Annotated in this window: 40 protein-coding genes and 3 pseudogenes (1 of these 43 cut by a window edge); 16 read left to right on the top strand and 27 right to left on the bottom strand. The window is 72.4% G+C overall.

Features of this window, described 5'->3' with window-relative positions:
• From ACWCPM_RS14405 to ACWCPM_RS14440, 8 genes are all read right to left on the bottom strand, one after another.
• Positions 1-599, bottom strand: partial view of a substrate-binding domain-containing protein gene (locus ACWCPM_RS14405; RefSeq protein ID WP_450976464.1) — the 5' portion only. Its footprint begins 442 nt before the window's first position; 599 of the gene's 1,041 nt are visible here — the first part of the coding sequence; its start codon is at positions 597-599; its stop codon lies off the left edge, out of view.
• Positions 600-616: 17 nt separating this feature from the next.
• On the bottom strand, positions 617-1,636 hold the full coding sequence (locus ACWCPM_RS14410; protein ID WP_450976465.1) for an ABC transporter permease: 1,020 nt from the start codon (positions 1,634-1,636) through the stop codon (positions 617-619).
• On the bottom strand, positions 1,633-3,150 hold the full coding sequence (locus ACWCPM_RS14415; RefSeq protein WP_450976466.1) for a sugar ABC transporter ATP-binding protein: 1,518 nt from the start codon (positions 3,148-3,150) through the stop codon (positions 1,633-1,635). Before ACWCPM_RS14415 ends, ACWCPM_RS14410 begins: the two co-directional genes overlap by 4 nt.
• Before the next feature lie 99 nt (positions 3,151-3,249).
• Positions 3,250-4,431 carry an ROK family transcriptional regulator gene (locus ACWCPM_RS14420; RefSeq protein WP_450976467.1) on the bottom strand — a complete coding sequence of 394 codons (1,182 nt, stop codon included), beginning with the start codon at positions 4,429-4,431 and terminating at the stop codon, positions 3,250-3,252.
• Between the two features lie 253 nt (positions 4,432-4,684).
• On the bottom strand, positions 4,685-5,362 hold the full coding sequence (locus ACWCPM_RS14425; RefSeq protein WP_450976468.1) for a GntR family transcriptional regulator: 678 nt from the start codon (positions 5,360-5,362) through the stop codon (positions 4,685-4,687).
• A 172-nt stretch (positions 5,363-5,534) separates the two neighbouring features.
• On the bottom strand, positions 5,535-6,473 hold the full coding sequence (locus ACWCPM_RS14430; protein ID WP_450976469.1) for a beta-ketoacyl-ACP synthase III: 939 nt from the start codon (positions 6,471-6,473) through the stop codon (positions 5,535-5,537).
• Positions 6,474-6,659: 186 nt separating this feature from the next.
• Positions 6,660-6,794, bottom strand: coding sequence for an MFS transporter small subunit (locus tag ACWCPM_RS14435; RefSeq protein WP_450976470.1), 135 nt, complete (start codon positions 6,792-6,794; stop codon positions 6,660-6,662).
• The gene (locus ACWCPM_RS14440) at positions 6,763-8,097 is read right to left on the bottom strand and encodes an OFA family MFS transporter (protein ID WP_450976471.1); all 1,335 of its coding nucleotides are present in this window, start codon (positions 8,095-8,097) and stop codon (positions 6,763-6,765) included. Before ACWCPM_RS14440 ends, ACWCPM_RS14435 begins: the two co-directional genes overlap by 32 nt.
• A 202-nt stretch (positions 8,098-8,299) precedes the next feature.
• Here ACWCPM_RS14440 and ACWCPM_RS14445 point away from each other — a divergent pair, with 202 nt between their 5' ends.
• The 7 genes from ACWCPM_RS14445 to ACWCPM_RS14475 all read left to right on the top strand — a co-directional run bounded on the left by ACWCPM_RS14445 (position 8,300) and on the right by ACWCPM_RS14475 (position 18,348).
• Positions 8,300-9,271, top strand: coding sequence for a 2-dehydropantoate 2-reductase (locus ACWCPM_RS14445; RefSeq protein ID WP_450976472.1), 972 nt, complete (start codon positions 8,300-8,302; stop codon positions 9,269-9,271).
• A complete protein-coding gene (locus tag ACWCPM_RS14450) occupies positions 9,268-11,190 on the top strand; it encodes a molybdopterin oxidoreductase family protein (protein WP_450976473.1) in 1,923 nt (640 codons plus the stop codon). Before ACWCPM_RS14445 ends, ACWCPM_RS14450 begins: the two co-directional genes overlap by 4 nt.
• 5 nt (positions 11,191-11,195) lie before the next feature.
• Positions 11,196-13,013: an NADH-ubiquinone oxidoreductase-F iron-sulfur binding region domain-containing protein gene (locus ACWCPM_RS14455; RefSeq protein WP_450976474.1), complete on the top strand. Its 1,818-nt coding sequence runs from the start codon at positions 11,196-11,198 to the stop codon at positions 13,011-13,013.
• Positions 13,010-13,870 carry a 2Fe-2S iron-sulfur cluster-binding protein gene (locus tag ACWCPM_RS14460; protein ID WP_450976475.1) on the top strand — a complete coding sequence of 287 codons (861 nt, stop codon included), beginning with the start codon at positions 13,010-13,012 and terminating at the stop codon, positions 13,868-13,870. The genes ACWCPM_RS14455 and ACWCPM_RS14460 overlap by 4 nt, the downstream gene beginning before the upstream one ends.
• Positions 13,871-13,877: 7 nt before the next feature.
• Entirely contained in the window at positions 13,878-14,726 is an 849-nt protein-coding gene (gene fdhD, locus ACWCPM_RS14465) for a formate dehydrogenase accessory sulfurtransferase FdhD (protein ID WP_450976476.1), read from the top strand.
• Positions 14,727-15,232: 506 nt separating this feature from the next.
• On the top strand, positions 15,233-17,113 hold the full coding sequence (locus ACWCPM_RS14470; protein WP_450976477.1) for an exo-alpha-sialidase: 1,881 nt from the start codon (positions 15,233-15,235) through the stop codon (positions 17,111-17,113).
• Between the two features lie 11 nt (positions 17,114-17,124).
• Positions 17,125-18,348: a DUF4185 domain-containing protein gene (locus tag ACWCPM_RS14475; protein WP_450976478.1), complete on the top strand. Its 1,224-nt coding sequence runs from the start codon at positions 17,125-17,127 to the stop codon at positions 18,346-18,348.
• On the opposite strand, the gene ACWCPM_RS14480 is transcribed toward ACWCPM_RS14475, so the two are convergent.
• Positions 18,284-19,297, bottom strand: coding sequence for a bile acid:sodium symporter family protein (locus ACWCPM_RS14480; RefSeq protein WP_450976507.1), 1,014 nt, complete (start codon positions 19,295-19,297; stop codon positions 18,284-18,286). The genes ACWCPM_RS14475 and ACWCPM_RS14480 overlap by 65 nt on opposite strands.
• A 169-nt stretch (positions 19,298-19,466) precedes the next feature.
• Here ACWCPM_RS14480 and ACWCPM_RS14485 point away from each other — a divergent pair, with 169 nt between their 5' ends.
• From ACWCPM_RS14485 to ACWCPM_RS14495, 3 genes are all read left to right on the top strand, one after another.
• Positions 19,467-20,330, top strand: coding sequence for a LysR substrate-binding domain-containing protein (locus ACWCPM_RS14485; protein WP_450976479.1), 864 nt, complete (start codon positions 19,467-19,469; stop codon positions 20,328-20,330).
• A 236-nt stretch (positions 20,331-20,566) separates the two neighbouring features.
• Complete coding sequence (locus ACWCPM_RS14490) at positions 20,567-22,393, top strand: AMP-dependent synthetase/ligase (RefSeq protein ID WP_450976480.1); 1,827 nt, start codon at positions 20,567-20,569, stop codon at positions 22,391-22,393.
• A 97-nt stretch (positions 22,394-22,490) separates the two neighbouring features.
• On the top strand, positions 22,491-23,327 hold the full coding sequence (locus ACWCPM_RS14495; RefSeq protein WP_450976481.1) for an aldo/keto reductase: 837 nt from the start codon (positions 22,491-22,493) through the stop codon (positions 23,325-23,327).
• 78 nt (positions 23,328-23,405) lie between these two features.
• Here the strand turns inward: ACWCPM_RS14495 and ACWCPM_RS14500 are convergent, their stop codons facing one another.
• The 4 genes from ACWCPM_RS14500 to ACWCPM_RS14515 form a co-directional block, all read right to left on the bottom strand.
• Positions 23,406-24,107 carry an SDR family oxidoreductase gene (locus ACWCPM_RS14500; protein WP_450976482.1) on the bottom strand — a complete coding sequence of 234 codons (702 nt, stop codon included), beginning with the start codon at positions 24,105-24,107 and terminating at the stop codon, positions 23,406-23,408.
• 75 nt (positions 24,108-24,182) lie between these two features.
• Positions 24,183-25,076 carry a class I SAM-dependent methyltransferase gene (locus tag ACWCPM_RS14505; RefSeq protein WP_450976483.1) on the bottom strand — a complete coding sequence of 298 codons (894 nt, stop codon included), beginning with the start codon at positions 25,074-25,076 and terminating at the stop codon, positions 24,183-24,185.
• A gap of 148 nt (positions 25,077-25,224) precedes the next feature.
• The gene (locus tag ACWCPM_RS14510) at positions 25,225-25,968 is read right to left on the bottom strand and encodes a class I SAM-dependent methyltransferase (protein WP_450976484.1); all 744 of its coding nucleotides are present in this window, start codon (positions 25,966-25,968) and stop codon (positions 25,225-25,227) included.
• A gap of 7 nt (positions 25,969-25,975) precedes the next feature.
• Positions 25,976-26,281 (bottom strand): 4a-hydroxytetrahydrobiopterin dehydratase, encoded by a 306-nt coding sequence (locus ACWCPM_RS14515; RefSeq protein WP_450976485.1) that lies wholly within the window; start codon positions 26,279-26,281, stop codon positions 25,976-25,978.
• A gap of 255 nt (positions 26,282-26,536) precedes the next feature.
• On the opposite strand from ACWCPM_RS14515, the gene ACWCPM_RS14520 reads away from it, so the two are divergent.
• On the top strand, positions 26,537-27,451 hold the full coding sequence (locus ACWCPM_RS14520; RefSeq protein WP_450976486.1) for a helix-turn-helix domain-containing protein: 915 nt from the start codon (positions 26,537-26,539) through the stop codon (positions 27,449-27,451).
• Positions 27,452-27,460: 9 nt separating this feature from the next.
• Here the strand turns inward: ACWCPM_RS14520 and ACWCPM_RS14525 are convergent, their stop codons facing one another.
• The 7 genes and pseudogenes from ACWCPM_RS14525 to ACWCPM_RS14555 form a co-directional block, all read right to left on the bottom strand.
• Positions 27,461-29,878 carry a SpoIIE family protein phosphatase gene (locus ACWCPM_RS14525; protein WP_450976487.1) on the bottom strand — a complete coding sequence of 806 codons (2,418 nt, stop codon included), beginning with the start codon at positions 29,876-29,878 and terminating at the stop codon, positions 27,461-27,463.
• A gap of 41 nt (positions 29,879-29,919) precedes the next feature.
• Positions 29,920-34,203 (bottom strand): HAMP domain-containing protein, encoded by a 4,284-nt coding sequence (locus tag ACWCPM_RS14530; protein ID WP_450976488.1) that lies wholly within the window; start codon positions 34,201-34,203, stop codon positions 29,920-29,922.
• 206 nt (positions 34,204-34,409) lie between these two features.
• Positions 34,410-36,281: a molecular chaperone DnaK gene (dnaK, locus tag ACWCPM_RS14535; RefSeq protein ID WP_450976489.1), complete on the bottom strand. Its 1,872-nt coding sequence runs from the start codon at positions 36,279-36,281 to the stop codon at positions 34,410-34,412.
• 227 nt (positions 36,282-36,508) lie between these two features.
• Positions 36,509-36,934 (bottom strand): OsmC family protein, encoded by a 426-nt coding sequence (locus ACWCPM_RS14540; protein WP_450976490.1) that lies wholly within the window; start codon positions 36,932-36,934, stop codon positions 36,509-36,511.
• A 74-nt stretch (positions 36,935-37,008) separates the two neighbouring features.
• Positions 37,009-37,653: pseudogene (locus tag ACWCPM_RS14545) on the bottom strand (vWA domain-containing protein); the annotation flags it as partial.
• A gap of 102 nt (positions 37,654-37,755) precedes the next feature.
• Positions 37,756-39,921: a phage holin family protein gene (locus tag ACWCPM_RS14550; RefSeq protein WP_450976491.1), complete on the bottom strand. Its 2,166-nt coding sequence runs from the start codon at positions 39,919-39,921 to the stop codon at positions 37,756-37,758.
• Between the two features lie 126 nt (positions 39,922-40,047).
• Positions 40,048-40,449 carry a hypothetical protein gene (locus ACWCPM_RS14555; protein ID WP_450976492.1) on the bottom strand — a complete coding sequence of 134 codons (402 nt, stop codon included), beginning with the start codon at positions 40,447-40,449 and terminating at the stop codon, positions 40,048-40,050.
• Between the two features lie 82 nt (positions 40,450-40,531).
• On the opposite strand from ACWCPM_RS14555, the gene ACWCPM_RS14560 reads away from it, so the two are divergent.
• Entirely contained in the window at positions 40,532-41,305 is a 774-nt protein-coding gene (locus tag ACWCPM_RS14560; RefSeq protein WP_450976493.1) for an MBL fold metallo-hydrolase, read from the top strand.
• Positions 41,302-41,913 carry a DedA family protein gene (locus tag ACWCPM_RS14565; RefSeq protein ID WP_450976494.1) on the top strand — a complete coding sequence of 204 codons (612 nt, stop codon included), beginning with the start codon at positions 41,302-41,304 and terminating at the stop codon, positions 41,911-41,913. Before ACWCPM_RS14560 ends, ACWCPM_RS14565 begins: the two co-directional genes overlap by 4 nt.
• Before the next feature lie 237 nt (positions 41,914-42,150).
• On the opposite strand, the gene ACWCPM_RS14570 is transcribed toward ACWCPM_RS14565, so the two are convergent.
• The 4 genes from ACWCPM_RS14570 to ACWCPM_RS14585 all read right to left on the bottom strand — a co-directional run bounded on the left by ACWCPM_RS14570 (position 42,151) and on the right by ACWCPM_RS14585 (position 45,770).
• A complete protein-coding gene (locus tag ACWCPM_RS14570) occupies positions 42,151-43,236 on the bottom strand; it encodes an MBL fold metallo-hydrolase (protein ID WP_450976495.1) in 1,086 nt (361 codons plus the stop codon).
• Positions 43,233-44,480, bottom strand: a complete 1,248-nt coding sequence (locus tag ACWCPM_RS14575) for an aminotransferase class I/II-fold pyridoxal phosphate-dependent enzyme (protein WP_450976496.1) — start codon at positions 44,478-44,480, stop codon at positions 43,233-43,235. Before ACWCPM_RS14575 ends, ACWCPM_RS14570 begins: the two co-directional genes overlap by 4 nt.
• 136 nt (positions 44,481-44,616) lie before the next feature.
• A complete protein-coding gene (locus tag ACWCPM_RS14580; RefSeq protein WP_450976497.1) occupies positions 44,617-45,270 on the bottom strand; it encodes a hypothetical protein in 654 nt (217 codons plus the stop codon).
• Positions 45,271-45,464: 194 nt separating this feature from the next.
• Positions 45,465-45,770 carry a DUF6158 family protein gene (locus ACWCPM_RS14585; RefSeq protein WP_450976498.1) on the bottom strand — a complete coding sequence of 102 codons (306 nt, stop codon included), beginning with the start codon at positions 45,768-45,770 and terminating at the stop codon, positions 45,465-45,467.
• 87 nt (positions 45,771-45,857) lie between these two features.
• Here ACWCPM_RS14585 and ACWCPM_RS14590 point away from each other — a divergent pair, with 87 nt between their 5' ends.
• The gene (locus ACWCPM_RS14590; protein ID WP_450976499.1) at positions 45,858-46,970 is read left to right on the top strand and encodes a baeRF2 domain-containing protein; all 1,113 of its coding nucleotides are present in this window, start codon (positions 45,858-45,860) and stop codon (positions 46,968-46,970) included.
• Between the two features lie 336 nt (positions 46,971-47,306).
• Here the strand turns inward: ACWCPM_RS14590 and ACWCPM_RS14595 are convergent, their stop codons facing one another.
• Entirely contained in the window at positions 47,307-47,582 is a 276-nt protein-coding gene (locus ACWCPM_RS14595; RefSeq protein ID WP_450976500.1) for a hypothetical protein, read from the bottom strand.
• Between the two features lie 892 nt (positions 47,583-48,474).
• Here ACWCPM_RS14595 and ACWCPM_RS14600 point away from each other — a divergent pair.
• Positions 48,475-49,668 carry a globin domain-containing protein gene (locus tag ACWCPM_RS14600; protein ID WP_450976508.1) on the top strand — a complete coding sequence of 398 codons (1,194 nt, stop codon included), beginning with the start codon at positions 48,475-48,477 and terminating at the stop codon, positions 49,666-49,668.
• A gap of 116 nt (positions 49,669-49,784) precedes the next feature.
• On the opposite strand, the pseudogene ACWCPM_RS14605 reads toward ACWCPM_RS14600, so the two are convergent.
• Positions 49,785-50,185: pseudogene (locus tag ACWCPM_RS14605) on the bottom strand (transposase); the annotation flags it as partial.
• Between the two features lie 16 nt (positions 50,186-50,201).
• Positions 50,202-50,291 (bottom strand): annotated as a pseudogene (locus tag ACWCPM_RS14610) (DDE-type integrase/transposase/recombinase); the annotation flags it as partial.
• A 312-nt stretch (positions 50,292-50,603) separates the two neighbouring features.
• Here ACWCPM_RS14610 and ACWCPM_RS14615 point away from each other — a divergent pair.
• Positions 50,604-50,924: cation:proton antiporter domain-containing protein (locus tag ACWCPM_RS14615; protein WP_450976501.1), on the top strand; the 321-nt coding region annotated here is incomplete at its 3' end.

Genomic DNA, 50,924 nt, shown 5'->3' on the forward strand with positions numbered 1-50,924 from the left:
TCGAAGCCCTGGGTGCGCTGCTTGGTCAGTTCGAGGTTGTCCAGGCCCGCCAGCTCGATGACCTTGGCGTCGGACTTGTCCTTGAGCTGCTCGCCGATGTAGTGGCCGGCGTTGAGGCCCATGCCGTAGTTGTCGCCGCCGATCCAGCAGCGGTACGCCTGGGGGGTGTTGAAGATCCGGTCCAGGTTGATCACGGGGATCCCGGCCCGCATCGCCTTGAGCCCGACCTGGGTGAGCGCCTTGCCGTCGGCGGGCAGGATGACGAGGACGTCGACCTTCTTGTTGATGAGGGTCTCGATCTGGCCGATCTGGGCGGCGGTGTCGTTGGAGCCCTCGGTGATCTCCAGCGTCACCTCCTCGTACTTCTCGGCGCGGCTCTTGGCGTTGGAGTTGATCGCGGCGAGCCAGCCGTGGTCGGCCTGCGGTCCGGCGAAGCCGATGGTGACCGGCTTTCCGGGCTTGTCGTCCGCGGCCGGCTGCGGGTCGGCGTTCTGCTCCTTCTCCTTCGGCTCGTTGCTGGTGCATCCGACGAGGAGGGCACCCGCCGAGACGGCGGCGGTCCCGAAGAGCAGTCCTCTGCGACTGGTGAGTTGCGACATGGCGGTGAACCCTTTCCTCAGGTCGTGCTCGCGGTACGGCGCTGGACCAGCACGGCGGCGACGATGATCGCGCCCTTGGCGATCTGCTGGACGTCGCTCTGCAGGTTGTTCAGGGCGAAGATGTTGGTGATCGTGGTGAAGATCAGGACGCCCAGGACGGAGCCGACGATGGTGCCGCGGCCTCCGCTGAGCAGCGTGCCGCCGATGATCGCGGCGGCGATGGCGTCGAGCTCGTAGAGGTTGCCGTTGGTGTTCTGACCGGAGCCGGACAGGATGATCAGCAGGAACGCGGCGATCCCGCAGCACAGTCCGGAGAGCAGGTACAGGTACAGCCGCTGGCGGCGGACGTCGATGCCCGCCAGCCGCGCGGCCTCCGCGTTGCCGCCGACGGCGACGGAGCGGCGGCCGAAGGTGGTGCGGTTCAGCAGCAGCCAGCCGATGATCGTGACGACCGCGAAGACGAGGACGAGCGGCGGGATGCCGAGCACGTACGCGTCGCGCTCCCCGAGGTCGAGGACGCTGTCCACGGAGACGATCTGCGTGCTGCCGTCCGTGATCTGCAGTGCCAAGCCGCGCGCCGAGGCCAGCATGGCCAGGGTCGCGATGAACGGCACCATCCCGCCGTAGGCGATGAGCACTCCGTTCACCAGCCCGCAGCCCACACCGACGATCACCGAGGTGAAGAGGATTCCGGCGAAACCGAAATCCTGGGTGGCGACGGTCGTCGCCCACACGGAGGCGAGGGCGACGATCGCACCGACGGAGAGATCGATACCGCCGGAGATGATGACGAAGGTCATCCCGACCGTGACGACACCGATCACGGACGCCTGGGTGAGGACCAGTTGCAGATTGCGGGTGTCGAGGAACTGGTCCGGCTTGGTGATGCCGCCGATGACGACGAGCGCGGCGAGCACGCCGAGCAGGGACAGGGTGCGGACGTCGGCACGGAACAGCATGCCGCGCCAGGCAGGGGGTCCCACGGCCGACGGCACCTTGTCGGCGCTGTCCCGCGGCGGGGAGACGGGCTGCGTCATGTCGCCGGGCTTCCTTCCATCACGAGGTCGAGTACGCGGTGTTCGTCCAGGTCCCGGGCGGGTGCGGTGTGCACGACGCGCCCCTCCCGCAGCACCAGCACACGGTCGGCGAGGCCGAGCACCTCGGGCACCTCGCTGGAGACCAGCAGCACGGCGAGGCCCTCGTCGGCGAGGCGCCGGACGACCGCGTAGAGCTCGGCGCGGGCGCCGACGTCGACGCCGCGGGTCGGCTCGTCGAGCAGCAGGACGCGGCAGCCGCGCAGCAGCCAGCGAGCCAGTACGGCCTTCTGCTGGTTGCCGCCGGACAGGGTGCGGATCGGCACCGAGGGGTTGTCGGGGCGCAGCGACAGCTCCCGGGTGGCCGCCCGTGCCGCGCCCAGCTCCGCGCCGCGGTCGATCCAGCCGCCGCGCGAGAAGCGGGACATGGAGGAGACCGAGACGTTGCGGGTGACCGACTCCAGCATCAGCAGGCCCTGCGCCTTGCGTTCCTCGGGGGCGAGTCCGAGTCCGGCGCGGACGGCGGCGCGTACGCTGCCGGGCTTCAACGCCCTTCCCTGGACGAGCACTTGACCGGCCGTGGGCCTGCGGGCGCCGTAGATGGTCTCCAGGATCTCGGAGCGTCCGGAGCCGACGAGGCCCGCCAGGCCGACGATCTCGCCGGGCCGCACGGTCAGGTCGAGGGGCTCGAACTCGCCGGCCCGCGCCAGTCCCCGCACCTCCAGCAGGGGTTCCCCCTGTGCCGGCGAGGCCGGCCGCTCGGGGAAGACGTACTCGACGTTGCGGCCGGTCATCAGCGCGACGACCTCGCGTGTCGGCGTCGACTTCGCGGGCAGCCCGTTCGCCACCGCACGGCCGTCCTTCAGCACGGTCACCCGGTCGCCGATCCGGCGGATCTCCTCCAGGCGGTGCGAGATGTAGACCACCGCGACCCCGTCGGCGGTGAGGTCGCCGACGATCCGGAAGAGGTTGTCGACCTCGTCGGGGTCGAGGGCGGCGGACGGCTCGTCCATCACGATCAGCCGTACGTCGTGGGAGAGCGCGCGGGCCATGGAGACGATCTGCTGCTGGGCGGCCGACAGTTCACCGACGAGCCGCGCCGGATCGATCTCCGGGTGTCCGAGTCGCTTGAGCAGAAGGGCTGTTGACTCCTGGGCCGTCTTTCGCCGGACGACGAAGCCGGCGGCCGTGGGTTCGTGGCCGAGGTGGACGTTCTCGGCGACCGACAGGTGTTCCACCAGGTCGAGTTCCTGGTAGATGGTGGCGATGCCGAGCCGCATGGCGGCGATGGGCGAGCGCAGGGTCACGTCCTCGCCGCGCCAGCGGATGGTGCCGGTGTCGGGCTGGTGGGCGCCGGCCAGCACCTTGATGAGCGTGGACTTGCCGGCGCCGTTCTGGCCGAGCAGGCAGTGCACTTCACCGGCCTGGACATCGAGGTCGACGCCGTCCAGGGCGCGGACGCCGGGGAACGACTTGGTGATGCCGGACATGCTGAGCAGGGGTGGTTCTGGGGCCATGTGGGTTCCCCTTGGCGGGCGTGCGGGCCGGTTTCAGGGCAGGGCGGAGCAGGGCAGGGCGAAGCAGGGCGCTGTACGGGTGGTGCGCGCGGGAGGTGCTTACGCGGGTGAGAACAGGTGGTCGCTGATCAGCCGGGCCGCGCCGATGACACCGGCGGTGGGGCCCAGCTCGCCGAGGACGATGGGGAGGTTGCCGGTCGCCAGCGGCAGCGACTGGCGGTAGACCTGGGTGCGGATCGCGGCCAGCAGGGTGTGGCCGAGGCCGGTCACCCCGCCGCCGATCACCACGAGACCGGGGTTGAAGAAGCTGACCAGGCCGGCGATGACCTGGCCGGTACGGTTGCCGCCCTCACGGATCAGTTCGAGGGCGGTGGCGTCCCCCGCGGCGGCCGCGGTGGCGACGTCGGCGGCGGAGAGCACGCCGTTCGTCTCCAGCAGTGCCGCGAGTTCGGCCGAGTCTCCCTGCTGGGCCGCCTCCAGCGCGTCGCGGGCGAGAGCCGCGCCGCTGAAGTGGGCCTCCAGGCAGCCTCTGTTGCCACAGGCGCACGGACGGCCGTCGGGCACGGCCTGGATGTGCCCGATGTCGCCCGCGGAGCCCGTCGTGCCGCGGTGCACGGCACCGCCGACGACGATGCCGCAGCCGATGCCGGTGCCGATCTTGACGCAGAGGAAGTCGCCCACGGAGCGTGCGACGCCCGCGTGCATCTCCCCCATCGCCATCAGGTTCACGTCGTTGTCGACCATGACCGGGCAGCCGAGTTCCTGGCTGAGCGCCTCCCGCACGGGGAAGCCGTCCCAGCCCGGCATGATCGGCGGTGCCACGGGCACGCCCTCGGGGAAGCGGACCGGGCCCGGGACGCCGATGCCGGCGCCGTCGAAGCCCTCCGCGAGCCCGGAGGTCCGCAGTTTGGCCGCCATGGCGAGGACCTGCTCGAAGACCGCGACGGGTCCCTCGCGCACCTCCATCGGCTGGGTGATGTGCCCCAGGATCTCCAGCTCCGCGTTGGTGACCGCGACGTCGATGGAGGTCGCGCCGATGTCGACGCCGAGGAAGCGCAGGTTGGGCGCGAGCCGGATGTTGTGCGAGCGGCGGCCGCCGCGCGAGGCGGCGAGTCCGTCGGCGACGATCAGGCCCGTCTCCAGCAGCCGGTCGACCTCGACGGCCAGCTTCGACCGCGAGAGGTCGACCTGGTCGCCCAGCTGGGCCCGGGAGTTGGGCCCGCCGTCGCGCAACAGCTTCAGCAGTCTGGCCTGGTGGGCGTTCGCGGGTCGTGCCGTCATACGTCTCACGAGCCCCTCCCCGCCTCGAATCGGCCATCGCTGTCCGGCTTTCGAGGGGGAACGTAGCAGTGGCCGCCCGGACTGGGAAGAAGGTGCGCACGAATTGCTGCGGACTTTCTCCACTCGCAGGACAAAGCCGGGGCGAGGGTTCCCCCCACGAGGCATGGCCACGCTTACGCGCAGTGATGAGAGGGCATGCCGTCCAGGCGGACTCACCGGTACGGGACGTTCAGGTTCTGTCGCTCGACAGGCGCTAGCCGCGGGGGCGTGCGTGGTACGACTCGCGTGTGTGCTCGGTGTGCGCGCGCATGACGGTCGTCGCCCACTGCTCGTCACGCGCCGTGATCGCGGCGATCAGCTCGCGGTGCTCGATCCAGGACTGCTTGCCGCGCTGCCGGGCGACCGGCGTGTAGTACCAGCGGACCCTGCGGTCGACCTGCGCGGCCAGTTCGGCCAGGACGGCGTTGCCCGCCAGTTCCATGACCTTCGCGTGGAAGCGGGCGTTGAGCGCGACCGCGCCGTCCACGTCGTCGGCGGCGACCGCGCTCTCACCCTCGGCGCAGATCCCTTCGAGGACGGCCACGCCGGCCTTGCCCGCGTTGGCCGCGGCGAGCCGGGCCGCCTCCGCCTCCAGCAGCGTACGGACCGTCAGGAGCTGGTCGGCCTCCTCCTCGGTCGGCTCGTGCACGAACGCGCCCTGCGCCGGGCGCAGATCGACCCATCCCTCGGTGTTCAGCCGCTGCAGCGCCTCGCGCACCGGTTGCCGGGAGACGCCGAGGTGCCCGGCGAGTTCGCTCTCGACCAGGTGCTGACCGGGCTGCAGGGCACGGGTGGTGATGAGTTCGAGCAGTGCCTCGTAGACGCGGTCGCGCAGCGGGCCGGGACGTTCGAGCTTGGGCACCGCGCCTTGCGGCAGTCCTGTCGACAACATCGGGTCCCCTCCTGGCTGGGCCGTGCACAGCGGACGTCGACGCCGGAGCAACCCCCGGAGCCGTAAAGCCCTGGGAAACAGAGTATCAATTGCTTTTTGTCTACAGTCTACGGCGCACAAATGGCCAGTGGGAGCGGCGGTCGACCTCGTCACACTCCGCCCGCGCCGGTGCTCAGGGGCAGCGCACGACCTGCCCGGCGTAGGACAGGTTCCCGCCGAACCCGAAGAGCAGCACCGGATCGCCGGTCGAGATCGCCCCCTGCTCCACCAACTTGGAGAGCGCGAGCGGAATGCTGGCCGCCGAGGTGTTCCCGGACTCGCGCACGTCACGCGCGACGACGGCGTTGACGGCACCCAGCTTCTCGGCGAGGGGCTCGATGATCCGCAGGTTGGCCTGGTGCAGCACCACCGCGGCGAGGTCCGCGGGCGTGTATCCCGCGCGCTCGCAGGCCTGTCTGGCGAGCGGCGGCAGTCGGGTCGTCGCCCACCGGTAGACGCTCTGCCCCTCCTGCGAGAACCGCGCGGGCTCCCCCTCGATCCGCACGGCGTGCCCCATCTCCGGCACCGACCCCCAGAGGACCGGTCCCACGCCCGGTTCGTCCGACGCCTCCACGACCGCGGCCCCCGCCCCGTCGCCGACGAGCACGCAGGTGGTGCGGTCGGTCCAGTCGGTGACGTAGGACATCTTGTCGGCGCCGATCACCAGCGCCCGCCGGGCGGCGCCCGCCCGCAGGGTGTGATCGGCGGTGGCGAGGGCGTGGGTGAAGCCGGCGCACACCACGTTGATGTCCATCGCGGCGGGACTCGGGACGCCGAGCCGGGCCGCGACCCGGGCGGCCGTGTTCGGGGAGCGGTCGACGGCCGTCGAGGTGGCGACGAGGACGAGGTCGATGTCGGCGGGCGTCATCCCGGCCGCCGCGAGCGCCTTGGCGGCGGCCTGGGCGGCGAGTTCGTCCACGGGCTCGTCGGGACCGGCGATGTGCCGGGTACGGATGCCGACCCGGCTTCTGATCCACTCGTCGCTGGTGTCGACCATGCCCGCCAGGTCCTCGTTGGAGAGAACCTTGGCGGGCTGGTAATGGCCGACGGCGGCGATGCGCGAGCCGTTCATGGGTGGGTCCCCTCGTTGCTGCGGGATGCGGGACCCACCAGTCTGGTCAGCGACTCGCGAGTAACGGGGCAGGCAAAGGGACAGGATCGGGACCCGGGGCTTGTCGGGTTCCCGCAGGCCGTCGAACGTCGGGCCAGGCGGTGCGCGCCGGGCCCCCGCGCGACCTCACCCCGAGTACACGCGACCTCACCCCGAGAACAATTGCGTCGCTTTCCGCACGAGCTCGTACAGACCGTACGCGAGCGGTGCGCCCACCCACAGCCAGGCGAACGCGATCAGCGGGCGCCGGTCAGGCGGACTCTGGCTGGTGTCGTCCGGCATCGACGGCCTCCTGACGGGGTGCGGGGACATGGTGGCGGGAGTGGACGGGACGGACGAGTTCGTTGGCGACGAAACCGACGGCCAGCAGCCCGATCATGATCATGAACGACAGGCCGTACAGGGACGCGCCGTGCTTGCCGGCCTCCTCCTGCCGGTCGGCTATCCAGTTGACGATCAGCGGCCCGAGCACACCGGCCGTCGACCACGCGGTCAGGAGCCGTCCATGGATGGCGCCGACCTGGTAGGCGCCGAAGAGGTCCTTCAGATACGCCGGAATCGTCGCGAAGCCACCGCCGTAGAAGGACAGGATCACCAGCGCGCACAGGATGAACAGCGGCTTGGACGCGTCGCCGAACAGCGCGATCAGCAGGTACATCATCGCGCCGACGCCCAGGTAGACGCGGTAGATGTTCTTGCGCCCGATGAGGTCGGACGTCGAGGACCAGGCGATGCGGCCCGCCATGTTCGCGGCCGAGAGCAGGGCCACGAAGCCGGCCGCCGCGGTCAACGAGACCGGGGTGGCGGTGTCCGCGAAGAAGTCCGTGATCATCGGCGCGGCCTTCTCCAGGATGCCGATGCCGGCAGTCACGTTCATGCAGAGCACGACCCACAGGCACCAGAACTGCGGAGTGCGCACGGCGTTCTTCGCCGACACCTGCACGCCCTCGGTCACAGCCGGCCCGGACGCCACCGGCCGCTCGGACCTCGGGACCCGCACGAGCACCACGCCGAGCAGCATGAACACGGCGTACGTCAGCCCGTGCACCAGGAAGGCGAGCGCGATCCCGGAGCTTCCGGAGCCGAAGGACTCCAGCATCTGCGCGGACCACGGGGAGGCGATCAGCGCGCCGCCGCCGAAGCCCATGATGGCGATGCCGGTGGCCATGCCGGGCCGGTCCGGGAACCACTTGATCAGCGTGGAGACCGGTGAGATGTAGCCGATGCCCAGGCCGATCCCGCCGACGACGCCGTAGCCGAGGACGATCAGCCAGTACTGCTCCAGGGCGGCACCGAGCGCGGACAGCAGGAAGCCGGAGGAGAAGCAGACCAGCGCCACGGTCATCGCCCAGCGCGGCCCGTTGCGCTCCACGAGCGTGCCGCCGAACGCGGCCGACAGTCCGAGCATCACGATGCCGAGCTGGAAGGGCAGCGCGCTCTGGGTGCCGCTGAGACCGAGCGTGGATTCGAGGGGTGGCTTGAACACGCTCCAGGCGTAGGCCTGTCCGATGGAGAGGTGGACGGAGAGCGCGGCGGGCGGCACCAGCCAGCGGCTCCATCCCGGGGGTGCGACGGGGGGACTCATGGATCCCGGACGCTAGGAAGGATCAAGGGGGTTGGGAAGCCGCCGGGTCGACCGTATGCGGTGAGCGGTATGCACCCTGCGCCGAACGGTCATCGTCCGGACCCTTGTCGACCCAACCTCCATACTGTAGACAATATTTCGTCGACATAAGCCGTCCCCCGGCCACCTCCGCGGTATCCCTCAAACCGAACGGAGTGCTCTCGTGAAAGTCGCAGTCCTCGGCGCCGGAGCAATCGGCGCCTATGTCGGTGCCGCGCTCCACCGCGCGGGCGCCGATGTGCATCTCATCGCCCGTGGACCGCATCTCGCGGCCATGAGGCAGCACGGAGTGCAGGTGCTCAGCCCGCGCGGCGACTTCACCGCGCGCGCCCACGCCACCGACGACCCGGCCGAAGTCGGGCCGGTCGACTACGTCTTCCTGGGCCTGAAGGCCAATTCGTACGCGGCGTGCGGGCCGCTGATCGAGCCACTGCTGCACGACACCACGGCGGTGATCGCCGCCCAGAACGGCATCCCCTGGTGGTACTTCCACCGGCACGGCGGCCCCCATGACGGCCACCGCGTCGAGAGCGTGGACCCCGGCGGCTCGGTCAGCGCGGTGCTCGCGCCCGAACGGGCCATCGGCTGCGTGGTCTACGCGGCCACCGAACTGGAGGCGCCGGGTGTCGTACGGCACCTCGAAGGCACCCGCTTCTCCATCGGCGAGCCCGACCGCAGCGTGTCCCCACGGTGCTCCGCCTTCAGCGACGCCATGCTGACCGGCGGCCTGAAGTGCCCGGTCGAACCGGACCTGCGCAACGACATCTGGCTCAAGCTGCTCGGCAACATCTCCTTCAACCCGATCAGCGCGCTCGCCCGGGCGACCATGCGCCAGATGTGCCTGCACGGCGGCACCCGGCGGGTCATCGAGATCATGATGACCGAGACACTCGCCGTCGCCGAGGCCCTCGGCTGCGAGGTCGGCGTCTCCATAGAACGCCGTCTCGCGGGCGCCGAGAAGGTGGGCGACCACCGCACCTCCACGCTCCAGGACCTGGAGCGCGGCAAACCGCTCGAGCTCGACGTGCTGCTCGCCGCGGTCGTCGAGCTGGCGGAGATCACCGGCGTCGACGTGCCCACCCTGCGCACGGTGCACGCCATCTCGGACCTGCTCGCGCTGAGGAGCGCCGCATGAGGAAACGCCAGTCCCCGAAGACCTACACCCGGCTCACGCACCCGCTCGTCAGGGACTCGCGCGACGCCCCCTTCCGCCCCGCCACCTGGGACGAGGCCCTCGACCGGGCCGCGCGCGGACTGCGGGCGGCGCAGGGCGCGTTCGGCATGTTCTCCTGCGCCCGCGCGACCAACGAGATGAACTACGTCGCCCAGAAGTTCGCCCGGGTCGTCATGGGCACCAACAACGTCGACTCCTGCAACCGCACCTGCCACGCCCCGAGCGTCGCCGGCCTGTCCGCCGCCTTCGGCTCGGGCGGGGGGACGTCGTCGTACGAGGAGATCGAGCACACCGACGTCGTCGTGATGTGGGGCTCCAACGCCCGCTTCGCGCACCCGATCTTCTTCCAGCACGTGCTGCGGGGCATCCGCAACGGGGCGCGCATGCACGCCGTGGACCCGCGCCGCACCTCCACCGCCGAGTGGGCGGAGAGCTGGCTCGGGCTGAACGTCGGCACCGACATCCCGATGGCGCACGCGATCGGCCGCGAGATCATCCACGCCGGGCTCGCCAACGAGGCGTTCATCGCGCGGGCGACCACCGGCTTCGAGGAGTACAAGGCACTCGTCGAGCCGTGGACGCTCTCGCTCGCCGAGAAGGTGACGGGCGTACCGGCACAGGCGATCCGCGAGCTGGCGCACGCCTACGCCCGCGCCGAGCGCGCCCAGTTGTGCTGGACCCTCGGCATCACCGAGCACCACAACGGCACCGACAACGTCCGCGCGCTCATCAACCTGTCGCTGCTGACGGGCCACGTCGGCCGCTTCGGCTCCGGGCTGCAGCCGCTGCGCGGCCAGAACAACGTGCAGGGCGGCGGCGACATGGGCGCGATCCCCAACCGCCTGCCCGGCTTCCAGGACATCCTCGACGCCGGCACCCGGCTGAAGTTCGAGTCCGCCTGGGACACCGTCATCCAGCCGCACTACGGACTGAACCTCACGGAGATGTTCGAGGCGATGGAGGAGGGCACGCTCAAGGCCGTCTACTGCATCGGCGAGAACCCGGCGCAGTCGGAGGCGGACAGCGGCCAGGCGGTACGGCGGCTGCGGGAGCTGGACTTCCTGGTCGTCCAGGACATCTTCCTGACCAAGACCGCGGAACTGGCGGACGTGGTGCTGCCCGCGACGGCCGGATGGGCCGAGACGGACGGCACGACGACCAACAGCGAACGCCGTGTCCAGCGCGTGCGCCGGGCCGTCACCCCGCCCGGCGAGGCCCGCGAGGACATCGACATCCTCTGCGACCTGGCCACCCGCATGGGCCACGACTGGAAGTACGCCGACTCCGAGGCCGTCTGGAACGAGCTGCGCTCGGTCTCGCCGGACCACTACGGGATGACGTACGACCGCCTGGAGGAGCACCAGGGCATCCAGTGGCCGTGCCCCAGCACCGACGGCATCGAACCCAGCTATCTGCACGGCCGGTTGTGGGACCCGGACCCGGCCCGGCGCGGCCGGCTCGCGCCCTTCGGGCTGGTCCAGCACGATCCGCCGGTCGACCTCACCGACGACCGGTACCCGATCCGGCTCACCACCGGGCGCCGGCTGGACTCCTACAACACCGGTGTGCAGAGCGGCGGTTTCGCCTCCCCGCTGCGGCGCGGCGAGTACCTGGAGCTGTGCCCGGAGGACGCCGAGCGGTACGGGGTGGTCGTGGGCGAGGAGGTCCAGGTGTCCTCCCGGCGGGGCGCGGTGGTCGCGCCGGTGTGGATCGACACGGCGCTGCGGCCCGGCCTCGCCTTCATGACCATGCACTTTCCCGACGAGGTGGACACCAACCAGCTGACGATCGAGGCGAACTGCCCGATCGCGGGGACGGCGGAGTTCAAGGCGTCGGCGATCCGGATCGACAAGCTTCCCGTCGCGACCATCGTGAGGTGACGTAAGTGGACCTGCACTTCGGTGACAGCAAACCGACGGACGACGAACGGGCGGCCGTCGACGCCCTGCTCGGTCCGCCCGGGTCCTCGTGGGAGGGGGCCGACCGCTCCGACGCCGACCTCCGGTGGGCGCGGGGCGGCCGGGAGGCACGCGACCGCCGCGACCTGCTGTTGCCGGGGCTGCACGCGATCAACGACCGGATCGGCTGGATCAGCGACGGTGCCCTGGACTACCTGTGCCGGCGGCTGACCGTGCCACCGGCGGAGGCGTACGGGGTGGCCACCTTCTACGCGATGTTCTCGGTGAAGCCGCGCCCGGCGACCGTGCTGCACGTCTGCACGGACCTGGCCTGCGCGGCCGCCGGGGCGCGGGAGCTGTGCGCCGGGATCGAGGCCCGCCTCGGTCCCGGCGTCCACGTCGAGCGCTCCCCCTGCCTGGGCCTGTGCGAACGTGCACCGGCGGCCCTCGCCGTCAAGGCGGGCGACCCGGTCCGCACGGCGGTGTCCGCACCGGCCACCGTGGACGCGGCCGTCCTCGCCGCGACCTCGCCGGACTCGGCGCCCGAGGAGCCCCCGGCCGCGCCGGCCGTGCCGCAGGCGGGCTCGCCGGAGCTGGTGCTGCTGCGGCGCGTGGGCGTCGTGGACCCCGCCTCCCTCGACGACTACCGCGCGCACGGCGGGTACACCGCCCTGCGCCGCGCCTTCGAGCTCGGCCCGGCCGGGGTGATCCGCGAGGTCACCGACTCCGGCCTGGTCGGACGCGGCGGCGCCGCCTTCCCGACCGGCCGCAAATGGCAGGCCACGGCGTCCCAACCCGACCGTCCGCACTACGTCGTCTGCAACGCCGACGAATCCGAGCCGGGCACCTTCAAGGACCGGGTGCTCATGGAGGGCGACCCGTACGCGCTGGTGGAGGCGATGACCATCGCCGGGTACGCCACCGGGGCGCACCGCGGCTACCTCTACCTGCGCGGCGAGTACCCCCGCGCCCTGCGCCGGCTGGAGCACGCCCTCGCCCAGGCACGCGCGCGCGGTCTGCTGGGCGAGGACGTCATGGGCCAGGGGTACGCCTTCGACATCGAGATCCGGCGGGGCGCGGGGGCGTACATCTGCGGCGAGGAGACGGCCCTGTTCAACTCCATCGAGGGCTACCGGGGCGAGCCGCGCTCGAAGCCGCCGTTCCCCGTGGAGAAGGGACTGTTCGGCAAGCCCACCGTGGAGAACAACGTCGAGACGCTGGTCAACGTGCTGCCGATCCTGACGATGGGCGCCCCGGCGTACGCGGCGATCGGCACGCCGGCCTCGACCGGCCCCAAGCTGTTCTGCGTGTCGGGGAGCGTGGCGCGGCCCGGGATCTACGAGCTGCCGTTCGGTGCCACGCTGGGTGAGCTGCTGGAGCTGGCGGGTGTGCGCGGCGGGCTGCGCGCGGTCCTGCTCGGCGGCGCGGCGGGGGGCTTCGTACGGGCCGACGAGACGGACATCCCGCTCACCTTCGAAGGCACCCGCGAGGCCGGCACGACGCTCGGCTCGGGTGTCGTGATGGCCTTCGACGACACGGTCCCGCTGCCCCGGCTGCTGCTGCGCATCGCCGAGTTCTTCCGCGACGAGTCGTGCGGGCAGTGCGTGCCGTGCCGGGTGGGCACCGTGCGGCAGGAGGAGGCGCTGCACCGGATCGTGGAGCGCACCGGTGCCGCCGCCGCGGGCGACATCGCCCTGCTCAGGGAGGTCGGCCGCGCGATGCGGGACGCCTCGATCTGCGGTCTGGGACAGACCGCCTGGAACGCCGTGGAATCCGCCATCGACCGTCTGGGGGCGTACGAATGACCGCGATACCGCTGGGTGTGCCGCGCCGGCTGGTCGAGTTCACCGTCGACGGCCAGGAGGCCAGGGTCCCGGAGGGCTCGACCGTCCTGGACGCCTGCCGGGCGGCCGGCAAGGACATCCCCACCCTGTGCCAGGGCGACACGCTCACGCCCAAGAACGCCTGCCGGGTCTGCGTGGTCGAGGTCGAGGGCTCCCGGACCCTCGTCCCGGCCTGCTCGCGCAAGGCGGAGCCGGGCATGACCGTCCGTACGGACACCGAGCGCGCCCGGCACAGCCGCAAGGTCGTCCTGGAGCTCCTCGCCTCCTCGGTCGACCTGTCGACCACACCCGAGGTGGCGGGATGGCTCAAGGAGTACGAGGCGAAGCCGGACCGCTTCGGCCCGGACGCCGCCCGCCTCGACGAGGAACCGAGGATCGACAACGACCTCTACGTCCGTGACTACGACAAGTGCATCCTCTGCTACAAGTGCGTCGACGCCTGTGGCGACCAGTGGCAGAACACCTTCGCGATCTCCGTCGTGGGCCGCGGCTTCGACGCCCGGATCGCGGTCGAGCAAGACGGCCCGCTCACCGAGTCGGCGTGCGTGTACTGCGGGAACTGCATCGAGGTCTGCCCGACGGGGGCGCTGTCGTTCAAGTCCGAGTTCGACATGCGCGCCGCGGGTACGTGGGACGAGTCGCAGCAGACGGAGACCACGACGGTCTGCGCCTACTGCGGAGTGGGCTGCAACCTCACACTCCATGTGCAGGACAATGAGATCGTGAAGGTCACCTCGCCGCACGACAACCCGGTGACCCACGGCAACCTCTGCATCAAGGGCCGTTTCGGCTACCAGCACGTACAGAACCGGGGCTGATCAGGACATGGGACGAGTCACGGAACGACGCAAGGTGATCCGCGTCCGGGACGGCGCGGTCTCCACCCGCCCGGACACACTCGTCGCCGAGGAACCGCTGGAGATCCGGCTCAACGGCAAACCGCTCGCGATCACCATGCGCACCCCCGGCGACGACTTCGCGCTCGCGGCCGGGTTCCTCGTGAGCGAGGGCGTACTCGGTGAGCGGAGCGACCTGCGGAACATCGTGTACTGCGCGGGCGCCACCGTGGACGGTTCGAACACCTACAACGTGGTCGACGTGCAGACGGCGCCGGGGGTGGTGATCCCGGACATCACGCTCGAACGCAACGTCTACACGACCTCGTCCTGCGGGCTGTGCGGGAAGGCCAGCCTGGACGCGGTGCGGACCACGGCCCGCTGGCCCATCGCCGACACTCCCCCGGTCCGCGTCGAGCCCGAGCTGCTCGCGGACCTCCCCGACCGGCTGCGCGCGGCCCAGCGGGTCTTCGACCGGACCGGGGGTCTGCACGCGGCGGCGCTGTTCGACGAGGAGGGCCGGCTGCTGGACGTGCGGGAGGACGTGGGCCGGCACAACGCGGTCGACAAGCTGGTCGGCCGCGCCCTGCAGAGCGGCGACCTGCCGCTGTCCCGGGCGCTCCTGCTGGTCTCGGGCCGGGCCTCCTTCGAGCTGGCGCAGAAGGCCGTGATGGCGGGCGTCCCGGTGCTCGCGGCGGTCTCAGCGCCCTCGTCCCTGGCGGTGGACCTCGCCCAGGAGACCGGACTGACCCTGGTGGGCTTCCTGCGGGGCAGTTCCATGAACGTGTACGCGGGCGAGGACCGCATCGCTCTGCGGACCGCGGCCGCACAGGGCTGACGGCACCCCGCGACACGGCGGCGGGGCCCCGGACGGCGGGGAGCGCCCCCTGCGCCGCAGGGGTCCCGCCTCAGCCCTCGGCGGAGGTCACTTCCGGCCGGGCCCGGGTCGCCGAGGACGGCGACCACGCCCTCGGGGTCGAGCCCGGCGCTCCCCGCGTCTCCCTGCCCTCGACGGCCGGCGCCGTAACCGTCAGGGCGCGCCCGCGGGCAGCGACCCGGCCATGAATCCGGCGTAGCGCGCAATTCCTCGGATTTCCCCACGACCTGATTTATCGTGGGGAACTCCGGCGAACCCGGAAGGCCCGATCCGAAGCGCCGCGCCCACCCGCGGCCGATTCGCCGCGCCCTTCCAAGAGTCTTTATTGATGGTCTGTCAGATCGTCTGAGCACCAACCCCGTTGCCCCGGCGGGCTGCTTGCGGTGTGTCGCTGCCGCCAACTACCGTCTGTGGCACATAGGTTGGACGTGGGATGTCCAGATGTTCAGACAAATGAAGGGCCATTCATGCCGTCTCGACTCCGCGCACGTCTGAGAGTCACCCTCACCGCGGGCGCCGTCCTGACGGCTGCCGCCGCCCTCCCGGGCACCGCCGCCCACGCCCAACCCGCTTCGGCCGCGCCTCTGTTCGACGAGCAGGTCCTCTTCAAGGCGTCGCAGGACCCGGGCTACGCCTGCTTCCGGATCCCGGCGGTCGTGCGGACCACGAAGGGCACGCTGCTCGCCTTCGCGGAGGGGCGGGTCCTCAACTGCGGGGACGCCACCGACATCGACATCGTGCTGAAGCGCTCCACCGACGGCGGCCGCACCTGGGGCCCGTTGCAGGTCGTCAACGACGGCGGCGGCGACACGCACGGCAACCCGACCCCGGTCGTCGACCGGGAGACCGGCCGGATCCTGCTGGCGGAGACCTACAACACGGGCCGCCCCGACAGCGAGCACTGCGACGTCCCCTGCGACCGCGTCCCCCATCTGCAGCACAGCGACGACGACGGCGCCACCTGGTCCACCCCGCGCGACCTCGGCCCGCAGATCCTGCCCTCGCACTGGAACTCCTGGTACGCCACCGGCCCCGTGCACGGCATCCAGCTCACCCAGGGCGCGCACGCCGGCCGGCTGGTCTTCGGCGTCAACACCGAGACCTGGGACGGCAACCGGGTCACCGCGAACCACGCCGCCCTGGCCCTCAGCGACGACGGCGGCACCTCCTGGCGCATCGGCGCCACCGACTCCTGGCCGCTCGCCGCGGACGGCACCTTCGGCCAGAAGCCTTCCGAGATCTCCATGACCGAGCGCTCCGACGGCGCGATCCTGGTCACCGGCCGGGAGCAGGAGGGCACCGAGCTCGGCCACCGCTCCCAGGCGATCAGCGGCGACGGCGGCCAGACCTTCAAGAGCCCCTTCGAGTCCCTCCCCGACCTCTACGCCCCCCAGGTCCAGGGCGCCACGCTCCGCCTCGGCGACCGCCTCCTGCTGGCCTGCCCCGGCGACCCCGACCGCCGCCGGACCATGATGATCCGGTCCTCCTACGACGACGGCGAGACCTGGGACAGCGTCGACCGCGGCACCGTCGTCTCCCGCGACTGGGCCGGCTACTCCGACCTGGTGGACATCTCCGGCACCACCGTCGGCCTGATGTACGAGGCCGGCACGGTCGACGCCCGTGACGAGATCCGCTTCGCCCGCTTCAACGAGGAGTGGCTCACGCCCCGCCGCGGCGCCGACCCGACCACCCACGACCGCGCCCTGCTGGCCCCCGGGGCGAGCGTCCTCGGTGGCGCCTCGACCACCGCCGGCGTGCTGAACAACGCCCTCGCCTTCGACGGCACCGACGACGCGGTGCGCCTGCCGTACCGCGAGGAACTGCCGCTCGGCGACAGCGACTTCACCGCGTCCCTCTGGTTCCGCTACACGGCCACCAGCGGTGAGCAGCCGCTGCTGTGGATGGGCGGGGTCGGCACCAGCCAGCCGCAGGTGTGGCTGCGCGCCGAGCCGGCGAACAACCGGGTGCGCGGGCTGATCACCACGCGTGAGGGCGTCCGGACCGTCAACACGGCCGCCGTGACGACGAACGGCGCGTACAACGACGGCAAGTGGCACCACCTCGCGCTGCGCCGCGGCGGCGGACAGCTGACCCTGTTCATCGACGGCACCGCGATCAGCACCGAGGACGTGCCCGGCTCGGTCAGCCGCACCTCGGCCTTCGGGGTGCACGTCGGCCAGCGCATGGACAGCAGGGCCTTCTTCACCGGAGCGCTCGACGAGGTCCGCGTCTGGGACACGGGCCTGTCCGACGAGGAGATCGACCGGCTCCGCAGCACCCACACCGGCCCCGGGCCGGACAGCGTCCTGTGGCTCCCCATGGACCAGGTGACCGCCGCCAGCTAACGTCACGGAGCGTGCCCGACGAACGACGAGCACGACAGCGCACGGGAACCTGGGCCGCGGTGCTGCTGGCCCTGGTCCTCGCGGCCGTGCTGCTCACCGCCCTCCCCGACGACGACGGGGAGGGCGGCGAGGCGTGCGCGGGCCGTACCGTCGCCTCCTGGTCCGCCGCCGACTCGCTCACCGGCGAGTTCGCCCGCTACGGGGACGACTCCGGCCGCACCGACGACTGGACCGGCGGTGACGGCACCCACTCGCTGAGGCTGCCGGACGGCCGGGTGCTGTGGCTGTTCTCGGACACCTTCCTCGGCCCCGTCCACCCGCCGCCCAACCCGTCCGGCGAGTCGTACGCCTGGCGGGAGACCACCGCGCCGATGGTGCGCAATTCGGGGGTCGTGATGTCCGGTGGCCGGCTGCGCACGACGCTGCCCGCGCCCCTCTTCCCCGAACCGGCCGGCGGTCGGTGGCGCTGGCCCGTCGCCGCCCGGGTCGAGCCGCGCTCCCCCGGCGCCGAGGAACGGGTCGTACGGGTGCTGCTGTGGACCCGCGAGGCCGGTCGGGCGCCGTGGATCTACGGGGTGCCGCTCGCCACCGAGGTCGCCACGCTCTCCCTGCCCGGTCTGCGGGTCGAGTCGGTCACCGAGGTGTTCGACCAGCGGACCGTGGCGGACCCGTCCCGCCGTGTGCTGTTCGGCACGACGCTGGTGGCGCGGGACGGCTGGACCTATGTCTTCGGCGGCGACGACGGCCAGGCCGTCTCCCGCCCGGTCTCGTCGGCGTACCTGGCGCGGGTGCCGGACGGCGGCCTGGCGGACCCGGCCGCCTGGGAGTACTGGAACGGCTCCGAGTGGGCGACCGGCACCCGCCCGTCCCCGGTGCTCGGCGACGAACGGCGCACCGGAGTCGGCAGCGCCTTCTCGGTGGTGCGGGACGGGGACGGCTACGTGCTGTTCACCATGGCGGCGGGCACGGCCGGACTCGGCACGGTGACGTCGTACTGGGCCTGCTCCCCCACCGGGCCCTGGCACGGACCCACCCGCGCCTTCAGCCCGCCGCTGCCGGCCGGCGGGGTCGCCGCCTACAACCCGCAGGCGCACCCCGACATCGGCGGCGACGGCCTCGTGCTCAGCTACGACGTCAACTGGCTGGAGACGACCGGCGCGGCGGCGGCGATCAGCGGGAACGTGGCCCTGTACCGACCACGGTTCGTGACGCTGAGGCTGAAGCCGGCGCGGTGAGTTCCTCGCGCGGGTCGCGGGAGCGGCGCTTGGCGATCACCGCGCACACCATGAGCTGCATCTGGTGGAAGAGCATCAGCGGCAGCACGGCCAGCGCGGCCTGCGGGCCGAACAGCACGCTCGCCATGGGCAGCCCGGACGCCAGCGACTTCTTCGACCCGGCGAACTGGATCGCGACGCGGTCCGCCCGCCCGAAGCCGAGGGCCTTGGAGCCGTACCAGGTCAGCGCGAGCATCACGGCGAGCAGCACCGCCTCCACGCCCAGCAGCCCGGCCAGCCGGACGGGGCTGACCTGGTGCCAGACGCCGTGGACCATGCCCTCGCTGAACGCCGTGTAGACGACGAGGAGGATCGAGCCCCGGTCGACGAGTGCGAGGCCCTTCCGGTGGCGGGTCACGAAACCGCCGATCCAGCGCCGCAGCAGCTGACCGGCGACGAACGGCACCAGCAGCTGGAGCACGATCTTGAGGACCGCGTCGGCCTGGAACCCGCCCGTCCCGCCGCCCAGCAGCGATGCCGCGAGCAGGGGTGTGATGACGATGCCCGCGAGCGAGGAGAAGGAGCCGGCGCATATCGCGGCGGGCACGTTGCCGCGGGCGATCGACGTGAACGCGATCGACGACTGGATGGTCGAGGGGACCAGGGTCAGGAAGAGCAGCCCGGTCCACAGCGAGTGCGTCAGGAACACCGGGACCAGGCCGCGCGCGGCCAGGCCGAGCAGCGGGAAGACGACGAAGGTGCAGGCCAGGACGGTGACGTGGAGACGCCAGTGCCTGAGTCCGTCCAGGGCCTCGCGGGTGGACAGACGGGCGCCGTAGAGGAAGAAGAGGAAGGCGATCGCCGCGGTGGAGGCCCCCGAGGCCACGTCCGCGGCCGTACCCCGTGCCGGGAGGAGCGCCGCGAGGCCCACCGTCCCGAGCAACAGCAGGATGTACGCGTCGATCGGCATCCAGGACGGCAGACGCAGGCGTTTCACGGTGCTCCACTTGCTTCTTGACTCAGGGCCTTCAAGGGTCACGGGTCCCCGCTCCATCCTGCTCCCTCAGCCGTCGATCGTGAATCCGGCACACCACTCTGACTGTCATCACGAAATGCGATGACCGTCTACCCTTGGCCTGGTGTACGACCCCTCTCACCTGCGCACCTTCCTGGCCGTCGCGCAGACGCTGAGCTTCACCCAGGCCGGGCGGCGGCTCGGGCTGCGCCAGTCCACGGTCAGCCAGCACGTACGGCGGCTGGAGGACGCCACCGGACGCCAGCTGTTCAACCGCGACACGCACTCCGTGGAACTCACCGAGGACGGTGAGGCGATGCTCGGTTTCGCGCGCCGCATCCTGGAGGTGCACGAGCGGGCCACTGCGTTCTTCACGGGTACCCGGCTGCGCGGCAGGCTGCGCTTCGGCGCCTCGGAGGACTTCGTGCTGACCCGGCTCCCGGAGATCCTGGAGGGCTTCCGGCACGACCACCCGGAGGTCGATCTGGAGCTGACCGTGGAGCTGTCCGGCACCCTGCACGAGCAGCTCGCCGCCGGGAAGCTCGACCTGGTCCTGGCCAAACGGCGCCCCGAGGACCCGCGCGGTGAGCTGGTGTGGCGGGACCGCCTGGTGTGGATCGGCGCGGAACGTCTGCGTCTCGACCCGGACCGCCCCCTCCCGCTCATCGTCTATCCCCCGCCGGGCATCACCCGCGCCCTCGCTCTGGAGGCGTTGCAGCGCCAGGGCCGCGACTGGCGCGTCGCCTGCACCAGCGGCAGCCTCAACGGACTGATCGCCGCCGCACGCGCCGGCCTCGGGGTGATGGCCCACTCCCGGGGCTTCGTCCCGCCGGGCCTGGTCCGCGTCCCGGACCGTTTCGGCCTGCCCGAACTCGGCCAGGTCGACTTCGTCCTGGTGCACGGCCGCCGCCGCGCGGCCTCCCAGGGCCCGGCGGACGCCCTCGCGGCGGCGGTCATGGCGGCGGGCGAGCGACTGCAGCGGCGCTGACACCCCGCACGGTGAGCGGCTCGTACAGATTCCGTGGAGATCGCGCCACCGGAACTTACTCCACCGTCAGGAATCCGTCCGGGACTTCCCCGTCTGCCCCTTTCGCCCTGCGCCGACCAGCACATGTCCGACCTCCTCTTTGCTTTCGCACCCCTCCCTTACCGACATGCCGTGGGGTAGCTTTCACGGCCTGTGCGGGCGTCACAGGGAGAGGTCACCGAGAGCGGGGAGCGGGTTTGCGCGAGTTCACCATTCCTCCGTCGGCGTCGGCGCCCCCGGTGGGCGGCCTGGCCGACGTCGTCTTCGAGCACGCCCGGCGCGACCCGACGCACATCGCGCTCGGCCGCAAGGACGACGCCGGTCGCTGGCGTGACGTGACGTCCGCCGAGTTCCGCGACGAGGTGCTGGCCCTCGCCAAGGGCCTGCTCTCCGAGGGCGTCCGGTTCGGTGACCGGGTCGCCGTCATGTCCCGCACCCGCTACGAGTGGACGCTGTTCGACTTCGCGCTGTGGACGATCGGGGCCCAGGTGGTGCCGGTCTATCCGACGTCGTCGGCCGAGCAGTGCTACTGGATGCTGTACGACGCGGAGGTGACGGCCGCGATCGTGGAGCACGAGGACCACGCGATGACCATCGCCACCGTCATCGACCGGCTGCCGAGGCTGCGCCGGCTGTGGCAGCTCGACACGGGCGCGCTCCACGAGCTGTACGACGCGGGCGCCCGCCTGGACGACGAGGTGGTGCACCGGCACCGCAAGGCGGTCACGCCGGACTCGGTCGCCACCGTCATCTACACCTCCGGCACCACCGGCAGACCCAAGGGCTGCGTCCTCTCGCACGCCAATTTCATGTACGAGGCGGACACCGTCATCGACCGCTGGGAGCCGGTGTTCCACTCCCGGCGGGGCGACGAGGCCGCGACCCTGCTCTTCCTGCCGCTCGCCCATGTGTTCGGACGCATGGTGGAGGTGGCCGCGATCCGGGGACGGGTCCGTTTCGGCCATCAGCCGCAGCTCAACGCCGCGGCCCTGCTGCCCGACCTGGCCGCCTTCCGGCCGACGTTCATCCTGGCCGTGCCGTACATCTTCGAGAAGGTCTTCCACGCCGCCCGCCGCAAGGCCGAGCGGGAGGGCAGGGCGGGGCCCTTCGAGAAGGCCGTGGACGTCGCCGTGCGCTACGCGGACGCGGTGGAGGCCAAGGCGTGGGGCATCGGGCCCGGCCCGTCGGCGGGGCTGCGCATGCAGCACCAGCTGTTCGACAAGCTCGTCTACACCAAGGTGCGCGACGCGATGGGCGGCCGGGTGCGGCACGCCATGTCGGGCGGCTCGGCGATGGACCGGCGCCTCGGCCTGTTCTTCGCGGGCGCGGGCGTGCAGATCTACGAGGGATACGGCCTGACCGAGTCCACGGCGGCCGCCACCGCCAACCCGCCCGAGCGCACCCGCTACGGCACGGTAGGGCAGCCCGTCCCGGGGGTCACCGTGCGCATCGCGGAGGACGGCGAGGTCTGGCTGCGCGGCCCGACGCTCTTCCAGGGCTACCTCAACAACCCCAAGGCCACCGCGGAGACCCTGCGCGACGGCTGGCTCGCCACCGGCGACCTGGGCTCCCTCGACGAGGACGGCTTCCTGACGATCACCGGGCGCAAGAAGGAGATCCTCGTGACCTCCGGCGGCAAGAGCGTGGCGCCGGGCCTGCTGGAGGAGCGCGTGCGTGACCATCCCCTGGTCGCCCAGTGCCTCCTCGTGGGCAACGACCGCCCCTTCGTGGCCGCCCTGGTCACCCTGGACCAGGAGGCCGTCGAGCACTGGCTCCAGATGACCGGCAAGCCCCGGCTGAGCCCCGCCGAGCTGGTGCGCGACCCGGACCTGGAGGCGGAGGTGCGCCGGGCCGTGGTCGCGGCGAACACGCTCGTCTCGCAGGCGGAGTCGATCCGCACCTTCCGGATACTGGCCCAGCCCTTCACCGAGGAGCACGGGCTGCTCACCCCGTCGCTGAAGCTGAAGCGCAGGGCCATCGAGAGGGCGTACGCCAAGGAGGTCGAGGCACTGTACGGCACATGAGGCGGCTTGTGGACGTTCTCGCGTCAGGAATGCATCCGGGCCCGTGATCGTTGACCATGGACGTACCACCTGACGACAACCGAAGGATCGAAAGCTCGTGAGCAGCAAGGTCCCCCCGATCATCCTCAACAACGGTGTCGCGATGCCCCAGCTGGGCTTCGGCGTCTGGCAGGTGCCGGACGCCGAGGCGGAGCGCGTGGTGGCCACGGCGCTTGAGGCCGGGTACCGCAGCATCGACACAGCGGCGATCTACGGCAACGAGGAGGGCACCGGCAAGGCCGTCCGCGCCTGCGGCATCCCTCGCGAAGAGCTCTTCGTCACCACCAAGCTGTGGAACGGCGACCAGGGGTACGACTCCACCCTGCGCGCCTTCGACGCCTCCCTCGACAAGCTCGGCCTGGACTACGTGGATCTGTACCTGATCCACTGGCCCCTCCCCGCGAAGGGCCTGTTCGTCGACACCTACAAGGCGTTCGAGAAGCTGCACTCCGACGGCCGGATCAAGGCGATCGGCGTCTCCAACTTCCTGCCGGAGCACCTGGAGCGGCTGATCGGCGAGACCACGGTGGTCCCGGCCGTCAACCAGATCGAGCTGCACCCGCACCTCCAGCAGCACGCCGCCCGGGAGTTCCACGCCGAGCGGGGCATCGCCACCGAGGCCTGGTCCCCGCTGGGCTCGGGCAAGGGCCTGCTGGAGGTCCCGGCGATCGTGGCCATCGCGCGCAAGCACCAGCGCACGCCCGCCCAGGTCGTGCTGCGCTGGCACCTCCAGCTCGGCAACGTGGTGATCCCCAAGTCCGTGACGCCGTCGCGGATCGTGGAGAACTTCGACGTCTTCGACTTCAGCCTGGACACCGAGGACCTGGCGGCGATCAGCGCGCTGGACGAGGACCGCCGGCTGGGCCCGGACCCGGCCACGTTCGACGCCGGCTGAGCCGCGCAAGCTGCCGCGCGCGCCGTGCGCCGAGCGCCCCGGGAACCTCAGGGTCCCGGGGCGCTCGGCGCAGTCAGGTCAGTTGGGCTGCCCGAGCGGTCGTACGACCACGGTGTTGATGTCGACCCCCTCGGGCTGCCCGAGCGCCCAGACGACCGAGTCGGCGATCTGGTCGGCGGTCAGCAGACGCCCGGGCGGCAGGCTTCCGTGGCTGTCCCAGAACGGCGTCTCCACCCGTCCCGGCGCGATCAGCGTGACCCCTATCCCCCATGCGGTGACCTGTCGCCGGGTGTTCTCGGCGAGCCCGGTCACCGCCCACTTGGTGGCCCCGTACAGATTGCCCGGTGTCGGCACGAACCCGGCGACGCTGCCGACGAGCACGATCCGCCCCCGCGTCTCCTTGAGCGCGTCGACCGAGGCACGGATCAGCAGCGCCGGTCCGAGCACGTTGGTCAGCACCATCTCGGACCACCCGGACGGGTCGCCCTCGGCCACCGTGTCATGGGTGGCGGACCCCGCGTTGGCGACGACGGTGTCGAGCCGCCCGAACTCCTTGAGCGTCGCCTCCACCGCCGCCCGCACGTCCTCGTGGTCGGCGGCGTTCCCGGTGAGGGTCAACAGCCCATCGGGCCCGCCGAGTTCCTCGGCGAAGGCGCGCAGCCGCCCTTCCCCGCGCCCCATGACGGCCACCCTGTGCCCGCCGTCCAGCAACCGCCGCGCGACCGCGGCACCGATACCGCTGCCCCCACCGGTGATGAGCGCGACCTGGGACTCGGTCATGACGTACCCCCTTCTTCCTGATGCGTGCCGGGAGTTCATCACTTGGAGAGCGCTCCAGGGCAAGGGGCGATGGCGCTACAGAGGCCGGCTCGCCGTGTGGACGGTGTGCGCCGTCAGCAGGAAGAAGTCCGGGCGGTGGTGGATGCTCGCCTTGTCGTCGGGGTCCAGGAGGCGGTCGAGGGTGGCGAGGTCCACGGCGTCGAGGCGCTCGGCGACCGCGTCACGGGTGCGGGCGAGCGTGGCGGTGACGTAGGCGCGGGCCTGCTCGGTGGCCGGCGCGGGCAGGTCGAGCAGGAAGCTGCGGCTGCGGGCGTGGACCAGGCCCGCGGCGGTCAGCAGCGCCGGCCAGTCCTCCGTCTCCGCGACCGTGCCGGGCAGTCCCGCGCGCATCCCGTCGAACCACTCCTCCTCGATCGCGTTCAGCCGCGCCTGGAGCCCCGGACGGCCGATGCCGAGGTCGCGCGGCAGGAACCGCGTCGGCAGGCCGCCCTCCACGATCGCCAGCGTGCCGCCGGGCGCCAGCCGGCCGGCGAAGGCGGCCAGAGCGGCCCGCTGGTCACCGAGGTGGTGCAGGCTGCGGCTGGCCCACATCAGGTCGGCCGGGTAGTCGAGGTCGTCGAGCACGCCGGGCAGCTCACCGGCCAGGGTCGCGAACCGGTCGGCGACACCGAGGCGCGCCGCGCGGTCGCGGGCCCGGGCGAGCAGCGGCTCGGAGCCGTCGACGGCGACGATCCGGGCGCCCGGGAAGGTCTCGGCGAACAGACAGGAGACGACGCCGGGACCGCTGCCCACGTCGACCACCAGGCCGGGGTCGGTCTGCTGCCGCGCCAGCCAGGCGAGTGCCCGCTCGTACAGGGGCGAGAACACCTCCGCGCCCTCCTCCAGCAGGGCGGCCATCTCGGTCCAGTCGACGTCGCCGTGGTCGTGGTGGTGCCCGTGCTCGTGCTCGGTGTGGTGGTCGTGCGCCATGGGGTCAGCCTCTCCTGCGGATGCCGCCAGCGTGCGACGGCACCGGGCGACGGTGCAAGAGGCATTGCCGAAGCGGCAAACCTGCGGGGCCGCACGGAGAGTCACTGCGTGCGGATCTCCGCGCGCGGCGGAGGGCTCCCGCCGCCGCTCAGCCGGCTTTGCGGAACGCGCGGAGCGTGAACCACGGGTCCGGGCGGGGCCGGTCCTGGTCGGGCAGCGCGGCCAGGCGGGTGGCGAAGTCGTCGGCGAGGGGGTGGCCGGGAGGGAGCGTGACGAACCAGCCGCGGCGCAGGTCGGCGATGGTGCGGCGGGGGCTGCGGCCCTGGCCCCGGCCCGGGAAGCGGGTCAGCCCGGCGGGCAGCAGACCGTGCTCGGCGGCGTACGACTCGACGGCCGAGGTGGTGTCGAGGAAGAGGCTGCGGGGGCGGGAGGCGAGGACGGCATCGATGTCACTGCCCACGTTGTGGGCCGCCGCCTTGTCGACCGTCGTGACGTAGACGCCGCCGGGGCGCAGCACCCGGGCGCACTCCCCGACGGCGGCCCGGACATGCTCGGGCCGCCGCAGCAGGTGCAGCAGCCACACACTGGCGGCGGAGTCGAACTCCCCGTCCCGGAAGGGGAGTCGGCGGCAGTCGGCGAGCACGACGGCACCGGGAAGACGGGCGGCGGCGAGCCGAGCCATGGCGTGCGTCAGGTCGGCGCCCGTCACCCGCAGCCCGGCCCTGGCCGTGGCGAACCGCCGGGTCACGATGCCGGTGCCGCAGCCCACGTCCACCAGGCTGCGCGTCCGCCGCGGCACGAGACGCAGCACGCCCGCCGCGGCGGCCGCCGCCCTGGCCTCACCGCCGCGGGAGACGTCGTAGCACGCCGCCTCCTCGGTGTAGTCCAGCACCGTGCGCTCAGCCGGCGCCGTGCGCCGGGGCGAGGGCCTCCACCCGCTCCGCCAGCCCGAAGTCCAGCGCGGTGACCTTGCCGCCCGCGCTGTGCGTGGTCACCGTGAGGGCGACGGAGCGATAGCCGAGGGTCAGGTCGGAGTGGTGGTCGAGCTCCTCCTGGACCTGCGCGACATGCACGACCAGGGCCGTCGCGGCGAAGTGCGAGGCGAGCCGGTAGGAGCGGGTGAGCCGGTCGCCGTCGAACGACCAGCCGGGCAGGTGCTCCAGCCGGTCCTCGATCTCCTTGCGCGACAGCGCTTCGACGGGCATGAGCGGGCTCCCTCCATCGGCGTCGCGTACCCCTTCAGCGTCCCACAGGCGGGACGCCTCGGCCCTGGCCCGTCCGGCCCCGGTCGACGTCACCGGGCTCGGGGAAGCGGGGGCGAGCGGCGAACGGGTCGATCACCCCGGAGGTCATGGAGCGGCGCCGGCGAAGTGGCGTATGCCGCACCGCCGCACCCGTGTGGCCGTAAGCGGAACGTGACAGACTGCGGGCATCCTTTCGGCGCGTAGGGGAGGCGTGGCGTGAGTGAGCGGCGGGCCGCGCCCACCGTGGGCCAGGTGGTACTGGGAAAGCGGCTGCAGGAGTTGCGTGAGGCGGCCGGGCTCCGACGCGAGGAAGCCGCGCACGTCCTGCGGGTGGCGCCGGCGACGGTGCGGCGGATGGAGACGGCCGAGGTCGCGCTGCGGATCCCGTACCTCCAGATCCTGCTGCCGGCGTACGGAGTCCCCGAGGACGAGGTGACGGCGTTCGTCACGCTGGCCGAGGAGGCGAACCGGCCCGGCTGGTGGCAGCGTTTCAGCGACGTGCTGCCCGACTGGTTCAGCCTGTTCGTCAGCCTGGAGGGCGCCGCCCGGCTGATCCGCTCCTACGAGCCGCACTTCGTGCCCGGTCTGCTCCAGACCGAGGACTACGCCCGTGCCGTGCTGGAAGCCGGGACCATCGGCCAGTCCGGCGGCGAGGAGACCGTCGAACGGCATGTCTCGCTGCGCATGGCCCGGCAGGAGCTGCTGCGCCGCCCCGACCCTCCCCATCTGTGGGTGGTCATGGACGAGACGGTCCTGCGCCGTCCGGTGAGCACCCGCCGTGAGGTCATGGCCGAGCAGATGGACCGGCTGCTGGAGGCCGCCGAGAGCGACCGGATCACCCTCCAGATCGCCGAGTTCGCCGACGGCCCGCATCCGGGGACGTACGCCCCCTTCTCGCTGTTCCGCTTCCGCGAACCGGAACTGCCGGACATGGTCTTCACCGAGTACCTGAGCGGCGCGCTGTACCTCGACTCGCGGGCCGAGGTCTCCGCGCATCTGGAGGTGCTCGACCACATGGGCGCGCAGGCCGCGTCGGCGCAGCGCACCAAGAAGCTGCTGCGGGAGTGCCGGGGCGACTTCTGCCGCCCCGCGCCGGCGCCGGCGTCCCCACCGCCCCGGGACCCCCGCTAGTCCCGCGCACTAGTCCACGCGGACTCCCACCAGGCAGGTGTCGTCGTCGGTGTCCGACCTGCTGTACGTCAGCAACCGGTCGAGTCGCTGGTCCAGGGTCCTCGGCGCCGTGCGGGCCGCCGTCAGCAGATGGGTCAGCGACTCCTCCACGGAGCGGTCCCGGCGTTCGACCAGACCGTCGGTGTACATCAGCAGCGTGTCCTCGGCCGCGAGCTGCACCTCGGCCTCCTCGTACACCGCCTCCGGCACGGCGCCCAGCAGGATGCCCTTGACCAGTGGCAGCGGCGTGGCCTCCGTACCGCGCACCAGCACGGGCGGCAGATGCCCCGCCCTGGCCCAGCGCAGGGTGCGCCGCCCGGGGTCGTACAGGGCGCACACCGCGGTCGCGGTGACGGAACCGGTGAGGTGGTGCGCCACGATGTTGAGCCAGGACAGCAGCTGTCCCGGTCCGGCGCCGGTCACCGCGAGGCCCCGCAGCGCGTTGCGCAGGACGACCATGCTCGTCGCGGCCTGTATGCCGTGCCCGGCCACGTCTCCCACGCACAGCAGCACCCGCCGCGAGGGCAGCACCACGGCGTCGTACCAGTCGCCGCCCACCAGTTGCTCGGTCTCCGCGGGGCGGTAGCGCACCGCGACCTCCAGTCCGGGCATCTGCAGCGGGGCCTGCTCCGGGGGCATGATGGCGTGCTGCAACTGGAGCGTGAGCCGGTTGCGTTCGGCGGCCTGCTGCTCGGTGTGGGCGAGCTGGTCGCGGGTGGCCGCAAGCGCCACCTCCGTCCAGTGCTGGGCGGAGATGTCCTGGCAGGCACCGCGGACGACGAACAGCCGGCCGTCGGTGTCGAGGACCGGCTCGGCGACCACCCGGACATGGCGGTCGACCCCGTCGGGCCGCCGCAGCCGGAAGGCGGCGGTGGCGGGCCGAAGGTGGTGCAGGAGCGTGCGCAGGAACCGTCGGATGGCCACCGCGTCGTCGGGGTGGGCGTGGGCGGGAAGGTCCTCCAGCGGTACCGGCGGGGTCGTGGTGGAGCGGCCGTACAGGTCGAACATCTGGCTGTTCCAGGTGATCTGACCGGTCAGCAGGTGCTCCTCGAAGCCGCCGACACGGCCGAGCCGCTGGGCGTGCTGGAGCAGGCTCGCCAGCCGTGCCGCCTCGTCCTCGATGCGCCAGATCAGCAGCACGCTGCCCGCGTGCCGGCTGATGCTGATGTCCGCCACGGCGGAGAGCGGCACCTCGTCGACCAGCGCGGTCAGCTGCATGCGCCGCGCCCGGAACGGCTCGCCGGTGGCGTGGACCCGCTCGACGCGCTGGAACAGCTCGCCGTCCCCGGCCGTCATCGGGTACGCCTCCAGCAGCAGCGCGCCGCTCACCACCGCGCGGGGCCGGCCCGCCGGGTCGAGGAAGCGGGTGTTGACGTGCTGGATCCGGAAGTCGACGAGCTGCCCGGAGTCGTCGAGGTGCGGCACGAGGACCAGGGCGGGGTCGTGCAACCCGTCGGCGAGGTCGATGAGTTCCGCGACGTCCGGCAGCATCCGCGTGCCCTGGACGGCGTCGGGGCGGGGCGGGTACGTCTCCAGGGTGTGGGCGCACAGCTCCGCGAGAGCCTCGACCTGGCGGACCACCTGCGGCGGCTGCGGCTCCAGCGGCCCCGGCCAGGCGATCTCCAGGACGCCGTGGATGCGCCCTCCGGTACCGGCGGGCACGGCCACCCGGCCACCGTCCGGGTACGAGTGCCGGCCGATCGTGGGCAGCCAGGTCCCGGCCGGTGACGTGAACCACTGGCCGCTGCGCTCGACGAGCCCGCGACGCGCCACGGTGGCCACGTCCGGCGGCACGTAGCGCCAGCGGGACGCCTCGGCCGGCAGGAAGCCCGCGCTGCCCGCCAGCGTGAGGGAACCGTCGGAGCCCGCGGCCCACACGGCCACGGCCACCGCACCCAGCGGACGCAGCGCGTGCTCCAGCAGCGAGTCGGCGACGGCCTGCGCGTCGGACGCGGCGAGCGCCCCGCTCTCGGCGGCGCGCAGGCGTACGGCTGCCGCGTCGCGCCCGGCCGCTCCGGTGCCGTGGGCGGCCTCCAGGAGGGCGTCCGTGATGTCCGACATACGGTCGCCGGCGGCCTGGTCGATGACCTCGACGGCGAACTCCAGCGGGGTCACGCGGGCCTGCGCGGTGAGTTCCGCGAGCTGCCGGGCGGCCTGCGCCGGTCCGCATCCGAGCCGCTCGACCAGAATGCCCTTGGCGAGCTCGACCAGTGCCCGCCCTTCGGCCTCGGCCTGCGCCGCCCGCACCTCGCGCCGCAGCCGCTCGACCGTCGCGGCGAGCCTGCCGACGGGCGAGGGCTCAGCGAGCGACGTGTCGTGCGGCCGGACGGAGGGCCGGTCGTCGGAGCGGTCGCGGGGCTGGTCGTCGGACTGGTCGGGCGTGCTCACGAGGTGCGTGCTCCTGGGTGCGGGGGCGGGGTGCGGCGCGCTCAGGGGGTCAGCCAGCGTCGTACGCAGGTGATCAGGTCATGGGTGTCGACAGGCTTGGTCACGTAGTCGCTCGCCCCCGACGCCAGGGACTTCTCCCGGTCGCCGGGCATCGCCTTGGCGGTGACGGCGATGATGGGCAGGTCCGCGTACCGGGGCATCCCGCGGATCTCGGCCGTGGCGGCGTAGCCGTCCATCTCCGGCATCATCACGTCCATCAGCACCAGGGCGACGTCCGGGTTGTCGACGAGCGTCTCGATGCCCTTGCGGCCGTCCTCCGCGTGCAGCACCCGGAAGCCGTGCAGCTCCAGGATGCCGCTGAGCGCGAAGAGGTTGCGCGCGTCGTCGTCGACGACGAGCACCGTGCGGCCGGCGAGGGAGCGGTCGACGACGTGGGACGCGAGGTTCTGCGGCTCCTCCGCCCTGACCAGGGTCAGGACCTCGCCGGGCTCCTCGGTGGACAGGTGCAGCGCGATGCGCTCGCGCAGTTCGTCGAGGCTGGAGAGGAACTCCAGTGTCCCGTCGTCCGCGTGGGAACGCAGTGCCCACGCCCGCGCCACGTCCGGACGGTGACCGCTGTGCACCAGTACCGGCACGTCGGCGAGCGCCGGGTCCCCCTGGAGCGCCTCCAGGAACCGGGTGGCCTCGTCGTCCGGCATGTCGAGGTCGAGGACCACGCAGTGGCACGGTTCCGCGGCCAGCGCTCCGGCCGCCTCCTGGGCGCCGACCGCGGTGATCAGTTCCACCTCGGGCCGCGGCACCGCTTCGTCCGCGCCGTGCCGTACGGCGTCCGCGACGACGCTCTCGGCGACGAGGGTCAGCAGACCCCGGGGCCGCTCCTCCACGACGAGCAGCCGGCGCCGGCGCGGGGCGCCCCGTCCGGCCGCGCCGGGACGCGGGGCGGGCCCGGGGGCGCCGACGGTGGCCGGCGCGGCGGACAGTTCCGCCGGCTTCTCCGCGAACCGGCCCGCCAGCGCCTCGAAGTCGGGCCGGGTCACCGGGAGGAAGAGGGTGAAGGTGCTGCCCCGGCCGGGCGTGCTGTCCACGGTGACCGCGCCGCCGAGCAGATGGGCGATCTCCCGCGTGATGGACAGACCGAGGCCGGTGCCGCCGTACTTGCGGCTGGTGGTGCCGTCCGCCTGCTGGAAGGCGCCGAAGATGGACTCCAGTTGCTGCTCCTGGATCCCGATCCCGGTGTCCTTCACCCGGAACGCCACCACGGCACCGCCCTTGACGACGCCCTCGGGCACCTCCTCGTCGGCAGCCGGCTCGATGAGCAGCTCGACGCCGCCCTGCTCGGTGAACTTCACCGCGTTGGACAGCAGGTTGCGCAGCACCTGACGCAGCCGGGAGTCGTCGGTGAGCAGGTCGCCGGGCGCGCCCGGCGAGGTGGTCACCGTGAACTCCAGGCCCTTCTGCGTGGTCATGGGCCGGAAGGTGGCCTCGACGTACTCGATGAGCTGGCGCAGCGACACCCGCTCCGGGGCGACGTCCATCTTCCCGGCCTCGACCTTCGACAGATCGAGGATGTCGTTGATGAGCTGGAGCAGGTCGGAGCCGGCGGAGTGGATGATGCCCGCGTACTCGACCTGCTTCTGGGTGAGGTTGCGCGAGGGGTTCTGGGCGAGCAACTGGGCGAGGATGAGCAGGCTGTTGAGCGGGGTGCGCAGCTCATGGCTCATGTTCGCCAGGAACTCCGACTTGTACTTCGAGGCCAGCGCCAACTGCTGCGCCCGCGCCTCCAGTTCCTGGCGGGCCTGCTCGATCTGGAGGTTCTTCGCCTCGATGTCGCGGTTCTGCGCCGCCAGCAAGGACGCCTTGTCCTCCAGTTCGGCGTTGGAACGCTGCAGCTCCTCCTGCTGCGCCTGCAACTCCGCCGAGCGGACCTGGAGTTCCGCCGTCAGACGCTGCGACTCGCCGAGCAGCTCGTCGGTGCGGGCGTTGGCCACGATGGTGTTGACGTTGACGCCGATCGTCTCCCGGAGCTGTTCCAGCAGGTCCCGGTGGATCGGGGTGAAGGACGTGAGGGACGCCAGCTCGATGACGCCGAGCACCTGGTCCTCGAAGAGGATCGGCAGCAGGAGCAGCGCGGTCGGCACCGTCCGGCCGAGCCCGGAGGAGATGGTCACGTAGTCCGGCGGCAGCTGGTCGACCGAGATCGTACGGCGGCTGCGGGCGGCCTGGCCCACCAGGGAGCGGCCGAAGGGGATGCGGTCGGGCCGCGTGTCCTGCGCGGGGCGGCCGTAGGAGCCGACGAGCCGCAGCTCGGGGCCCTGGGCGCCGTCCTCGGCGAGGTAGAAGGCGCCGTACTGCGCGGAGACCAGCGGCACCAGCTCGTCCATGATCAGTTCGGCCACGACGGGCAGGTCGCGGTGGCCCTGCATCAGGCCGGCGATCCGTGCCAGGTTGGTCTTGAGCCAGTCCTGCTCCTGGTTGGCCAAGGTGGTCTCGCGCAGGGACCCCACCATGGAGTTGATGTTGTCCTTGAGCTCGGCGACCTCGCCGGACGCCTCCACGGTGATCGACCGCGTCAGGTCGCCCTCGGCGACCGCGCTGGTCACCTCCGCGATCGCGCGGACCTGCCGGGTCAGGTTGCCGGCCAGCTCATTGACGTTCTCGGTCAGCCGCTTCCAGGTGCCGGAGACGCCCTCCACCTCGGCCTGGCCGCCGAGGCGTCCCTCGGTGCCGACCTCACGGGCGACGCGCGTGACCTCGTCGGCGAACGCGGAGAGCTGGTCGACCATCGTGTTGATGGTCGTCTTCAGTTCGAGGATCTCACCGCGCGCGTCGACGTCGATCTTCTTCGACAGGTCGCCCCTGGCCACCGCCGTCGTGACCAGGGCGATGTTGCGGACCTGGCCGGTGAGGTTGTTGGCCATCGAGTTGACGTTGTCGGTGAGGTCCTTCCAGGTGCCCGCCACGTTCGGCACCTGGGCCTGGCCGCCGAGGCGTCCCTCGGTGCCGACCTCGCGGGCGACCCGCGTGACCTCGTCGGCGAACGCGGAGAGCGTGTCCACCATCGTGTTGATGACGTCCGCGAGGGCGGCGACCTCGCCCTTGGCCTCGACGGTGATCTTCTGCGACAGGTCGCCGCGCGCGACCGCCGCGGCGACCTGGGCGATGGAGCGGACCTGGCTCGTCAGCTTGGAGGCCATCACGTTGACGTTGTCGGTGAGGTCCTTCCAGGTGCCCGACACACCCCGCACATGGGCCTGGCCGCCCAGGCTCCCCTCGGTGCCGACCTCACGGGCGACGCGGGTGACCTCGTCGGCGAAGGCGGAGAGCTGGTCGACCATCGTGTTGATGGTGTTCTTCAGCTCCAGGATCTCGCCCCGCGCGTCCACGGTGATCTTCTGGGAGAGGTCGCCCTTGGCCACCGCCGTGGCGACCTGGGCGACGTTGCGGACCTGGGAGGTCAGGTTGCCCGCCATGAAGTTCACCGAGTCGGTGAGGTCCCGCCAGGTGCCCTTGACGCCCTTCACGTCCGCCTGACCGCCGAGGCGGCCCTCCGTGCCCACCTCGCGGGCGACCCGCGTGACCTCGTCGGCGAACGCGGAGAGCTGGTCGACCATCGTGTTGATGGTGTTCTTCAGCTCCAGGATCTCGCCCCGCGCGTCCACGGTGATCTTCTGGGAGAGGTCGCCCTTGGCCACCGCCGTCGTCACCTGGGCGACATTGCGGACCTGGGAGGTCAGGTTGCCCGCCATCAGATTGACCGAGTCGGTCAGGTCACGCCAGACCCCCGCGACCCCGGGCACCTTGGCCTGGCCGCCGAGCCGGCCCTCGCTGCCGACCTCACGGGCGACGCGCGTGACCTCGCCGGCGAAGGCCGAGAGCTGGTCGACCATCGTGTTGACGGTCTCCTTCAGCTCCAGGATCTCGCCGCGTGCGGGGACGTCGATCTTCTGGGAGAGGTCGCCCTTGGCCACCGCCGTGGCGACCTGGGCGATGTCGCGGACCTGGGTGGTGAGGTTGCCCGCCATGGCGTTGACGGAGTCGGTCAGATCGGCCCAGGTGCCGGAGACCCCCGGCACCTCCGCCTGGCCCCCGAGCGTGCCCTCGGTGCCCACCTCCCGGGCGACGCGGGTGACCTCGGACGTGAACAAGGACAACTGGTCCACCATGCCGTTGAACACGGTGGCGATGTCGCCCATGAGGCCGTCGGCGTCCTCGGGCAGCCGCGTGCCGAAGTCACCGTCCCGCACCGCCGTCAGGCCCGCCAGGAGCCGCCTGAGCTCCCGGTCGCCCGGCACCGACTCGGTGGCCTCACTCGTGTTGCTGGTCATGCGCACCCTCGATTCCCTCCCAGGGGCAATGCCGGCCGTTCCTGGATCCGCGCGACGAGAAATACGCCGCAGGCTAACAGTCTCCAGGGTGCGCACAAACCCTTCCCCTCATGCGCACATACGCGGCCTCACCCGGCCGGAAAAGGACCATGGACACTCCCCGGCGGCGCCACCGGACGGACATTCCGCGCGGCACCGCCCGGCGGTCAGGCCGCCCCGCCCTTCGTCTCCCTCTCGTCGTCGACGATCTCCGCGTCGACGACGTCCTCGTCCTGCGGGGCGGCGCGCTCCCCGTCGCCTCCGGCGGCGCCCTCGGGCGGCGTCTGCCGGGCCTGCGCGTACATGGCCTGGCCCATCTTCTGGCTGACCGCGGCGAGCTTCTCGACACCGGCGCGCAGTTCGCCGGTGTCGGCCTCGCGCTCCAGCGTCCCCTTCAGTTCGGTGATCGCCGATTCCACCTCCGACCGGGTCTCGGCCGGGACCCGCTCCTCGTTGTCGCGGAGGAACCTCTCGGTCTGGTAGACGAGTTGCTCGGCCTGGTTGCGGGTCTCGGCGGCCTCCCGGCGGCTCCGGTCCTCCTCGGCGTACTGCTCGGCCTCGCGCATCATCCGGTCGATGTCGTCCTTGGGCAGCGCCGAGCCGCCCGTGACGGTCATCTTCTGCTCACGTCCGGTCGCCAGGTCCTTGGCGGAGACGTGCATGATCCCGTTGGCGTCGATGTCGAAGGCGACCTCGATCTGCGGGACGCCGCGCGGGGCGGGCGGCAGACCGGTGAGGTCGAACGTGCCGAGCTTCTTGTTGTAGGCGGCGATCTCGCGTTCGCCCTGGTAGACCTGGATGCCGACCGAGGGCTGGTTGTCGGTGGCGGTCGTGAAGATCTCCGAACGCCGGGTGGGGATCGTCGTGTTGCGCTCGATGAGCGTGGTCATGATGCCGCCCTTGGTCTCGATGCCCAGGGACAGCGGGGTGACGTCGAGGAGCAGCACGTCCTTGACGTCGCCGCGGATGACACCGGCCTGCAGGGCGGCGCCGACGGCCACCACCTCGTCCGGGTTGACACCCTTGTGCGGGTCCTTGCCGGTGAGCTCCTTGACCAGGTCGGTGACGGCCGGCATCCGGGTGGAGCCGCCGACGAGGATGACGTGGTCGATCGCGGCGAGTTTGACGCCGGCGTCCTTGACCGCCTGGTGGAAGGGGGTCTTGCAGCGGTCGAGGAGATCGGCCGTGAGCTCCTGGAACTGGGCGCGGGTCAGCTTCTCGTCGAGGTGCAGCGGGCCTTCGGCGGAGGCGGTGACGTACGGCAGGTTGATCGTCGTCTCCGAGGAGCTGGACAGCTCGATCTTGGCCTTCTCGGCGCCCTCGCGCAGCCGCTGGAGCGCCATCTTGTCCTTGCCGAGGTCGATGCCGTTCTGGCCCTTGAAGCGCTTGACGAGGTACTCGACGATCCGCTGGTCCCAGTCGTCGCCGCCGAGATGGGTGTCGCCGTTGGTGGCCTTGACCTCGATGACGCCGTCGCCGATCTCCAGGAGCGAGACGTCGAAGGTGCCGCCGCCGAGGTCGAAGACGAGGACGGTCTGCTCCTCGCCCCGGTCCAGGCCGTAGGCGAGGGCGGCGGCCGTCGGCTCGTTGATGATCCGCAGCACCTTCAGGCCCGCGACCTCCCCGGCCTCCTTGGTCGCCTGGCGCTGCGCGTCGTCGAAGTACGCGGGCACGGTGATCACCGCGTCCGTGACGTCCTCGCCGAGATACGCCTCCGCGTCCCGCTTCAGCTTCTGCAGCACCCGCGCGGAGAGCTCCTGGGCGCGGTAGCGGGTGCCGTCGACGGAGCCCTCCTCGGGGAACCGCCAGTGCGCGTCCCCCATGTACCGCTTGACGGAGCGCGCGGTGCGCTCGACGTTCGTCACCGCCTGCCGTTTGGCGACCTCGCCGACGAGCACCTCGCCGTTCTTGGCGAAGGCCACGACCGACGGTGTGGTCCTGGCCCCCTCCGCGTTGGCGACGACCGTGGGGTCGCCGCCCTCCAGGACGGCCACCACCGAGTTCGTGGTCCCGAGATCGATTCCGACCGCGCGTGCCATCGCTGTCCCCTTCCGCCAGGGCGCCCCTTGAAGTCCAGCACAAAACTTGAGTGGGCTCCTGTCAATGGGGCCCTCGATCGTGCAGGCGTGCAGCGGCCATCGGGGTACATACCCGGGCAGGGCTCGCTCAGTCGAAGCGCTCCGTGCCACCCCGGTGGGGCACGGCGGTCTCCTCCGACGGGTCAGGCCGCCCCCGGAGGGACGGCCTGCCTCTGGTACCGCGTGCCTCAGGCGAGCTTCGCCGACAGGGTGATCGGGACGGCCTTCAGCGCCTGGCTCACGGGGCAGTTGACCTTCGCCTCCTCGGCGGCGGCGACGAACGCGTCGTTGTCCAGACCGGGGACGGTGCCCTCGACGGTCAGGACGATGCCGGTGATGCCCTCACCCGGCTGGAACGTCACGTCGGCCGAGGTGACGATCTTGGTGGGCGGGGTGCCGGCGCCGGCCAGGCCGTGCGACAGCGCCATGGAGAAGCAGCTGGAGTGGGCGGCGGCGATCAGTTCCTCGGGGCTGGTCTTGCCGTTCGCCTGCTCGGCGCGCGACGGCCACGACACCGGCTGCTGGCCGATGCCGGAGGAGTCGAAGGTGACGACGCCGTTGCCCTCGAGCAGGTTGCCTTCCCAGACGGTGTGTGCGGAGCGCGTGGTTGCCACGGTTGTTCCTTTCGCATGCTCTCGATGCGACCCCGTTTCCGGGGTTCTCACCCCCTATCCGATCACATTCCGGCTCATCGCACGCGGAACACCGGACCACGTGCGGTGAACGGCAGCCGGGCGCCCTGCGGAATCAGATACGCGTGCTCGCGCCGCACCCGCAGCACGTCGCACCAGCCGTCGGTGATCACCAGGACGGGTGCGCCCGGTGGGAAATCATCCGCCCGGTGCAGCAGGTCGATGCCCGGTTGCAGCACCGTACCGCCGCGCCCGTGCACCCTCACCCGTCCCGCGATCTCGGCGGTCGGCAGATAGCCCGCGTCACGGGGCGCCGCGTCGCAGAACACCACGCGCGCCGCCGGTACGTCAGGGGCCTCGGCGTACGACGCGATGGCGCCCAGCGCCTTGCCGAGCAGCGTCCGGTCCATGGAGCCGGAGGTGTCGAGCACGACACCGAAGGTGCAGCGGGCGATCTCCTCGGGCGGGAAGTGGCGGCCCGCGCGCGGGATGTCGGGCGTGGACGCCTGGCGCCGCGCGGGCCGGGCGTAGGACCGTACCGGTTCGGGGCGGGGCACGAACTCGTCGAACCAGCGGGCGAGTCGCGCGTCCCACGGCAGCGGCGGATGGCTGAGGGCGCGGATCTCCTCGACCAGACCGCCGGGCAGGAAGCCGCGCTCCTGGCGCTCATGCAGGTCGAGCCCGCCGGCGAGGCCGCGCCGAGGAGGGGGTGACGGTGGCCTGCAACGCGGGAGCTCCTCGGACGGTCCTGGACGGTGCGACCAGTCTGAGCGGGGCGCGGACGGAGCGCAGCCGAATTTCACTCACGGGACGTTGTCGCGCGCGGCCCGGTCGGGCGCCGCCGAAGGTGGGGCGCCGCGGTCCGTGGACGAGGCGTCGTCCAGCGGTACCTGGGGCCCGTTGCCCTCTCGCAGCCAGCGGCGCAGCACGTGGTGGACCTGCTCCGCGCCGACCAGCGCGGCCCCGTCGGCCACCGGCGCGGACAGGTCGAGCGGGGACAGCAGGAAGGGGCGGCCCTGGCAGCCGCCGAGCCCGCCGTGCGAGCCGATCTGCTCCTCGAAGGCGAGGACCTCTCCGTCCGCCGGGTCGTGAAAGGAGTTGACCATGATGTCGGCGGCGTGCGGGAAGGAGTGCGTGCGGCGCACGGCGTCGGCCGCGCCGGGCCCGAACCCGGCGAGCGGCCCGGGGCGGCCGGCGCCCGGCCCGTCCTCCGGTTCGTCCTCGAGTTCGTCCAGGGGTATCTCGGCGCCGTTCGCGCCGAGCACGACGCCGCCGTGCTCCTCGCTGCTCACCAGCAGGAAGCCGACGCCGGGATGGTTGGCGAGGGTCGGCAGCAGCGCCGGGTGGCGGGCGTCGATCTCCTCCCTGCTCATCCGGTGGCGCACGTCGGGGAAGGAGACCAGGCCGAGGTTGCCGGAGGCCAGCACGACCGGTTCCGAACGGGGTGCGGGGCGGCCCTCGTACTCCTCCTCGACCGGTCTGTGCAGGGCGGCCCGGACGGCGGCCCGTGCCTCGGTGCCGCTGCGGGTGCGGCGGGCACGGCGCGGCACGGGCAGCCCGCAGCCCGCCCGGACCAGGTCGGCGAGGGTGAGGCCGTAGCGGGCGCGGAAGGTCTCGCCGGGGCTCTGGCCGTGGTCGGACAGGACGACGATCCGGTACGGGCGGGGGGCGTGCTCGGCGACCTTCTCGATCAGCGCGAGCGACCGGTCGAGGCGTTCGAGGACCTTCTCGGCGTCCCGGCTCGTCGGGCCGGAGTGGTGTGCCACCTCGTCGTAGGCGACCAGGTCGGCGTAGACGGCGGTGCGCCCGGCGAGCAGGTCGCCCATGACCGCGGCGACGACGACGTCCCGTTCGACGACGGTCGCGAAGGCCCGGACGAAGGGGTAGAGGCCGCCGCGGGAGACACGCGGACGGTCCCCGCGCATCCGCGCCCGGATGGACTGGGCCGTCTCGCGGCAGGTCTCGGCGACGAAGGACAGGGCCGTGCGCACGGCGTTGGCGGGGTCGGAGAAGTAGGCGAAGTAACCGGCCCGGGAGCGGGTCTCGCGGCTGCGCCGCCGGGTGGCGATGGACAGCACGAGGGCCTGCTGGTCGGCGCCGCCGCTGAAGAGGTTGCCCCGGCTGGCGCCGTCGACGGTGAGCAGGCCGCCGTCACCGGTGCGCTCGACGGCGCGGCGCTGGAGCTCGGCGGCGCTGGTCGGCCGGTTGCTGACCATCACCTCCTGGGTGTCCTTCTCGTACCAGCGGAACGCGGGGACGTCGAAGGTGCTGCCGTGCAGGATGCCGAGCTGGCTGGCGCCGGTCTGGCTGGACCAGTCGGTGCGCCAGGGGGTGAGGCGGTGGGTGGCGGCGCCGGGGCCGTGGGCCGAGCCGTAGCCGAGCCAGCGGGCGACGGTCGGCATGAGCCCCTTGCCCACGGCACCGGTCAGCACGTCGTGCCCGACGCCGTCGAACTGGATGAAGACGGTGCCCGGGGTGACCGGTCCGGGCGGCGGGGCGCGGTGCCTGCGGTCGGCGAGCCGGTACAGACGGCGGCGGTAGGCGTCGTCGTCGCGGACGGCGAGCGCGGCTCCGGTGGCGGAGGCGACGGCGGACATCACGGCGGCGACGACCACCGCCGTCTCCGGGTCGGCGGCGCCGCCCTCGGCAGGGTTCAGCCGCAGCGCCAGCAGCAGCAGCGCGCCGTTGAGGAAGAACACCAGGAGCCCGAGCACCAGCGCGGGCACCAGCAGCAGGAGTCGTACGAGCAACGGCCAGACCAGGGCGGACAGCAGGCCGAAGGCTCCGGCGCCGAACGCGGCGGTCACGGCGATGGTGGTGGCACTGTCGCCGTCGGCGTGCTGCAACTGGAAGTCGGGCAGGATCCCGGCGAGCACGAGCATGGTGACCGTGCTGACGGCCCACACCGCGACACTGCGCCCCACCTGGCTGGCGACCCGCCGCCCACGCCCTCCGAGCACTCCCCGCACACCTCACGTCCCGGCCCGCCATCGGCGGGGGCCTGCGTCCAGATTGTCATAACGCGTGCCGGGACCAATGCGTTCCCCTGGTGCGAGGGCGATGGGGCGGCGCTACGACAGCGGTACGACGACCCGTCAGCCGCCGTCGTAGCCCGCCGTCGGCATCGACAGCCTCCGGTGCACCCGCGCCTTCATCTGGGCGTCGTAGGACGGCTCGGCCCGCCCCACCGTCTCGACCCGCACCCCGCGCCGCGCGCACTCCGCGGCGAACTCCTCGACGCTCGCCAGGGCGCACTCCAGGACCCGGAGGCTCGGCGCCACGAAGAGGTCCTGTCCGGGCCGCACGCCGTCCCACAGGGCGCAGTGGTCCGGGCGCAGCCCGCGGACCAGCAGTTGCCGGGCGACGACGTACCCGTGCTCCGCCGCCCACCGCGCGCACATCGCGTGCTGGCTGCGGGAGTCGACCAGAAAGGGGTCCGCGTCGAGTTGCTCCAACGGCGTCAGACTGGCGATCGCCGTGACGCGCGGTGCTCCCATGGCGCCCCCTCACCTCCGGGTTTCGCCGCCGACCCTACTCCTGCCCGTAGGCTTCGGGGAGTCGCGCGAAGGAGGCAGAGCGGTGCCGGTGGAGATCACCTGGTGGGGGCATGCCACCTGCACGGTCGCGGATTCGGACACCCGTGTGCTCACCGATCCGCTGTTCGCCCGCAGGCTCGCGCACCTGCGCCGCCGCCGGGGCGCGACACCCCCGCCCGACGCCTGGAGCGCCGATGTCGCGCTCGTGTCCCACCTGCACGCCGACCATCTGCATGTGCCGTCCCTGGCCCGGCTCGCACCGGGCACGCGCCTGCTCGTGCCCCGGGGCGCGCCCCGGGCGGTACCGGCGCTGCGCCGGCTCACCCATCTGCGCCTGACGGAGATGGCCCCCGGGGACACCACCCGGGTGGCCGGTCTGACCGTACGCGCCGTGCCCGCCCGGCACGACGGACGCCGACTGCCGGTGGGCCCGCGGCGCGTGCCCGCCCTCGGCTATGTCGTCGAGGGCGAGGCCCGCACCTACTTCGCCGGGGACACCGGGCTGTTCGACACGATGACGGTGGACGTGGGCCCCGTCGACGTGGCGCTGCTCCCGGTCGGCGGCTGGGGCCCGTATCTCGGGCACGGGCACCTGGACCCCGCTCTGGCCGCCGAGGCGCTGGCCCGGCTCGCGCCGCGCAGCGCGGTGCCGGTGCACTACGGCACGTACTGGCCGATCGGCATGGACGCGGTGCGTCCGCACGAGTTCCACGCGCCCGGCGACGAGTTCCTGCGCCTCGCGGCCCGCCGGGCGCCGAAGGTGACCGTGCATCTGCTGGGGCACGGGGAGAGCGTGCGGCCGGAGATCGTCCGATGAGCTGGCTCGCGGCCGTCACGTCGCCGATACCCACCGAGTCCACCCAGCAGGCGGTCGGCTGTCCGACGCTGTTCCTGCTGGTGCTCGCCGGGGCGCTGATACCCGTCGTGCCGACGGGGGCGCTGGTGAGTTCGGCGGCGGTGGTCGCCTTCCACCAGACGGCGCCGTTCTCGCTGGCGCTGCTGTTCGTGACGGCGTCGCTGGCGGCGTTCCTCGGGGACGTCACGCTGTACTGGCTGGGGCGGCGCGGCCTCGGCTCGAAGAACGGTTCGCGCTGGCTGGAGGCGATCCGGGCGCGGGCGCCGGAGGAGCGGCTCGCGCAGGCGCAGGAGAAGCTCGCCTCGCACGGGGTCGCCGTGCTGGTGCTGTCCCGGCTGGTGCCGGCGGGCCGGCTGCCGGTGATGCTGGCGTGTCTGCTGGCGGAGTGGCCGTTGCGGCGGTTCGCGCGGGGGAATCTGCCCGCCTGTCTGGCGTGGGCGGTGACGTACCAGCTGATCGGGATTCTGGGTGGGTCGCTGTTTCCGGAGCCGTGGGAGGGCGTGGTCGCCGCGGTGGCGCTGACGCTGGTCATCAGTGTGGTGCCGGGGGTGTGGCGGCGGGTGCGGTAGCGACCCGTCGGGGGGCGGGGGGTGGGGGGTGGGGTGCGGGTTGTCTGCCGGGTGCGGGTCGTCGGTGGCTGTTCGCGCAGTTCCCCGCGCCCCTTGGCGGCGTTGGTCGCCGCGCCGGCCAGGGGGTGCCGTCCGACACCGCCCCGCGCCAATCACAAGCTGCCGTCCGACAAGCACGCGGGTGCCGACGGCAGGTCCCACGCGGTGGAGCCGCTGCCCGACACCGCCCCGCGCCGTTCACGTGGTGCCGTGCAGCACTCTTGAGGCGCCTACCGGCAGGTCCCACAGGTCCTCGGGGTCGCGGCCCGATCGCTCCCAGGCCGCGCGGGTGCGGGTGAGGGGTTCCAGGACCGGTTCCGCCGACAGTACGAACGTCCCCCAGTGCATCGGCGCCATCCGTCGTGCGCCCAGGTCCGCCACGGCCCGTACCGCCTCCTCCGGGTCGCAGTGCACGTCGCTGAGCCACCAGCGCGGGTCGTAGGCGCCGACCGGCATCAGCGCGAGGTCGATGCCGGGGTAGCGGCGGCCGATGCGCGAGAACCAGTGGCCGTAACCCGTGTCGCCCGCGAAGTAGACCCGCCGGCCCTCGGGGTCGGTGAGGACCCAGCCGCCCCACAGGGAGCGGCAGGTGTCGGTCAAGGTGCGCCTGGACCAGTGGTGGGCGGGGACGAAGTCGAAGCGCACACCGTCCAGTTCGGCCGCCTCCCACCAGTCCAGCTCGGTGACGCGGGTGAAGCGGCGGCGCTGGAACCAGGCGCCCAGCCCGGCGGGCACGAACGCCGGCGTGTCCCGCGGGAGCCGGCGCAGTGTGGGCGCGTCCAGGTGGTCGTAGTGGTTGTGGCTGATGACCACCGCGTCGACGCGGGGCAGATCGCTCCAGGCCACCCCGACCGGGGTGATCCGCGCCGGGGTGCCGAGGATGCGGCGCGACCAGACCGGGTCGGTGAGCACGGTGAGCCCTCCGACGCGCAGCACCCAACTCGCGTGTCCCGCCCAGGTGACGGCGAGCGCGCGGACGTCGACACGGGGCAGCGGCCCGGGCGCGAAGGGCAGCCGGGGGATGTCGGCGAGGCCCTCGCGGCCGGGCCGTACGGCGCCTTCGCGGGCGAGCCGGGCGACGGCCTTGATGCCGGGCAGCGGGGCGGTCAGCCGGTCGTGGAAGGTACGGGGCCACACGCGCCGTTCGGCCGGCGGGCGGGGTTCGGCGAGCGGCGGGAACGGGGGTGCGAGCGGCCGCACCGCCGGACCCGCCGCCGTCGTGGACGCCGGGGCGCCGGCCTCCCGGCCGGGCGCGCTCGCGGTCGACTCGTACTGCTGCATCATCGGGGAGACTCCCCTCGCCGAGCATCGTCACGGAGATCGTCGAGTACCGACCCGAGCTTGGCCAACGCGCCTTCCACGTGGGGCAGTTCCCACGGCGCGGGGGACGTGAGGCATTCCGCCCGCTCGGCGTCCGTGCCGCCGAGCAGCGGTCCCGTGGACAGGCGGACGCGCAGTGCGCCCAGGTCGTCCCCGAAGCGGTGGCCGCCGGGTGCGGGCATGCCGAGGCGGGCGGCGAGGAAGTCCTCCAGTTCCTGGGCGTCCCCGACGTCGTGAGCGGCGAGCCCGGACCGCAGCGGCCCGAGGTCGACGTACAGGTGCCGGCCCGCCTGCGGCGGCGAGGAGAGGGCGCCCGCGGCGACCACGGTGCGGTGCGCCGCCGCGGCCACGCGCGCGTGCAGGCGCAGGACCGCGTCCGCGTGGCGGGCGAGCGGCTCGGGCTCGCCCAGCGCGTAGCCCGCGGCGGCGGCGACGGGTCCCGCGATGCGCGCGTCGAGCGCGGTCAGCACGTCCAGCACGCGCGCGTGCAGCCCGTCGCCGATGTCGCCCTCGGGGAACCGGGCCACGGCGGCGGGCCAGCCGGCCGGCAGCAGGGAACCGGCCAGGTCGGTGACGACGGTGACCTGGCCGGGCAGCATCTCCGCCGGGCTGAGGAGCACCGTGGCGTGCGGGGCGTGCAGCGTGTCCCGCCAGGTCTCGTCGCTGACCAGGTGCAGCCCCTCGCCGGTGGCGGCCTCGACGGTCTCGTGCAGCAGTTCGGGTGGTGCCACGGTGGCCGTCGGGTCGTCGGCCACGGACAGCACCAGCAGCCTCGGGTCCCCGCCCTCGGCCCGCACCCGGCGCACGGTCTCCAGCAGGGCGTACGGATCGGGTACGCCCCCGCACTCGGCGGGCGTCGGCACATGGAACACCGGCCGGCCCAGCAGTCGGGCGTACGGCGCCCACCAGGCGGCGCAGGGCCGGGGCACCAGCACGTCCCCACCGAGCGCCGCGGTCAGCGCCAGCAGCAGCGACGGCGCGCCCGGGGCGGCCACGGCGCGGTCCGGTCGGGTGGCGAGTCCTCTCCGCTCCCAGTAGCCGCACGCGGCGTCCAGCAGGGTGCCGCCGCCGCCCACCGGCTCTCCCGCGCCCCGGCCCGCCGCGGCGGCGACCACGGCGGACAGCTCCGGGAGCACGGGCAGCCCGTCGTCGGGGAAGTGCGGCCCGTAGCGGACGGGCCCGTGGCCTTCCGGTTCCCTCGGCCGCATGCATACCTCCGCGCAGTCCCTGGTGCCGTACCGGTGCCGTCCCGGGTCGCCCGGGTGCCGGGTCGGTTCGCCGGACGGTGCCCGTGCGTACGGTGCCGCTCGTGCTCCCGCTCTGCGTACCCAGCCGGACGCCGCCTCAGGCGTCACCCCTCGTGTCCCTGCGCCACAGCCGGTGGCCGGCGGCTCCGGCCGCTCCCGCGATCAGCAGCCCGCCGGCGACCAGCGCGGGCACGGAGTCGCCGAAGGTGCCACCCCGGCCGGCCTGTACGCCGTGCTCGACCGCGGGGCCGCCGCCGCACCACTGCTGGGACTCCGCGCACACGGGCGAGCCGTCGGCCGCGGCGTCTCCCCTCGGCACGGTGGCCGCGGCGTCTCCCCTCGGCACGGTGAACGTCGTACTCCACGTCCTGCCGGTCGCACCGGCCGCCGCCGGGCAGGTCCCGTCGACGGTCCACGCCCCTTCCCCGCCGGCGGCCGGGCCGGCCGCCAAGGTGCTCTCGGGCAGGACGACGGCGCTCCCCCGGTACTCGGGACCGGACGCGGCGGCCTCCTCGTCGGCGACCCGCCGCAGCCGCACCGTGCCTTCGGCGAAGGCCTCGGAGTTCGCCTCGATCGCCTCGGGCGGCGTCCCGGTCAGGGCGTCGCAGACGACGTCGACGGTGACCGTGCCGTCCGGCCGGGCGGCGGGCGCGACCTCCGCCTCGGGCTCCGCCGACGCGAGGGGAACGGCCCCGCCCAGAGCCGTCCCGGCTATGAGGAGTACGGAAAGGACACGGACGCTGCGGCGCATGGCGCGGGCTCCTCGGACCGACGGGGAGGTACGGTTCCGTACCCCCACAGCCATCACAGCCCGCGGCCCGCGCTCCTGCCCGCGCCCGGACCCCATTCGCGGGAACGGCACGCCCAACCAGGTGACGACGTCCGGTCCCGGCGGGGGCCGCGTCCGTCAGACGCTCCCGCGCGCCGCTTCCCGCCGGGCGCGTGTCACACGGCGCCGGAGTCCCGGGTCGCCCGGCTGCCCGGGCCCCACTTGCCGACCGGGGTCCGCCCGCCGCGGGCCGCCTCGCCGCAGCCGCGTTCACGGGCGCCGTCACGGGTGCGGCCGGGGGCGACGAAGCGGCGCGGATTGCGGCGCAGGTACTCGCCCTCCAGCAGGGCCATCCGTTCGTTGTGCACGCGCAGCGCGGCGCTCGAGCCGTGCAGCAGGGTGTCGTGGCGCGTGCGGTGGATGGTCTCCAGCTCTCTCATGAGCTGCTGGTCGTCCAGTCGGCCCGGGTCGACTCCGGTCATCGTGGTACCCCGCTCGTCGTGTTCTCTCCTGCGGTACGGGTACCCGCCCGGCAAGCACTGCCCCCGAGCGGCAACCGGGAGGGAGCCATGGATCTCGCGTTCCTGCATCCACTCTACGAACATCCGGGCCCTTGGGCCTCCGTGTACGTCGACCTGTCACGGCACCCGGAGGGTGCCTCCCGCCAGGGGCTGCCGGGGGAGGCGATGTCTCAGGAGCTCGCTGGTCAGGGCGCCGACGAGGCGACCTGCCATGCCGTGCGGAACGCGATCCGGGAGCTGGGGGACTCGCCCGAGCCGCGCGGCCGGGCCCTGTTCGCCCGTGCGGGCGCGGTGGTCCTCGATCCGCCCCTGACGTGCGCCCCGCGGCGCGACGAGGCGGTGTGGGCACCGCTGCCGCGGGCCACCCCGCTGCTGGACCTGAGCGGCGAGGACGCGGTGGCCGTGGTGGCGTACGTCGACCGCCGGGGCGCCGACTTCGAGCTGCGCAGCACCTCGGCCCGTGAGGCGGCCGGCCTGGTGACCGGGCACCGGTGGCCGACGCACCGGAGCGGAGCCGTCGACTGGTCGGAGCGGCACTTCCAGCTGCGGGTGGAGAACGCCTGGGAGCACAACGCGGCGGAGATCGCGGACGCGCTCGCCGTGTGCCAGGAGGAGACCGGCGCCGACCTGCTGATTCTCGTCGGCGACGACCTGGAGCGGCGGTCCGTGCGCGAGCGGCTGCCCCAGCGGCTGCACGAGCGCGTCGTGGACGCCCCGCACGGTGCGGGCAGCCGACTGCTCGACGGGGACGTGGAAGAGGCCCGCGCCACCCATGTGCGCCGGCACGCCGAGGCGGAGCTGGAGCGGTTCCTGGCGGCCCGCGCACCGGACGAGGAGGGCCGCCCCGGGGCGGCGGAGGGCCTGCCCGCGCTGGTCGAGGCGGCGCGTAAGCACCGTGTGGAGGAGCTGGTCGTCCGCCCGGACGGCGGCGACACGCACCGCGAGGTGTGGGTGGGCGAGGACGCCGACCAGCTGGCGGTGCGCCGTACGGAACTGACGATCCTCGGCGAGCAGATCTCCTGGGCCGCCCGCGTGGACGACGCCTTGCTCCGCTCGGCGGTCGCGACGCACTCCCCGGTGGTCTCGCTGGCCCCGGTGGAGAAGGCCGGTGAGCGCGATGTGCCGGTGGGCGGCCTGGGCGCGCTCCTACGCGAGGCGTGACCTGACGTGACCGGGGGCGGCGCGGCCGCTCGGCCCCCGGACCCGTGCGGCGGGGCCTGGCTCGACTGTGTCGGGAATCTTGGGGATCCCCGGGCGGGACAACATGGACAACGGGCATGCTCGGCTCTGTTCAAGGACCGATGCAGTTGTCGTGGTGCCCGTTGTCGCTCCATGCCCGTTCTGGTGAGCTCGCCGTCGCCGAACGGGTCTGGCACCGGATTGCCGGGCAGCTCGCCGACGAACAGGCAGCGGCCGCGCTGGTTCGAGCGCGGGCCGCGGTCGCTCGGTGCCAGCCACGTTGACAACTCCCGTGGAAACACTTTCGCCCCTCGCCACTCACGCCGGCCAAAGCCGCGCAAGCCCGCCACCGAAGCCGGGCGCGCCGAGAGCGGCGCCGGCGAACCCACGGGAACGGTCGTCGGTCGCATCCAGGGGCAGCGTGACGGGCGGAGTCCAGTGCCGGGGCGGTGTGGGCAGGCGGGGTCGTGGGCGGCGCGAGGTGCCGTTGCGGTTGATGATCTGCCGCAGCAGGCCGGGGCCGGGATGCACGGCGCCGGTAGCGGTCAGGGTGCGCTGGACGTGGTGGGGGAACAGGGCCGAGGCTTCGGCCATTTCGCGGTCGGGGCGCCGGCCTCCGAGATCCGCCGCCGCGGCGGCACCCGTTCTCCTACCACCTGGTCCCGGGCGAGGGCGGCCCCGAGGACTTGCACCTGGGGGCTCGGTTTCGGCCGATGGGGGAGCAGGGATCAGATGAACGCGGAGCCGGCTCCCGGCGCACGTCCTGACACACCCTCACCCGACACGTCGCCCGCCGAGTTGGCAACGCCTCGATACGGCCCAACTCATGGCCCTCGGGCCAGGGAGCACATCCAGCGGTGGATGACGTTCGGACGGACGGCGAACCGGGCGGCCTCTCGTGGCGTATGTCACGCACGGGCCACCCCTCCTTAAATTGGAGTCTTAGATGCGCCTTTGATAGCGTCGGGGCATGCGGTTGACGAAGTTACCGACCTGGCGCTGCGCCCCTGATGCGTCTAGCGGTCTCCGAACAGGGCGGCTCCCTGACCACGCGTGAAGCGGCAGAAGCCGTGGATGCGCCCTACGCCCACAGGGCGAGGGATCACCCGGCTGCGGCATCCGGGCGTGATGGAGGGCCCGCCGGGGTCGTGGCGGGGGCTCGGACTGGCAGGTCTCGGCCGCCAGGCTTCGATGGGCGCGCCGGAGCGGGACCTAAAGGCCGAGGGCGAGATCGCCGCCCGCGAAGGTGATCCGCCGCGTTCGCTGCGCATGACCTGCCGGCCCTGCCGGGCGGTGCGCGACGCACGGGAAGCGTTCTGCGCCGCACTCGATCCGCCGGCCGTGACCGACCGGATGGCTTTGCCTGCTGGTCCGTCGCTGGTCGGACGGGTCGGCCGCCGCCCCCCGAGTGACCCACGCCCTCCCGGTGCGCGTGCGCGCTCATGCAATTAAATATGAAGATCAACTACCAATTAAGGAGCTCGTCGTGCTCTCGCACCAGTCCACCCCGGTCATCCGTGCCACCCTGCCGGCCGTCGGCGCAGCCATCGGCGATATTGCCGACCTGTTCTACAAGAGAATGTTCGACGCCCATCCCGAGCTGCTGCGGGACCTGTTCAACCGCGGCAACCAGGCCAACGGTGAACAGAAGAAGGCCCTGGCCGGATCGATCGCGGCCTTCGCCACCATGCTCGTGGAGCACCCCGACACCAGGCCGGACACGATGCTCTCCCGGATTGCGAACAAGCACGTCTCCCTCGGCATCACCTCCGACAAGTACGCGATCGTCCACAAGCACCTCTTCGGGGCGATAGCCGAGGTGCTGGGCGACGCCGTCACCCCCGAGGTGGCAGCTGCCTGGGACGAGGTCTACTGGCTGATGGCCAACTCGTTGATCGCCATCGAGGCCCGGCTCTACCAGCAGGCCGGTGTCGCCGATGGCGACGTCTGGCAGAAGATGGAGATCGTCGAACGGCACCAGGAGACCTCCGACGTGGTCTCCCTGGTTCTGCGGCCCGCGGACGGCAGTCCGGTCAGGTCCTTCCGTCCGGGCCAATACGTCAGTGTGCAGGTCGAGCTGTCTGACGGCGCCCACCAGATCCGCCAGTACAGCCTCTCCACCTCTCCTGGCCGCTCGGAGTGGCGCATCACCGTAAAGCGCGAGCAGAAGGGGGACGTGGAGGGTGAGGTCTCCAACTGGCTGCACCGGAATGTCGCGTCCGGCGACATCCTCAGCGTGTCCCTCCCTGCCGGTGACCTGGTCCTGCCGGAGGGCAACCACCCGCTGCTGCTGGCCAGCGCGGGAATCGGCATCACTCCGATGCTGACCATGCTCGACCACCTCGCCGTCACCGGATCGACCCGCCAGGTGGCCGTGGTCCACGCCGACCGTACCCCCGCCCACCACCCCCACCGCGACGAACAGCGCCGACTCGTCGACGCGCTCCCGGACGCGAAGCTGCACCTCTGGTACCAGGAGCCGGGTGACCAGGCGCCGGACGCACTGCCCGGCCGAGCCGACGTCACCACGCTGGAACACCCGGAGAACGTGAGCGTCTACATGTGCGGCCCCCTGCCGTTCATGCGCGCAATCCGCGGTGACCTGCTGCACAGCGGTGTTCCCGCCCAGAACATCCACTACGAGGTCTTCGGTCCGGACCTGTGGCTCGGCCAGGAGTGAGCCAGTCGGCTGTCCCGAACCGCCCCGGCACCGGCCCGGGGGCTCACCGGCGATACCGTGCCGCGCTGCCGCCCCCACCATGCCTGCATGGCCCCCGAGTTGCCGATGTCAGCGCATCAGGGTCGGTTCGGTCTGCCGGGAGCAAGTCCCGTCCCGGCGAGGAATCCGCCGAGGGTGTCGTAGCGGTACTGCAGCGCCTTGAGCCGCCTGCCGAGCTGCGGGCGGCCAGGCCGGTCAGTCTCCGCTTGATATGCGCCCACGGCCCCCTCACCGGGTTGGGTTCGGGTGCATATCGGGGCACCAGGACCACCGTCAGCCAGCCCCATCGGGCCACGAGCGCCTTCATCGTCTTGGAGATGTGGGTGCTCAGCCGGTCCCACACCACGATCTGCGGGGCCTTGAGCAGGTGGAGGACGCCGTTGAGCCGGCGCATGCAGTCACTCGCGCTCAGCGAGCGGCGCTCACCCTTGCGGCCGGTATGCCGGCGCGGTCAGTAGCACAGGCGGGCGGGCAGCCCCGATGACGGCTTTGGGGTTGCGCCTGCTCCGGACGACGATGTCGAGGACGTTGCCGTCCTGGTCCACCGCCCGCCAGAGCCGATGCCACTGGCTGTCGGTCTCCACATAGCCCTCGTTGCCCCCAGCCAGGCTGACGGTGCTTATCCGGCAGCGCGAACGTGCGACGAGGGCTTCTGCTCAGACGACGGAGCAATCTCTCGCCACTTCCGACCCCGGGGCCACCTCCTCCCCGCCACCGAATTCCGCTACCGCTTGGCCCCCGAGGTCACCGGTACGTCCGACAAGCACCGTGGCCACGGCACCCTGACCCACAGCCCGGCAACCCGGCAACCCGGCCCACCGCACCCCGGTCACCACGCCCTCAACCAGCCACCTTCACAACGAACCGACAGCGCCCTCCTCGCCACTGGAGTCCCGATGGGCTACGACAACCTTCTGATCGTGCTGGCCATAGCGGCCGGTGTGCCGCTCCTGCTCGCCACCGTCCCCCGGCTTCCCCTCCCCGGCGCGGTGCTCGAAATCCTGGCGGGCATCGTCCTCGGCCCGGCCGTGCTGCACGTCGTCGAGGCGGACAACGCTGTCGAGTTGCTGTCGGTCATCGGACTGGGCTTCCTACTGTTCCTCGCCGGTCTGGAGATCGACATCCAGCAGCTCCGCGGGCCCCGCGCGCGGCTGATCGGCACCGGCCTTCTCGCCTCGGCCGCCCTCGCGGCTGCGGTCGGCTGGCTGATGCACATC

The sequence above is a fragment of the Streptomyces sp. NPDC002309 genome, assembly GCF_053593375.1.

Coding starts and splice junctions, on each gene's coding strand:
- ACWCPM_RS14410 (WP_450976465.1), bottom strand. CDS start 1,636: ATGACGCAGCCCGTCTCCCCGCCGCGGGACAGCGCCGACAAGGTGCCG.
- ACWCPM_RS14415 (WP_450976466.1), bottom strand. CDS start 3,150: ATGGCCCCAGAACCACCCCTGCTCAGCATGTCCGGCATCACCAAGTCG.
- ACWCPM_RS14420 (WP_450976467.1), bottom strand. CDS start 4,431: ATGACGGCACGACCCGCGAACGCCCACCAGGCCAGACTGCTGAAGCTG.
- ACWCPM_RS14425 (WP_450976468.1), bottom strand. CDS start 5,362: ATGTTGTCGACAGGACTGCCGCAAGGCGCGGTGCCCAAGCTCGAACGT.
- ACWCPM_RS14430 (WP_450976469.1), bottom strand. CDS start 6,473: ATGAACGGCTCGCGCATCGCCGCCGTCGGCCATTACCAGCCCGCCAAG.
- ACWCPM_RS14435 (WP_450976470.1), bottom strand. CDS start 6,794: ATGCCGGACGACACCAGCCAGAGTCCGCCTGACCGGCGCCCGCTGATC.
- ACWCPM_RS14440 (WP_450976471.1), bottom strand. CDS start 8,097: ATGAGTCCCCCCGTCGCACCCCCGGGATGGAGCCGCTGGCTGGTGCCG.
- ACWCPM_RS14450 (WP_450976473.1), top strand. CDS start 9,268: ATGAGGAAACGCCAGTCCCCGAAGACCTACACCCGGCTCACGCACCCG.
- ACWCPM_RS14460 (WP_450976475.1), top strand. CDS start 13,010: ATGACCGCGATACCGCTGGGTGTGCCGCGCCGGCTGGTCGAGTTCACC.
- fdhD (WP_450976476.1), top strand. CDS start 13,878: ATGGGACGAGTCACGGAACGACGCAAGGTGATCCGCGTCCGGGACGGC.
- ACWCPM_RS14470 (WP_450976477.1), top strand. CDS start 15,233: ATGCCGTCTCGACTCCGCGCACGTCTGAGAGTCACCCTCACCGCGGGC.
- ACWCPM_RS14480 (WP_450976507.1), bottom strand. CDS start 19,297: ATGCCGATCGACGCGTACATCCTGCTGTTGCTCGGGACGGTGGGCCTC.
- ACWCPM_RS14500 (WP_450976482.1), bottom strand. CDS start 24,107: ATGACCGAGTCCCAGGTCGCGCTCATCACCGGTGGGGGCAGCGGTATC.
- ACWCPM_RS14505 (WP_450976483.1), bottom strand. CDS start 25,076: ATGGCGCACGACCACCACACCGAGCACGAGCACGGGCACCACCACGAC.
- ACWCPM_RS14515 (WP_450976485.1), bottom strand. CDS start 26,281: ATGCCCGTCGAAGCGCTGTCGCGCAAGGAGATCGAGGACCGGCTGGAG.
- ACWCPM_RS14530 (WP_450976488.1), bottom strand. CDS start 34,203: ATGACCAGCAACACGAGTGAGGCCACCGAGTCGGTGCCGGGCGACCGG.
- dnaK (WP_450976489.1), bottom strand. CDS start 36,281: ATGGCACGCGCGGTCGGAATCGATCTCGGGACCACGAACTCGGTGGTG.
- ACWCPM_RS14555 (WP_450976492.1), bottom strand. CDS start 40,449: ATGGGAGCACCGCGCGTCACGGCGATCGCCAGTCTGACGCCGTTGGAG.
- ACWCPM_RS14565 (WP_450976494.1), top strand. CDS start 41,302: ATGAGCTGGCTCGCGGCCGTCACGTCGCCGATACCCACCGAGTCCACC.
- ACWCPM_RS14570 (WP_450976495.1), bottom strand. CDS start 43,236: ATGATGCAGCAGTACGAGTCGACCGCGAGCGCGCCCGGCCGGGAGGCC.
- ACWCPM_RS14575 (WP_450976496.1), bottom strand. CDS start 44,480: ATGCGGCCGAGGGAACCGGAAGGCCACGGGCCCGTCCGCTACGGGCCG.
- ACWCPM_RS14580 (WP_450976497.1), bottom strand. CDS start 45,270: ATGCGCCGCAGCGTCCGTGTCCTTTCCGTACTCCTCATAGCCGGGACG.
- ACWCPM_RS14585 (WP_450976498.1), bottom strand. CDS start 45,770: ATGACCGGAGTCGACCCGGGCCGACTGGACGACCAGCAGCTCATGAGA.
- ACWCPM_RS14590 (WP_450976499.1), top strand. CDS start 45,858: ATGGATCTCGCGTTCCTGCATCCACTCTACGAACATCCGGGCCCTTGG.
- ACWCPM_RS14595 (WP_450976500.1), bottom strand. CDS start 47,582: ATGGCCGAAGCCTCGGCCCTGTTCCCCCACCACGTCCAGCGCACCCTG.